Below are 56,808 nucleotides of genomic sequence, written 5' to 3' on the forward strand. Positions count from 1 at the left end.
ATCCACATTTTTTTAAATTTTCAAATTTTTTATAATACATTTATTTTTTTATTTATTTCAAAAATTAAAAAATTTTTTTTTTTTTTTTTTTTTTTATATATATTTTTTTGCTCTTATTTATTGATGATTTTTTTGAAAAATAGTACAGACGAAGAAAGAAGGCATATCCACTTATTTTTAAGCATAAAATGTAAAATCGCTAATACAATATACCTAAATCCGTTCTTTGCAAGGGAGGGAGAGAAGGTGGGGCGCACAATAAGAATTGATATTACAAATAAAGTTGTGGCTAAATTTAGACCGGATTATTTGGAATTATATACGAGTAAATTTATGATAGGTAAGTTTTATGTCTATACTGAAGGTAAACAATATGTGTTAGAAGACGGATATATATATGAAGACGGAAAATTTTATCGCATCATAGATACGCACCGTGGCAATAATCAAGCGGCGGAGGGCTGCGATCTAGGATGGTGTTAACATGATTCGTGTGAAAGTGTTTGATGAAAGTCACGAAAAAGACTTAGAAGACGCTGTAAATGTTTTTTTGAAAAAGATTGATGATAGTAATTTTGTAGATATTAAGTACCAAGTCGGTGTTTCCATTAATGATGACGAAAACCAAATTTATTGTTTTTCAGCAATGATCGTTTATAAAGCATAAAAAAGAGCTGGGTGAGCCAGCTCTTTTTTATGTTTTATGTTGGGACAACATGTGTCGGTAATACGTTCATAATAGATTGAGTTGTGCCTAATTTCTTTTTCGCTAAAAGAGGCTCCCCTGTTTCATGGTTTTGGGCATCTGTACACATACCAAGGTGATAACGATCACCTAAAAATGGATCGATATAAAAACCGTTTTTGAATACTTTATCATTCGGATGTTTTTCATGGTGAATGTCAGAGCAATTAATGCAATAGAACATAGCTTTCATCCCCTTTTTATTTTTGTTTGAAAAAAGTGAGTTGGTAGTCATTTCGCTCCTAAGGAAATGTTGAGGAGAAGAGAAATAACTACCTACTCAAATGGTGGGCATATTCCTTCTGATTTTTCATATCTCGCGTAGTGTCCCTGAGGGAAGGAGGAGAGACGAAATACGCATGATATACGTAAGGCACTTCTTTCAAGATAAATGATGGAGTTTCATGTTGAGAGAAGTTTTTATTTTTTGTTGCCTTTGTGAGTATATTATGAGGGAATGCTCAGAGGGTGTTTGTCCTGTTGAAAAAATGTTGAGAATTTCTCAACAGTAAAAAATAACTAGCGTTGACATGAAACCAAAAGGTGTTATATTATCGAAGTATAACCAAAAGGTGTTATATTTAATTGCCGAATAAAGGAGAATGAAAATGGAACAACAAAATACATTAACTGATATTAAACAAACGATCGTTTTTAACGCGTCTATTCAAAAAGTATGGAATGTAGTATCAACTGCAGAAGGGATTGCGTCATGGTTTATGCCGAATGATTTTGTATTAGAGGTAGGACATGAATTTCATGTGCAATCACCATTTGGCCCATCACCATGTAAAGTGTTAGAAATTGATGAACCAAACCATCTATCTTTCTCATGGGATACAGATGGCTGGGTCGTTTCATTTAATCTGAAAGACCTAGGAGATAATAAAACAGAATTTACGTTAATTCACGGCGGCTGGAAACATCCTGATGAAATTCTTCCGAAAGCGAATGCGAAGAGCTCTATTATTCGCGATAGAATGAGTGGCGGCTGGGTAGCGATTGTAAATGAAAAACTGAAAAAGGTTGTTGAAGGCTAAGTGTCTTCATCAGCAGCGAAATATGATGTATTTCAAGCAATTGCTGATCCAACCCGCCGAGAAGTAATACGGTTATTAAGTGATAAAGAGTTACCGATTTCCAAAATAACGGATCATTTTCCGATGAGTCGTACTGCGGTTGTAAAGCACCTTCATATTCTTTCGGAAGCGAATTTAGTAAGCGGAAGAAAAAGCGGAAGAGAGAAGATATATCGTTTGCATCCAGAACCATTAGAGGAATTACAACAGTGGCTCTCATATTATGAACGTTTTTGGGATAATAAATTATCTATGCTGAAACATATTGTGGAGAATGAAGAGTAAAAAGAGGATGACCAAAATGGTCATCCTCTTTATTATTGCTCACTTGTTTGAGTAGCTGGTTTTAATAAAATCCAAGCGATAATTAGTGTAAATACTGCTAATACGAAAGTACTCATATAAATGACGTGTACACTTGATGCTAATGCCTCTTGCGATTCGGTTACTACGTTTGCTGTAGTTCCTCCATGTCCGCCACCAGATACAAGATCAAGGTTTTGAATACCGCGTGCATGAATCATCGTATTAAAGATTGTGCCAAAGATTGCAGCACCTAAAGTTTGGCTAAATGTATTAATAAATGTGTTTAAACCAACGGCTGTTCCGCGTGTATGAGCTGGTACGGCTGCTTGAATTGTTACCATATAAATAGGTGTCACAAGCCCCATTCCTAATCCGAATAATCCGACTGCTACATAAATAAGGAACGATGGTGAATTTGTTGATAATGTAAATAATAAGAACGTAGCGACTGATAAAATGCTAGCTCCAAGTAAAATGATTTGTTTCGTTTTTAATTTGCCTACTAAGTTACCAGAGAAAATAGCACCAAATGTCCACATAACAGGGATTGGCATTAAAATAAGTCCGGCTTCTGTCGCATTTTTTCCTAATACACCTTGGCTCCAAATTGGAAGGTACATTGTAATACTAATGATCATTGCGCCAGCAATGAGCGTTAATATGTTTATTGTAGATAATGTACGGTTAGAGAAAAGTGCTAGCGGAATTAATGGTTCCGGAGATTTTTTCTCGATGAATAAGAAAATAATGAATGAAACGACGGCGAAGATTAATAGGCCGATAATTGTTATGTCGCCCCAGTTTTGCTTACTGCTACCTGTTAATAATGCATATAGTAGAGCGATCGTACTTAATGAGAAGACTGTTGCACCAAGATAGTCGATATGGTGTTTAGCGGGCTTAATAGATTCTTTGTAGTAAATGGCGATCATTAAGCAAGCGATAATTCCAAATGGGACGTTTAAGAAGAAAATATAACGCCAAGATAGAGAATCAACTAAAAATCCACCGACTAACGGTCCGATAACACCTGATACACCCCAAACGGCACTCATCCAACCTTGTGCTTTCGCGCGGTCTCTCGCTTCGCTATATAAGTCTCCAATAATCGTCATTGTGATCGGCATAACAGCACCAGCACCTATACCTTGAAGAGCACGGAAGAAGATTAATTGTTCCATTGATGTAACGACTCCGCAAAGCGCAGAACCGATTAAGAAGATTGTAGCTCCGATGAGTAAAACTTTTTTACGGCCGAATAAATCAGCTAACTTTCCGTATATTGGAGTCGAAACAGCTGTTGCAAGCATATAAATTGCATATACCCAACTAACAAGTTCGACGCCTGACAAATCACTCGTTATACGAGGGATCGCTGTACTAACAATCGTTCCTTCTACCGCAGAAAGAAACGTCATTAGCATTAAAGACATCATGACTTTTTTTCTCATATTTTTTCCCCTTACCCTTTTTCAAATATTCAACAATATAAAATATAAAGGTACTAAGGTATATAAAGCAACAAAAAAGCAATGGGAAGTTAGGAGGAACGTATATTTGTCGTTCCTTGTCGGTAAGTCGATATATTTAAGAAAACGCCGATATATGTTGTAGAAACGCTGATATATTCGAGGAATCGCCGATATAATTTCATATACCTAAAAAAAGAAACAGGAAGCCCTGTTTCTTTTTTTAATATTGCATTTTCGCGTTTTCTCCAGCCGTTGTTCCGGCAATTCTACCAGTAACGAGAGCAGATGTAATATTATAGCCGCCAGTATAACCGTGAATATCAAGAACTTCTCCGCAGAAATATACGCCGTTCGTGAATTTAGAAGACATTTCTTTCGGGTTAATTTCTTTAACGGATACACCGCCGCCAGTAACGAATGCTTTTTCAATTGACTGCGTACCATTTACATTCACAGTAAACTCTTTAAAGTCTTTCACAAGTGCACGAATCTTCTCGTGAGAAACTTGTCCAGCTTGTTCGCTGCCATCAATTTCATTCTTTTCTAATAAGAATAGGAAGTAACGTTCAGGAACATAACCTTTTAATACATTTTTAATTCCTTTTTTCGGATCTTCTTTCATTTGTTTCAGCATGCGCTGGAATAGTTGTTCACTATTTTCTTCTGGCAATGCATCGATACTCATTTGAATCGTATTCGTTTTAAACTTTTTCAGTGCTTTCACGACGAATTGGCTACAACGAAGAGCGGCAGGACCAGATAGGCCGAAATGAGTGAAGAGCATGTCCATTTTGTGAGAAATGATAGCTTTTCCTTTCGGGTTTAATACGCTTAAGTTAACATCGCGTAAAGCAAGACCTTGTAAGGAGCGATCACGAATAAATGGTTCGTTTGAAAGGATTGGTACTTCTGTTGGGAATAGCTCTGTAATTGTATGCCCAGCTTTTTCAGCCCAAGCGTATCCGTCTCCAGTAGAGCCAGTTTGAGGAACGGATTTTCCGCCAACAGCGATAACGACATGATTCGTTTCTAACACTTCGCCAGTTTGCAGTACGACTGCTTTCGTTTGACCGTTCTCATATTCAATTGTTTCAACAGGTGTATTCGTACGGATTTTTACACCTAAGTCTTTTAATCGTGTTAAAAGTGCGTCTACTACTGATTGTGCTTTATTTGATACAGGAAACATGCGACCATGATCTTCTTCTTTTAGTTGCACGCCAAGCTTTTCGAAGAATGTAATAATATCTTCATTATTGAAAATAGAAAAAGCGCTGTATAAGAAGCGACCGTTTCCTGGTATATGTTTAACGATCTCATCAAGTGGTAGACGGTTCGTTACGTTACAACGACCACCACCAGAAATCGCAAGTTTACGCCCTAGTTTATTTCCTTTATCAAGAAGTAAGACACTTGCGCCTTCTTCTGCAGCACCGATTGCAGCCATTAGCCCAGAAGGCCCGCCGCCGATGACAATAACATCATAATGCATAATATATCGACCTCATTTTCTACATTTCCTGCCTAAAAGAATAGCATGTTTTCCCTTAAAAGAAAAATAGAGTGAAGTACTGCTTAAGGAGAGAATTGTGGTACAATACAAAAGTTAGAGTTCAGCACTATCCTGCTATTTGTGGGTAAGAAGACTAAAACCTTAAGATGTAAGAGAAATAAAAAGGGAATTTGGTAGCCCATAAATGCTCGAATAGTTCAACTAATAATCAGTGGGGAAGAACACCCACACTGATTAAAGTTTCACTTTATGTAGATGTAGGAGGATTTTTGTATGTCCGATTCGAAATTTCTGCGCGGAACGCTTATTGTTACGTTAGGGACATTTTTAGTAAAGTTCTTAGGCATGATTTACGTCTTTCCGTTTCATGCATTAGTAGGTACAGAAGGCGGAACGCTCTATACATATGGATACATTCCATATACGATCTTTTTAAGTATTGCAACGGCAGGGGTGCCGCTTGCTGTTTCAAAATTTGTTTCCAAATATAATGCGCTTGGCGATTATAAAACGAGCCGGAGAATGTTCCGTTCGGGAATGGTTATGATGATAGTAACAGGAGTTCTTTCGTTCCTAGTTCTATACATGACAGCGCCACTGTTTGCAGAAGCAATGCTTGGTAAACAAAGTATACACAGTAATGTAGAAGAAGTTACGACGATTATTCGTCTTGTAAGTTTTGCACTTATTGTTGTACCAGCAGCGAGTTTAATTCGTGGTTATTTCCAAGGTCACCAATCGATGGGACCGACTACTGTTTCGCAAATTATTGAACAAATTATTCGTATCGTCTTTTTATTAGCGGGTAGTTTTATCGTTATTAAAGTACTTGGCGGTACAGTTGCAACAGCAGTTGGGGTAGCGACATTTGCTGCGTTCGTTTCAGCAGTTGGAGCGCTCGGTGTACTCATTTGGTACTGGTTAAAACGTAAAAAATATTTGGATCAATATTTAATTGAACAAACTGTACCAGAATCGACAGTGAGTACGGTTCAATTATTTAAAGAATTATTTGCATATGCGATTCCTTACGTTGTAATTGGGTTAACAATTCCTTTATATCAACAAATTGATACATTGACATTTAACTCAATTATGCAAGCGATTGGCCAAGGTGATATCGCAGAGCGAGCGCTTGGTATTTTCACAATGTGGACGCATAAATTAATTATGATTCCTGTATCGCTTGCAACAGCGTTTAGTTTAACGCTTGTACCAGCGATTACAAAATCATTTACTGAAAAACAATACCGCTATTTAAAGTTACAAATTACACAAACATTCCAGGCAAATATGTTCTTAACATTGCCAGCAGTTGTCGGTATATCAACACTTGCATATCCAATTTATACTGCGTTCTATGACTCAGATCCACTAGGTGGACAAGTATTAATGTGGTATGCACCGGTTGCGTTATTATTCGCTTTATTTACAGTAACAGCAGCAATTCTGCAAGGAATCAATCAACAAAAACATGCGATTGTCGCGCTTATTATGGGTGTTATTTTGAAATTCGTATGTAACGTAATCTTTATTCGTTATTTCGGTACAGTTGGAGCGATTTTAGCAACTGCAGTCGGATTCTTAGCTTCCGTATGGTATACGAATCGACAAATCAAAAAACATGTACACTATTCATTTGGTGTTGTATATAAGAGAACTTTCCAAATTGCAGTATTAACACTTGTAATGGTCATTGCTGTAAAGTTATCACAATGGACTCTGTCCTTCATGATCTCACCTGATGGCCGAATGGGTGCTCTTATTACAGTTGTGGTTTGTGCAGGTATTGGTGGTCTTGTGTATGGATTGTTAGCAATTCGCACAGGAGTACTTGAACGAGTATTTGGCGGAGAAGCGTTAGAGAAAATCCAACGTAAACTTGGCAATAGATTCAAAATAAAGTTGAAATCAAAAGGGGCGTAATTACGTCCCCTTTTCTATGATAAACAAAGAAGGTGAAAAACGTGAGATTAGATAAATTATTAGCAAATATGGGATATGGAAGTAGAAAAGAAGTAAAGAAATTATTGAAAGACGGCGTTGTAAAAATTGATGGAACGCCAGTGAAAGATGCGAAGGTTCATGTAAATGTAGAAGAGCAAGAAGTTATGATTCACGGAGAAGTTGTGGAATATAAAGAGTTTGTTTATTTAATGTTGCATAAACCACAAGGCGTTATTTCAGCGACAGAAGATGATAATCATGAAACGGTAATAGATTTATTAGAGTTAGAAGATGCAATCTTTGATCCGTTCCCAGTTGGACGACTTGATATTGATACGGAAGGTTTCTTATTGATAACAAATGACGGGAAGTTATCACATCAATTGTTATCTCCGAAAAAGCATGTGCCGAAAAAATATTATGCACACGTTGCAGGAGTAGTAACAGAAGAGGATGTAAAAGAGTTTGCTAAAGGTGTTATTTTAGATGATGGCTATGAAACAAAGCCAGGTGCACTTACAATATTAAAAAGCGATGAGATTTCTGAAATCGAGCTTGTAATTACAGAAGGAAAGTTCCATCAAGTGAAGCGTATGTTTGAAGCGGTAGGGAAAAAAGTAGTCTACCTAAAGAGAACAGAGATGGGACCATTAGTATTAGATGAAGAGCTAGAACTTGGACAATACCGAGAGCTATCAGATGAAGAAGTAGAAATGTTAAAAACATATCAAGTAGATACTGAAAAATAGTGCTGTTTTTGGCGCAGAAAAGACCCCTTTCTAACGAATTAGAAAGGGGTATGTATTTATTTACATACAATTATTTGTTCATTATGAGGTCATTCTCACTTTCTTTCCTGTTGTTGTCCACTTACCGCGGCAAGGGCTATACACGAGTTCATTAAACTGCAACACATTTAGATCACGTTGTATCGTTCGCGGTGTGATCCCGAACTCATCTACAAGGTCTTTCGTCGTTACCGTTCCGTTTTCATTGATGTACATATAAATTGATTTAATGCGTGTTAGCATACGAGTAGTTGTAGGTTTCAAGAGAAAACCACTCCTCTACTAGTTTTTTTGACCCCATTCAGGAAAGAAGGTCGTTACTACCATTGTACTCTACATGATAAAATTCATGCTTTAATCTACTTAAATTTTACAGAAATTTAACAAATATTCATATAGAAAAATATTGGTAGTTGACATTGTATATATGGTCAGTCAACTAACACATAAAATTCTACGTAAAACGCCAAATTCCTGCAAATTTTTTTAGAAAAATAAAAGAAAAACTAATAAGAAATATCTGAAATGTTACAATTGTTAGGTATTTGAGTTTCGTATATGGCATAAGAGATTTCGGTTTGTTATGATGAAAGAAACAATATAGTGAAGGATGGATGCGTGATGTCAGCGATTAATTGGACAGAAGAAGTTGCAAAACGAAAAGATGATTTAATTCGTGATACACAACAATTTTTACAAATTAAAAGTGTATGGGAAGAAGAATCAGCGAAAGAGGGCGCACCATTCGGTGAAGGTGTAGAAAAAGCTTTATCTTTCATGTTACATAAAGGAGAAACTGAAGGTTTTGCTTCTAAAAATTTAGAAGGGTATGCAGGTCATCTTGAAATGGGACAAGGAGAAGAGTTAGTAGGTATTCTTTGTCACGTTGATGTTGTACCAGAAGGAGATGGCTGGACGACTCCCGCATATAGTGCAGATATTCGCGATGGAAAGATTTTTGCACGTGGTGCAATTGACGATAAAGGCCCAACGATGGCAGCTTATTATGCGATGAAAATTGTGAAAGAATTGGGTTTGTCTCTTTCAAAACGCGTTCGCATGATTTTAGGAACAGATGAGGAAAGCAATTGGAAATGTGTAGATCACTACTTTAAAAACGAAGAAATGCCAACAATCGGTTTTGCGCCAGACGCAGATTTTCCAATTATTAATGCAGAAAAAGGAATTTCTGATATACAAGTTGTGCAAAGTGGTAGTGAAGAGAAGAAAGGTACATATGAACTTGTTTCATTTGAATCAGGTCGCCGTTTAAATATGGTTCCTGATTTTGCGGAAGCGACTATTACAGGAGAAGATGTAAATACACTTACAGTAGCATATGAAGAGTATTTACAAACTGCTAAAAAAATAGGTGAAGCAATTGTAGAAGGTAATACGGTGACGTTGCAAATCAAAGGGATTTCAGCTCACGGATCTACTCCAGAGAAGGGTGAGAATGCAGGTTTATTACTGGCAAACTTCTTAACTACAGTTGCTCTTGATGGAAAAGGGGCTTCGTTTGCATCGTTTGTAACAGAAACATTTACAGGAGATATTTTAGGAGAGAAAGCTGGGATTTCTTATAAAGACGATATTAGCGGACCGTTAACTGTGAATGTTGGTCGCCTTTCTTATACGAAAGAGAATGGTGGTAATTTAGGATTAAATGTACGTTACCCGGTTACGACTAACTTTGACGAAATGATTGCAAAGTTAAAAGAATACGTTGGTAATCATGGATTTAAAGTGGCGGATTATTCAAACTCTCGCCCGCATCACGTTGATAAAGACCACGTGTTAATTCGTACGTTGCAACGCGTATATGAAGAACAAACAGGTGAAAAAGCAGAGCTATTAGCAATCGGCGGCGGTACTTACGCTCGTTCATTGAAAGCTGGCGTTGCGTTTGGTCCGTTGTTCCCTGGAAAAGAAGAACTTGCGCATCAAAAAGACGAGTACATTGAAATTGAAGACTTATTAAAAGCAACAGCAATTTACGCGCAAGCAATTCATGAATTAGCGAAGTAATGGATATATAAATAAGGAGAGGCCGTCCCGATACATATTTTGGGACGGTTTTCTGTTACGTATAGGTTGCTTTTCTTATCGTATTTAGTTGTTAAGTCGATATAATTTCATTTATCCCGCATTAACGGGCAGTAAGCCCCCCACTTTAAAATTTAGCGAAAGCGAAGAAGTTAGGTGGGGATCAACTGCCCGTAAAAGCCCGATTGGTGAGGGCTAATAATCAGTAGGGGATGGACAAAACCCCCACTGATTAAAGTTTCACTTTATTAACGCGACCCTAACTTGGTTAGACTTGTAGGGAAGTTTGATTCTATTTAATTGAATGAGATAAGAAAGAAAAGCAACAATAGAAAGAAGGAGAAGATGTACATGGAGCCGCATTATTTTGTCGCGATTACGTTACCGAATCATATAAAAGAAGTGCTGTCTAACTATAAAGAGGAAATGCAGGAGGAATTACCATTTCGTTCATGGGTACATAAAGAAGACTACCATATTACCCTTTCATTTTTAGGTAGTGCAACAGAGGAACAATTAGAAGGAATAAAGAATGGATTACAAACCCTTACAGAAACGCAAGAACTATCGTTCACATTACAAGGATTTTCTACGTTCGGTATGGAAGATAGGCCGCGTATTTTTTGGTCGAAGGTAAGCGAGAATTACGATTTGCTTCAATTACAAAAGCAAGTGCACGCTATGTGTGAAGGGAATGGATTTTCTTTAGAAGCGCGCCCGTATCATCCGCATATTACTGTTGCTCGTAAATGGGTAGGAGAAGAGAAGTTTGATTTAGAACATATAAAGGAAGTACCTGAAATATCATTTCAAGCGGATACGATTACTTTATACGAATCTCACGTGAAGGAGACACCGAAGTATAAAGCGATTGCTGAAATAAAATTACAAAAATAGAATGTATGAAAACGTTTTTTATACAGGTGAATATACTATAGAGAATAATGAGTTACTGTATAGGGCTTCAATGATAAGAAAAGTCTTATCATTTGCAGCTCGTTTCATCCCTCTATTTGCGGGCAGTAAGACTCCTACCTCAAAATTAGGATCAAGCAAAGAAGTTAGGTGGGAGATCAACTGCCCATAAAGGCCCAATTGGTGAAGGCTAATAATCAGTGGGGTAAAGCTTTCCCGCTGATTAAAGTTTCACTTTATTTTAACTTTAAGAATGATGGTGATTTTTTTATGTTGAAAGTAAAACGTCCATTTGATGCCTATTTAGATGAAATGAATAAAATTACAATTTTGCTCCCACATGCGTATGGAACAAGCCGGACATTTCGTTTGCAAGAAGGAAGTAACGTGAAAGATTTACCGATTGCTCATACAATTGCGCTTCCGGATGCAACGAAGTATGAGTGCTTTATAGAAGAGCCGCTAGATGTGGGGAAGTATTATACAGTACGAGATGAACGGAATGAAGAAACAGATTTACAAATAGGTGCTGTCATAAGAACAGCGATTTTCGATGAAAAGTATTATTACGAAGGTACAGATTTAGGTGCTGTTTATCAAAAAGAAGCAACGACATTTAAAGTATGGGCTCCAACTGCGAGGCTTGCGAAAGTAAGGATTTATAAAAGTGATAAAGAATATACCGATCATGAAATGTATAGAGGAGAAAGTGGGGTTTGGACTCATACATTACAAGGTAATTTAGCTGGAGAAAAGTATACATTTCTTGTTTGTATTAATTTAATATGGAATGAAGCAGTGGATCCTTACGCAAAGTCAGTGACTGTAAATGGGAAGTACGGCGTTGTTATCGATTTGGAAAAGACAAATGTAACAAGACGAGAGCAATTACCACCATTACACGCAATGACAGATGCCATACTGTATGAACTGCATATTCGTGATGCCACTATTCATAAGGGCAGTGGAGTGAGTAAAAAAGGAACATATAAAGGGCTAATGGAAGAAGGGACAACAGGGCGAAATGGGACGTTAACAGGCTTGTCTCATATAAAAGATTTGGGTGTTACACATGTTGAATTATTGCCTTTATATTGTTTCGGTGGTGTAGATGAGGCGAATCCTTCTTCTGCATATAATTGGGGTTACAATCCATTATATTACAATGCGCCTACGGGATTTTATGCTACAAACCCTTCTGACCCGTATAACAGGATAGTAGAGTGTAAGCAACTAATTGAAACATTTCATGAGCACGGCATTAGGGTGATTATAGATGTTGTATACAATCATGTGTATGAAAGAGAGCTATCATCATTTGAAAAGCTTGTCCCAGGATATTATTTTCGTCATGGTGAAGATGGTATGCCTTCTAATGGGACGGGAGTCGGGAATGATATAGCATCTGAACGGAAAATGATGAGGAAATTTATTGTAGAGTCTATTTTATATTGGCTTACTGAATACAATGTTGATGGATTCCGATTCGACTTAATGGGAATTTTAGATGTTGATACAATGAATATAATAGAAAAAGAAGTACGAAACATAAAGCGAGATGCATTGTTATTAGGAGAAGGGTGGGAGCTACAAACACCACTTCCTCTAGAGGAAAAAGCAACGTTAAATAACGCAAAGAAAATGCCGCATATTGCGCAATTTAATGATCAATTTCGTGATGGGATAAAAGGGAGTACCTTTCATATAAATAAGCGTGGTTTTGCATTTGGTGGGCATGTAGACTGTAATCATTTGCAGTATATAGCATCGGGAAGTCTTTTGAGTATGAAAGAAACAGGTCTGTTTCTAGAGCCTGTGCAAAGCATTAACTATGTAGAATGTCATGACAATATGACGATGTGGGATAAACTAATGCGGAGTAATGAAGAACCAGAAGAGATTTTGAAAAAACGTCACCTTCTAGCGAGCGCAATGGTGATTCTTTCGCAAGGCATCCCTTTCTTACATGCTGGGCAAGAGTTTTATCGTACGAAGCAAGGAAATGAAAATAGTTATAATGCAAATGATGAAATTAATCAATTAGATTGGGATCAAAAAGAGGAAGAGATAGAGACCGTTAACTATATAAAAGGTTTAATTGCGATTCGCAAAGAGCACAGAGCATTCCGATTACAAAACGCAGACCTTATAAAAAAGCACATGACTTTTTTGCAAACATCTCCAGAAGTACTTGCATATCACCTAGAGCATGCAGAATCATTTGGACCGTGGAAAGAGATTATAGTTTTATTTAATAGCGGTTTAGAAGCTAAAACGGTGCAACTTCCGAAAGAAGAAACGTGGCATGTGTTAGTAAACGAAAAGCAAGCGAAAATAGAGCCAATTTCTTCATTTAGAGGAAAGGAACTTAGGCTCGCTCCGATTAGCACGTATATATTGACGATAATGTGACAAATCGCTACTTGACGATGAGAATGTAATAAATGTAGAATTGACAAAGGTGACGATTTTGATAAGTTGTCATTCTATGACAGGTTTTGTAAAATAAAATAGAGAGTTTTTGGCTTATGCCAAGTTTTCTTTTCATTTACAGTAAAATATATGAATCCACAACATATGTAGAAATGTTGCGGTTTTTCTTTTCATAACTATAAAAGATAAGGATTTGTTAACGGGTAATGAATATGGAATGGTTGGAACAATTATTAGGAAAAGAGTGGAGTCTTGTACCGGCTGGTGGAGTAACGGGCGATGCGTATATTGCGCAAAACGGACAACAGAAGTTATTTTTAAAGCGGAATACATCGCCCTTTTTAGCGGTATTGTCAGCAGAAGGAATTGTTCCAAAATTACTTTGGACAAGAAGGGTAACGAACGGTGATGTAATTTCTGCTCAAAAATGGCTTCCGGGACAGAAGCTAGAGCCAGAGGATATGAAACTAGAACGTGTTGCGAAACTTTTGAAGAAAATACACTCTTCTAAAGCGCTTGTACAGATGATTCAAAGACTTGGGAAGCAGCCGCTTCACGCACAAGAGTTATTACAACAACTGCAACTGGTTTTAAGAGGAGATATAAGGGATGATGAAACAATTCAGCAAGGCCTTCAATATTTAATGGATTCATTAAAAGATATTGAATACAATGAATTCGTTGTATGCCATTGTGATGTGAACCATAACAACTGGCTATTGTCGGATGAAGATGAGTTGTTTTTAATTGATTGGGATGGAGCTGTAATTGCTGACCCAGCTCTAGACCTCGGTATGTTATTATATTGGTACATTCCGCGCCACGAATGGAGCGAGTGGCTCAAATATTATGATATTGAAATGGATGAATCGCTGCTTAGGCGTATGAGATGGTATGTAATAGCACAAACGATTTTGTCTATGCAATGGCACACAACAAAAAAACAGCAAGCAGAAGCTGAATATTGGCATCAATATTTACAGCAACTACTTGCTTCAGAGTAATACTTAAGAAAAATTGTCCATTCCAGCAATCCACTGAGTAAGTTGTTCTTGATTATTGGAAATGTGGTTGTCCAAATTAGAGGAAGATTTACCCGATTGACTATAAGAATATACATCGTTTAGCATTGCTTTAGCGTCACTACTTATACTATCGTTTGCGAGTAACGATTGAATGAGACGCTCTAATTGCTCGCATTCAGAAACTGTCCCGCAACAATCACTTTGGTGATTGACTAAAATATCTTTCAGCACTTCTAATTGATGTTGTTGATTAATTGGCATGAACGGATCATCCTTTCGATTGTTTTTCTCTTCAAATGTACGAGAAAAAGCTGTTTCGTCATGGAATGTTTAATGCTGTATGTAGTTTTTATCAAAATGGTACATCTTATACTTGAAAGAAACGGACCGAGTGCTCGTACGTACTTGGTTTTTTGTTTGGGAGATTGATTAAAACAGAGAGAAGGAATTATTCCTTTAAAATAGCTATGTAAAGAGAGGGAGACATCTATGCGTTTAAGACATAAACCATATGCAATGGATCGAATTAATGAGTATTCACATATCGTAATTGGAAACCCAGAGGAGCGCGCTGGTAACTGGAAAGAAGTATTTGGAAATGAGCAACCAATTCATATTGAAGTAGGTACAGGTCGTGGCCGCTTTATGTACGATATGGCAAAAGCAAACCCACATATTAATTATATTGGAATTGAAAAATTCACAAGTGTTGTTGTAGATGCACTTGATAAATTAATTGAAGAAGAAGTACCGAACTTAAAGTTAATTAATAAAGATGCTGAAGATTTAACAGTTTTCTTTGCAAAAGGTGAGATTGACCGCGTTTATTTAAACTTCTCAGACCCATGGCCGAAGAATCGTCATACGAAGCGTCGTCTAACGTATAAAACATTTTTACGCAATTATGAAGAAGTGTTAGTAGAAGGCGGAGAAATTCATTTCAAAACAGATAACCAAGGTTTATTTGAATACTCTCTAATGAGTATGGCTGAGTATGGTATGTTATTAACTTACCTGAGCCTAGATCTTCATAATAGTGATTATGAAGGAAACATTATGACAGAATACGAAGAGAAATTCTCAAGTAAAGGTCATCGTATTTACCGAGTTGAAGCAAAATATCGCACAGAGCCTATGCAGTAATGCATAGGTTTTTTTTGTAACTAAAATAATCGGAATTTTATGTTAATATTGAAAGGAAAGGGGGATGAAAAATGGAACAGTTACAAATTGGAGATATAAAAGTGACGTGGCTAAAAGGCGGGAACACACATTTAGATGGGGGAGCAATGTTTGGTGTTGTACCGAAAGTGCTTTGGTCACGTAAATATAAACATAATGATACAAATCATATTTATTTACGAACAGATCCGTTACTTTTGCAAACGAAAGACGGTAATATGCTCATTGATTCCGGAATAGGAAACGGTAAATTGAATGAGAAGATGAAGCGAAATCAAGGTGTAACAGAAGAGTCATCGGTTTATAAATCATTAGAAAAACTAGATTTAAAACCTGAAGATATTCAGTATGTCTTAATGACACACCTGCATTTTGATCATGCATCTGGTTTAACGAAATGGGAAGGTGATCACCTTGTACCATCGTTTCCGAATGCGAAAGTTTACGTAAGCGAAACAGAATGGAATGAAATGAGGAACCCAAATATCAGGTCGCGTAATACATATTGGAAGGAAAATTGGGAGCCGATTGTAGATCAAGTTGTTACATTCCAGCAAGAAATAGAAATTACGGATGAAATAAAAATGGCGCATACAGGTGGTCATAGTGATGGACATGCAGTTATTGCTTTAGAAAGCAAAGGTGAAACGATGATTCATTTAGCAGACCTATTGCCGACGCACGCACATCAAAATGTACTATGGGTGATGGCCTACGATGATTATCCAATGACATCAATTGAAAATAAGAAAAAGTGGATGGAGTACGGCGCTGAAAACGATGCTTGGTTTACGTTTTATCATGACGCGTATTACCGTGCAGTAAAGTGGAATAAGGAAGGACATATTGTAGAAAAGATAGAGCGGAAAACGAGTGTAGAAGCATAAAAATAGGAGGTTGTTCCAGAATATTTGCTGGAGCAGCCTCCTATTTAGATATGCTATATAAATAATGAAGCATATCTCCATTATAATATTTAGTCATGAATTCTTTTTCTTTAATCATACCAAGCTTCTTAGCAACTTTTTGTGAAGCAATATTGTCATGTTTAATCATTGAATAGACTTTTGATAGTCCTAATTCATTAAAAGCATATTCTTTAATGCTTTTAGTAATTTCACTTGCGTAACCTTTATGCCAAAACTCTTTTTTTAACAAATATCCAATTTCTATGACCTGTTCAACATCGGTATCCTGCATACTTAAACCGGCATTCCCTATAAATTCATCAGTTTCTTTTAGATACATCCCCCATAAGCCAAACCCAAAATCTTTATATCGTTTTATATTTTTATCTAACCAAGATTGGACATCAGCATCAGAAAAATTGTGCTCATAAGCATACATTACATCTGGATCTTGCAACATCATTTTTAAATCATCAAAATCATCTTGTCGCATTTCCTTTAGGCATAAGTATTCGGTTTCTAATATCATCTAACATCGATACTCCTTTTATTTCTTTCACAATTAAAAAATAAGAGGTTCACCTAATGGGAACCCTCCTTTTTATGCTGCTATAACCTCTAAAACAGTACCTGTTTTAGCATCAACTAAAAATTCAAATCGTTCTTGTATATCATCTAACATTGTTGTAAGACCGCCACGATAAACTTCGTATGCGACATCATATTTTTCAAATGCCTCTGGAACCATATGTACCCAAGAGCCAGTAATTTCACCTTTATGACGTAATGCTTGTTTCACCATTTTCAATGCTTTTTCTGAAGAAATATGGGATTGTTCTTGTACTTTGTTTGCAACAAGATAACCAGCTGCGAACCCAACGCCAAGACCTGCTACTAAACCTTTCCAGCTCATATATTCACCTCAATTCTATAAAATAAAAATAGTGTACCAATAATAATTATAAAGCAAATACAGTTAAAAAAGAAGAAACTAGAAACATTTCGAAAATTTCGTTACAATAAAAGAGGTATTCTACTAAGGTTTGAAAGAAGGGGACTTCGTGAATAAAGAGACATTACAATTATTTCGTACGTTAACAGAATTACAAGGTGCATCAGGTTTCGAACATGATGTACGCCGTTTTATGAAGCAAGAATTAAGCAAATATGCGGATGAAATTGTGCAAGACGGTTTAGGTAGCGTATTTGGTCTGAAAAAAGGGGACGAAACTGGCCCACGTGTTCTTGTAGCAGGTCATATGGATGAAGTAGGTTTCATGGTTACGCAAATTACGAAAAACGGGATGCTTCGTTTTCAAACGTTAGGCGGCTGGTGGAGTCAAGTGTTATTAGCGCAACGTGTACAAGTTATGACGAAGAATGGTCCTGTTATTGGGGTTGTTGGTTCTATTCCTCCTCATTTATTAAGTGACGCGCAACGTGCAAAACCGATGGATATAAAAAATATGTTAATTGATATAGGTGCAGATAGCTACGAAGATGCGATTGAGATTGGTGTAAAACCAGGACAACAAATCGTGCCAATCTGTCCGTTTACGCCGATGGCAAATGAAAAGAAAATTATGGCGAAAGCTTGGGACAACCGTTATGGATGTGGCCTTGCAATCGAATTATTAAAAGAATTAAAAGATGAAACATTACCAAACACATTATACTCTGGTGCGACTGTACAAGAAGAAGTTGGTCTTCGCGGTGCACAAACTGCTGCAAATATGATTCAACCAGACATTTTCTATGCGCTTGATGCAAGTCCAGCAAACGATGCATCTGGTGATAAAACGCAGTTCGGTCAATTAGGAAAAGGTGCTCTTCTTCGTATTTACGACCGTACAATGGTAACACATAGAGGAATGCGCGAATTCATTTTAGATACAGCAGAAACACACAACATTCCGTACCAATACTTTATTTCACAAGGTGGTACAGATGCGGGCCGTGTACATACAAGTAACTCAGGTATCCCATCAGCAGTAATTGGTGTTTGCGCACGTTACATTCATACACATGCTTCTATTTTACATGTTGATGATTATGCGGCAGCAAAAGAACTCATTACGAAGCTTGTAAGAGCAACGGATAAAACGACGTTAGAGACAATTAAGAATAACGCGTAGAGGAGAAGGGCGAAAAACCCTTCTTTTTTTAGGTTGAATAGATGCCCCAGCGGTGTGTGGTGGCGGTTAGTGCTTAATAGGTGCTCGAATGGTGTATTAAGACCGTGGGTAGGAAGAAAGAAGAAGCCTGTTTTTTTGTTTAGGACCAATAATATTGCGGAAAGCCATCTTCTTTTATAGGTAGAAGGGATTCCACTGTGGTGTGTGATAGTGGTTGGTACTTAATTTGTGCCGAAGCGGATATTGGATGGAACAAAATGATGAATTTTTATAGAGGTGAACGAAATGAAAGTAGTAGTTGGATCGAAGAATAAAACGAAAGTTGGTGCTGTGGAGAAGGTTTGGAAAGATGCTACAATTACATCTCTTTCTGTTCCTTCAGGGGTAGCAAATCAGCCGTTTACAGATGAAGAGACGATGCAAGGAGCGGTTAATAGAGCGAAGCGAGCGCTACAAGAAGGAGAAGCTCAAATTGGTATTGGATTAGAAGGTGGCGTAATGAAAACGGAGCACGGTTTATTTATGTGTAACTGGGGCGCGCTAGCAACAAATACCGGTAAAACATTCGTTGCAGGCGGTGCACGTATTAAGTTACCAGATGATTTTTTAGCACCTCTTGAAGATGGCAAGGAGTTAAGTGAAGTGATGGAAGAGTTTGTACAAAGAAAAGATATTCGTAGTCACGAAGGTGCTATCGGTATTTTTACAGATGATTATGTCGACCGCACGGAATTATTTGTACACGTTGTTAAGTTACTTGTTGGGCAATATAAGTATGACGAAAAGCAAGCATAAACCTTGCACCATGCGCGATGTATGGTAGTATAAAAGAAAGATTATAACATGAAAAAATGCACTCGTTAGAGGAGGAAATATAGATGAAATCATTAGAAAGCATGGAGCAATTCCAACAATTGAAAAATGAAGAGAATGTAGTCTTTATGTTCTCAGCAGAATGGTGCCCAGACTGCCGTTTTGTAGACCCGTTTATGCCAGAAGTAGAAGAGAAATATAGTGATTTCTCATTTTACTATGTAGATCGTGATGAGTTTATTGATCTATGCGTAAAATTAGACGTATTTGGCATTCCGAGCTTTGTAGCGTACAATAAGGGTGAAGAAACAGGTCGCTATGTAAACAAAGATCGTAAAACACAAGAGCAAATCGAAGAGTTCATTGAAGGTTTAAAATAAGGCAATTTGCCAATTGAATTGTAAAACAACCTCTACCTTCGCGGGGGAGGTTATTTTTTTGGAAGGGAGGAAAAAGAGATGAAGATGACAAGTAAAAAGATGAAAGACGAGTTAATGAAGAAATTATCTCGCCCAGAATGGGACTTTCAGTATGATAGCGAGAAAGAAGTTCTACGTATAGAACAGAAAGACTCGAAAAAAGGTATTAACGTATCGCTTCCAGGAGTTGTGGCAAAATGGGAAGTGAATAAAGAAAAAGCAATTGAAGAGGTTGCTTATTACGTACAAGAAGCGTTAATTGCGATGCATAAAGAAGAAAATAGCGCAGCGAAAATTTTACCTGTTATTCGCTCTACTTCTTTCCCGAAACAAGCAGAAGAAGGAAATCCGTTTATTATGACGGATCATACGGCGGAAACACGTATTTACTACGCGTTAGATTCGAATAAAACGTATCGACTCATTGATGAGCGTCTATTACAAAAATTAGAACTTACAGAGCAACAAGTGCGTGAGATGGCATTATTCAACGCTCGCTCATTAGGTTATGAATTTAAACAAGAAACAGTAGCAGGGAATACATTCTACTTTTTAAACACAAATGATGGGTATGATGCGACGCGTATTTTAAACGAATCGTTACTACAATCGATGCGTGAAAAGATTTCTGGTGACATGGTTGTTGCTGTTCCTCACCAAGATGTATTAATTATTGCTGATATCGTCAACGAAATCGGTTATGATATTATTGCACAAATGACAATGAAATTTTTTGCCGAAGGGCATGTTCCGATTACATCACTTTCATTCGTATATGAAGATGGAGACTTCGAGCCAATCTTTATTTTAGCGAAGAATCGGAAGAAGACAGACGGAAAAGAGAAAGGATGAACGAAGTGAACGTTTTTTACAACCTTGAAGGAATTGGTGACACTCTAATTGTTGCCTTACAAGATATTACTTTAGAGAACCGTACTTTTGATCGCAAAGGAGATGTTGCACGCGTATACGATCGTGAAAGCGATGTAACAGCAGGATTCAACATCTTTAATGCGTCTTCTTACTTAGAAGTAAAAGAAACAGGTAACCTAACATTAACGAAAGAATTTGTAGAAAAAATCAACGGGATTTTAGCGAAGAACGGCTTTGAAGAAACAGTAGAAGCAGATCTTTCTCCAAAATTTGTTGTAGGCTATGTAGCTGAAAAAGAGAAGCATCCAAATGCTGATAAGCTAAACATTTGTAAAGTAGAAATCGGTACAGAAACATTACAAATCGTATGTGGCGCACCGAACGTTGATGCAGGACAAAAAGTTGTCGTTGCAAAAATCGGCGCTGTAATGCCAAGCGGTATGTTAATTAAACCAGCTGAACTTCGCGGTGTTCCTTCTTCTGGAATGATTTGTTCAGCACGTGAATTAGAGCTTCCAAATGCTCCACAAGAAAAAGGTATTCTTGTATTAGAAGATAGCTTTGAAGTTGGACAAGAGTTCAAATTTTAATTGATGTAAGAAAAGAGAGGTTGTCCTTTTGGACAGCCTCTCTTTTCTGTTGAATCATTGATATATTGCGAGTTGTGACAGATATATTCAAAAAATCGTTCATATGATAAGGATGTCACCTTTTTTCTCAAAAACTATATTGTATTTTATAAACAAACTAGTTAAAATTTAGAAAAATAGAAGGGGATAGACGTATGAAACAACAACTAAAAATCGCAGAACTTCTGAAACGAATTGAAACTTCAAAACAGCAAGATATCGAACTAGGTTCCTATGAAATATATGTGTTTAGCGAAAATGAATTAGAAAAAGGACAAATCGGTTATCGATATGATAAACATAAAAATTCATTAATAAGTGAAGAACATGGAAAATGGAAAGAAGAATGGATTGTTATCGGATATGAAACAGATATGGGGGATCCGATTTTCGTAAATGTGGCTGATGGTGCGTATTTAGTTTATACGGCAGAGCGTGGTACAGAAACATGGCAACCCGTTCATATTGGAAATATGGATGAGATTATAAAACAATTATAAAAAACTTTGAGACCGGTGCAAAGTGATGGGAGAAACACATGAAGTATATAAAAATAATGAGCATGATTGTATTCATTGGAATATATATGGGAGGTTGTTCGCAAGAAGAGCCGAAAAAAGAAGTAACATCTTCTATGCAGGAAAAAAAACAAGATAACAGGGAAGACGCACCGGTAGAAAAGCAGCAAGAAGAACAAGAAAAGAAAGAAGAACCGCAAGCAGTTCAAACGAATGAGCAAGTGGAGCAGAAGCAGGAGGAAGTGCCGGCCGAGGAAAAGAAAGAGGAAGCTACGCCAGCGCAGCCAACAGAGCAACCGCTGCAAAATAATGAACAAAAAGTAGAGAGTAATGAAAAACAAGGAAAGTTTCTTGTTGTTATTGATCCGGGGCATCAACAAAAAGCAAATTTAAATTTGGAGCCAATCGGGCCAGGAGCAACGACGCAAAAATATAAAGTGACAGATGGTACAACTGGTGTTGTGACGAAAAAAAGAGAGGCTGTTCTTGTATTAGAAATGGCTTCCGTATTAAAAGAAAAGTTAGAAGCAAAGGGAATACAAGTATTAATGACGAGAACGTCACAAGATGTGGATATAAGTAATAAAGAACGCGCGACATTTGCGAATGATCATAAGGCGAATTTATTTTTACGTCTTCATGCAGATGGCTCTGAAAATCCGAATCAAAGTGGATTTGCTGTATTAACGCCGGCAGAAGGAAGTCCGTACACGAAAGAGATTTATGCTGAAAGTCTTCAAATCTCTCAAACGATTGTAAATAAAATGAGAGAGAATCATCAAGTGAAAGTAAATGGAATTAAATTCAGGGATGACCTTTCTGGATTTAATTGGGCAAAGGTTCCTGGCGTACTATTAGAACTTGGATTTATGTCAAATTCTGAAGAAGATAAAAAATTATCTGACCCACAGTATGTAAATTCTTTATTGCAAAGTGTAACGGATAGTGTAGATGAGTATCGGAAGAGTAAAGCTTAAACGCAGTCTTACATGGAAGGCTGCGTTTTTCCATATGAAAACACTCGTAATTAGAATGTTATGGATAAATATGACATGCTTAATTTTACCTGCACTTTTTGCCGAATGCTGATACAATAAAGGATGTTACTATTTAGTAGAAAGAGTGGTAAGCATGTTAGATTGGATGAAAAAGCTGTTTAACAAAGAGGAAGAACAAACAGCGATAAATAAAGAAGTACCAAAGCAAATCGAAAGTCAGCCGAAGATCCCTCGTGTAAACCACTACACTGAAGCAAGAGAAGCACAAATGGCAAGTCGGAATGCAGGTAAATGCCGTTTTCCATTAGTACCGGATAATGGGTTCGATGAAGAGGATGTTATAGCAACAGGGCATTTTGAAGAACAACCTGTTCAAGTTGTAACATATGAAAATCAGCCTACTCAAAGAGGGGTCAAAGTGGAAAGAAGTAGACGACAGTATGTGGAAAAAGTAGTTTCTACATATGAAGAGCCGGCAGTACAATATGAACCGGAGAGAGAGCCTGTCGTAAAGAAAGCATCTGCACCTTCGCAAGAAAGTAACCGTAGACCATTTCGTCCAACAGAAATGATCTCGCCAATTTACGGATATAATCGTCCTTCTGTAGAGAAAAAGGTAGAAAAGCAGGAGGAAAAAAAGGAAAGAGAAGATCTTGAAATATCTGTAGAGGGCAAATCAGTCGTTGATGCATGGTTAGAGAAAAAAGGATATACATTATCTGATTTCTCAGAAGGACAAGCAACGAATTCTTCCAGTCATGAAGGTGTTGATCAGCGAGATCAACAAAGTAAAAAGGAAGAAAAGTCAGTTGTCGATCAATGGCTAGAGAAAAACGGTTATGAAATTGAACGCCAAGAGCCTATAGTAGAAGAAAAAGAAGTGGTTCAAGAAATTAGTGCACAGCAGGCAGTTCCAGCGGGTGAAGTACCTCATCAAACAATTGCTGAGCGTATGGAAGATGCTAAGCAAGAAAGTGATGTAGTGGTCAAAAACATTCTACAAACAGAATTAGTAGATTCTAAAGTAGAGCACGAGGATACAATATTATCAGAAGAAACTAAACGTAATACAGAAATAGAACAACCTACTATTGAAGTAGAAAAGCAAGCTCCAGAAGAATCAGTGATTGTCAAAGCAGAAGAAAAACTTGAAGAAACAATCATCGTGGAAATACCAGAAGAAGTGGGAGTAATTGCAGAAGCGGAAATACCAGAAGAAGTGGAAGTAATTGCAGAAGCGGAAATACCAGAAGAAGTAGAAGTAATTGCAGAAGCAGAAGAGCTAGAAGAAGTGGAAGTAATTGCAGAAGCAGAAGAGTCAGAAGAAGTAGAAGTAATTGCAGAAGCAGAAGAGCTAGAAGAAGTGGAAGTAATTGCAGAAGCAGAAGAGCTAGAAGAAGTGGAAGTAATTGCAGAAGCAGAAGAGCTAGAAAAAGTGGAAGTAATTGCAGAAACAGAAGAGTCAGAAGAAGTGGAAGTAATTGCAGAAGCAGAAGAGCTAGAAGAAGTGGAACCTATAGCACTTGAGGAAACACAGCAAGAAATGGTTTTAAATGAAGCAATTGAACTAAAGAATGGATTCATACATGTTACTGAGGTTGATGAACAAACGAAAAAAGATGTTCAAAGCTTTGCAAATGTTTTAATTGCAGAAGAACAACAAGTTGTAGAAGAAGCGCCGATTGCGGAAGAGCAGTCAGTTGTAGAAGAAGCGCCGATTGCGGAAGAGCAGTCAGTTGTAGAAGAAGCGCCGATTGCAGAAGAACAACGAGTTGTAGAAGAAGCACTAATTGCAGAAGAACAACAAGTTGTAGAAGAAGCACGGATTGCGGAAGAGCAACGAGTTGTAGAAGAAGCGCCGATTGCGGAAGAACAACGAGTTGTAGAAGAAGCACGGATTGCAGAAGAACGACAAGTTGTAGAGGAAACACCGGTCTCAGAAGAGCAACCAATTGTACAAAAAGAAGAATCAAAACGTCAGAAAAAGCGCCATGTCCCATTTAATGTTGTTATGTTGAAACAAGACAGAACGCGATTAATGGAAAGACATGCGGCTAGAGTAAATGCAATGCAACCTTCTATGAGTGAACGAGTAGAGAATAAGCCTGTCCAACAAGTGGAAGAAAAGCCAATGCAGCAAGTAGTAGTGGAACCACAAGTGGAAGAAAGACCAATGCAACAAGTGGCAGTAGAACCACAAGTGGAAGAGAAACCAATGCAGCAAGTAGTGGTAGAATCACGAGTGGAAGAAAAGCCAGTGCAACAAGTAGTAGTAGAACCACAAGCGGAAGAGAAACCAATGCAGCAAGTAGTGGTGGAATCACAAGTGGAAGAACGTCCAGTGCAACAAGTGGTGGTAGAGCAAGTACAAAAGCCAACTTCAAGTACGGAAGTACAAGAGAAAGCATATGTTGTAAATCAAAGAGAGAACGATATGCGAAATGTATTGCAAACACCACCGACATATGCAATTCCGCCATTAACATTGTTGTCAATTCCGCAGCAGGCAGCTTTAGATAATACGGAATGGTTGGATGAACAGAAAGAATTATTAGATACAACATTTAATAATTTCCACGTTGGTGCACATGTTATTAACGTATCGCAAGGTCCAGCGGTAACTCGTTTTGAAGTACAGCCAGACCCAGGTGTGAAAGTAAATAAAATTACAAACTTAAGTGATGATATTAAACTGAGTTTAGCAGCGAAAGATATTCGTATTGAAGCACCGATTCCAGGGAAGAGTGCGATTGGAATCGAAGTTCCAAATAAAGAAAGTAAGCCAGTATTCCTTCGTGAAATTTTAAGAAGTCCTGTGTTTACAAAGAGCGAATCACCGCTTACAGTTGCGCTAGGACTTGATATTTCAGGCGATCCAATTGTAACGGATATTCGAAAAATGCCACATGGACTTATTGCGGGTGCAACGGGTTCTGGTAAAAGTGTGTGCATTAACGCAATTTTAACGAGCATTTTATATAAAGCGAAACCGCATGAAGTGAAGTTAATGTTAATCGATCCGAAGATGGTTGAGCTTGCACCATACAATTCTGTTCCGCATCTTGTAGCACCTGTTATTACGGATGTAAAAGCAGCGACAGCTGCATTAAAGTGGGCGGTTGAAGAAATGGAGCGTCGTTATGAATTGTTTGCGCACGCTGGTGCTCGTGATTTAACTCGTTATAATACGATTGTAAGTGGGCGAGAAATTCCAGGAGAGACATTACCTTATATCGTTATTGTCATTGACGAGTTAGCCGATTTAATGATGGTAGCACCTGGTGATGTTGAGGAAGCGATTTGTCGTATTGCGCAAAAAGCACGTGCTTGTGGTATTCATTTATTAGTAGCAACGCAGCGTCCGTCTGTAGATGTTATTACAGGTTTAATTAAGTCAAACATTCCAACGCGTATTGCGTTTACTGTATCATCTCAAGTTGATTCGCGTACGATTATTGATATTGGGGGCGCGGAGAAATTACTTGGCCGTGGTGATATGCTATTTTTAGGAAACGGTACGTCTAAACCAGTTCGTGTACAAGGTGTATATGTATCGGATGATGAGATTGAGAAAACAGTTGATCATGTGAGAAAGCAAATGAAGCCGAATTACTTATTTAAGCAAGAGGATTTATTAGCGAAAACAGAACAAGCTGAGTCGGAAGACGAATTGTTCTTTGATGCATGTCAATTTGTTGTAGAACAAGGGGGAGCGTCCACATCTTCTGTACAGCGAAAATTCCGCATCGGTTATAATCGCGCGGCACGTCTCATTGAAGAGATGGAATCGCAAGGGATTATTTCTGAAGGAAGAGGAACGAAACCGAGAGATGTCCTTATTTCTGAGGATGAATTCGCTGCTATGCAGGAAACAAATGTATAGTAAACGGTTTTGCTGTATACTAATAGAAAATGTTGGATAGTAAAGTAGGGAGTAAAGCGACATGAAAGAAATTGAATTAAAATTAAAAGGTGAAATAAATAGACTAACAAATAGAACATTTAAATTTGACGAACGTGTTGGAGAAGGTTGGTTCTCTGCCGTTTACTTTTTAAAGACTAGAGAAATCATTGAAGAATTTCGCCCGAAAAGTGTTGTGACGATGCAATTTTTCCAAAAGGAAAATGCAGTTCTTTGCGGAACAGATGAAGTGATTGCTTTGCTACAAACATTCGCCAAAAATCCTGAGGAACTTGAAATTAACTCTTTAAAAGATGGCGATAATATTAGTCCGTTTGAAACAGTGTTAACAATTCATGGTCCTTATGAAAATTTCGGATTTTTAGAAGGTGTCATTGATGGGATTTTAGCCCGTCGTACATCAGTTGCGACAAACGTATATAACGTTGTCCAAGCTGCGCGTAGCGTAGATAAAGAAAAACCAGTTATTTTCATGGGAGATCGTGACGATCATTATACGCAACAAGCTGGTGACGGTTATGCAGCATACATCGGGGGTATGAGCGCACAAGCGACGCATGCGATGAATGAATGGTGGGGTAGAAGTGGTATGGGGACAATGCCTCACGCATTAATTCAAATGTTTAATGGTGATGTTGTGGAAGCGGCAAAAGCATATCATAAGAAATTCCCAGAAGATGAATTAGTTGTATTAATTGATTACAATAATGATGTCATTACAGATGCACTTCGCGTAGCGCGTGAATTTGGATCAACATTAAAAGGTGTACGTGTAGATACGTCGCGCACGATGATTGATCAATACTTCATTCGCCACCCAGAAGTACTTGGAACATTCGATCCACGTGGTGTAAACCCATCACTTGTATTCGCACTTCGTAAAGCACTTGATGAAGAAGGATTCCAGCATGTAGACATCGTTGTAACTGGTGGATTTGATGAGAAGCGTATTCGTGAATTTGAAGCTCAAAACGTACCTGTTGATATATACGGAGTAGGAAGTAGCTTATTAAAAATGAATATTGGCTTTACTGGTGATAACGTAGAATTAAATGGAAAACCAGAAGCGAAAGCTGGTCGTAAATATCGTCCAAACCCACGTCTAGAGCGTGTTCAATTAGAAAAAAGAGAAGATATGTAAAAGAGAGAAAAACTGATAGGTGATTGACCCTATCAGTTTTTCTGTTATCATAGTATAGCGGCTTCTTTTTTGCTATAATGGATTTGTTATGGACATAAAAAAGAAGTACGTACGAGTTTATCCTGATAAGTGAAGGGAAAGAATAACTTCACTACATCAAAAATGTATGATGATTACCAAAATAAGAAAAGATTCATATACTGTCTTATAGATAGGCCGTTGTATTAGTTCGAAATGTTGGAGGTTCTTTAAGATGACAGTTTACCATTTTGTAGGAATTAAAGGAACAGGAATGAGTTCATTAGCTCAAATTCTTCATGACATGAAGCATACTGTTCAAGGGTCTGATTATGAAAAGCGTTTCTTTACACAAACAGCGTTGGAAAAGCGTAATATCTCGATCCTTCCTTTTGATAAAAATAATGTAAAAGAAGGACAAGTGATTATTGCAGGAAATGCATTTCCTGATACGCATGAAGAAATTGTAGCAGCAAAAGAATTAAACATCCCAGTACATCGTTACCATCACTTCTTAGGTGATCTTATGAACCAATACACAAGTGTTGCTGTAACTGGTGCACATGGAAAAACATCAACAACTGGTTTGTTAGCCCATGTAATGCAAGGTGCACACCCTACATCTTACCTCATTGGAGATGGAACAGGGCATGGGGTAGAAAATAGTAAGTATTTTGTATTTGAAGCTTGTGAGTATCGTCGTCATTTCTTGTCTTACAATCCAGACTATGCAATTATGACAAACATTGATTTTGATCATCCAGATTATTTCTCAGATATCAATGATGTATTCAATGCATTCCAAGAGATGGCATTGCAAGTGAAAAAAGGTATTATTGCATGTGGGGATGATGAAGAACTTCAAAAAATTCAAGCGAAAGTACCTGTTATTTTCTATGGATTTGGAGAAGATAATGATTTCCAAGCACGTAACATTCAAAAGAGAACAGATGGTACTATTTTCGATGTATTCGTTCGTAATACGTACTATGACACGTTCAAAATTACAGGATACGGCAACCACAGCGTATTAAATGCATTAGCAGTAATCGCGCTTTGCCATTATGAAAACGTTGATGTAGAAGCAGTTAAGCATCAGTTAACAACTTTTGAAGGCGTAAAACGTCGCTTTAATGAAAAGCCAATGGGAGAGCAAGTTATTATCGATGACTACGCACACCATCCGACAGAAATTAATGCAACGATTGAAGCAGCTCGTCAAAAACATCCAGAGCGTGAAGTTGTCGCTGTATTCCAGCCGCATACATTCTCACGTACAGAAAAGTTCTTAGATGAGTTCGCTGAAAGCTTAAGCAAAGCTGACCAAGTATACTTATGTGATATTTTCGGATCAGCGCGCGAAAACAAAGGTGAATTAACAATCGAAGATCTGCAAAAGCGTATTGACGGTGCAGAACTAATTACAGATACAACAACGGATGTATTAAAGAAACATAAAAACGGCGTTCTAATTTTCATGGGCGCAGGAGACATCCAAAAATTCGAAGCAGCTTACGTAAAAGAAGTTCAAGTTGCAGAGAAGTAATAGAAAAGACGCATAGCTGTGGCTGTGCGTCTTTTTTTGTTGTGTTCGATATATTTTAAAAAGCGTTAATCTGTTGATAGTGTTTATTCTTTTTGTATAGTTGTTTTAATAAAAAGATATATAGTGAACTAAAAAGTACATATCCGATTAAATAATAGAATGAAAATATATCGAATTGTTTTGTTATCATAATTCGAATCGCGAAGAATGCAAACGGAAGTGCAATTAAAACGCTAGTACTAAAGGAAATCATTGTTTTTAAAAATTTTAATTGCTTTGTATTCCAATGGTTTTCTCTACAGATGAACCAAATATTGCTTACGATAAAGGCTAATAAAAATGGTAAATTAGCTGAAATATTTATAAAGCCAAGTGCGATAGGTACTGATAAAGCAACGAGTGGAGCAACAGATAGCCCTGTAAAGTATTTAATAAATGTATTTGTAAATTGCTGTGCATCTTGAATAACGTCTGTATATTCTCCGGCAATTTCCTGTGCTAATTCTTTTGGAGGAAGAAATTCTTCAATCACTTGTGAAGGGATGCTTGCTAATGGTATCCCTTCATTTTCTTTACTTAATGCATTTTCATATAAATCGGATTTGATTTCTAGCACATGTTGTTCTCTTGCTGAGGTAGGTAAGTTCATTAAACCTTTGTCGAAATCCTGTAAGAAAGAAGCAATGAGTTCATTTGAAAAGAATTGTTCCTTGTTCATTTTTTATCCTCTCCTTTAGCTAGTAACATTAGAGCATGATACACTGCATCATAATCATGTAAGCGACTATGTAAAATTTCTCTCCCTTCGTCTGTAATTCGATAGTATTTTCTTTTTGGGCCATCACCGGACTCTTCCCAATAGGAAATAGCCCAATTGTTTTTCGTGATTCGATTTAATATGGGGTAAATCGAACCGTTTGGGATATGAAACACAGGGATATCTTGTAATGCACTTGTAATTTCGTATCCGTACATAGGTTGTTTACTTATTAAAGACAAAATAGCAAGATCAAAAACACCTTTACGTAATTGAATTATAAAATTATCATTTTTTTCCATGCTTTAACTATATATGACTCATATCTAGATATCAATCATATATAGTGGGTGTTCATATATATAATTTAAAATAAAGTGTGAATATTTAACAATTTATATCTGTAAGTGTTAGAATAATAAGAAAACTAAAAGGGAGCTAAAAAACATGTTCACACTTCGAGTAGACGATGAAATCGAATTACAGTTATTAGAGAAGCATCATAAAGAGGAACTATATCAATTAATAGACCAAAACCGTAATCATTTACGAAGATGGCTTCCTTGGGTAGATGGGATGAAATCAGCTGGTGCGTATGATGAGATTTGTCCGATGTGGTTAAAGAAGTTTGCAGAGGGAGACGGTTTTGAAAGTGGCATACGTTATAAAGGAAAGCTCGTTGGGATGGTAGGCATTCATCCGGTAAGTTGGGGGAAGAAAGCGGCCAGTCTCGGATATTACCTGGCAGAAGATGCTGGCGGGAAAGGTATTATGACGCGTAGCGTGAAGGCTGTACTTCAATATGCATTTGAGAATTTAAAATTAAATAAAGTGGAAATTAGATGCGGTGTTGAAAATGTGAAAAGCCGCGCTATTCCAGAGCGTTTAGGTTTTAAGTTAGATGGTATTTTAAGAGATGATGAATGGCTATATGATCATTTTCACGATATCGCTGTATATAGTTTACTAGCTTCAGAGTGGAAGGAGATTCGATGAACGAGAAGATACGCATTATTCCGTATGAAAGTACGTTTCAAGATGAAGTAGTAGATCTTATCGTTCATATTCAGCAAAAAGAGTACAATGTCCCCATTACGAAAGAAGAGCAGCCAGACCTGCTTGAAATAGAAACATTTTATCAAAGGAATCATGGAAACTTTTGGGTAGCAACTTATGATGATAAAGTAGTTGGAACAGTAGCTTTATTAGATATTGAGAATCAGCAAGTAGCGCTAAGAAAAATGTTCGTAAAAAAAGAATTTCGCGGAAAAGAATGGGGCGCATCACATAAGTTGCTCCAAACAGCAATTTCGTGGGCTGAGAATAAAAAGCTGAAAGATATTTACTTAGGAACGACAGTGAAATTTTTAGCAGCACATCGCTTTTATGAAAAGAATGGTTTTCAAAGTGTGGATATAGAAGATTTGCCAAAAAGTTTTCCAGTGTTACAGGTGGATAAGAAATTCTATAGATATATTGTTTAAGAAGGTCATGTAGAAATGGCCTTTTTTTATGAACTAAAATGGAAAAAGTGGTATAATTTGGGTTAGGGGGTGCGTGTATGAACATTCCGATTCAAAGAAGTAAATCGGTAGTAATTTTCGTTTGTCTCACGTTAGTTTTTATGTTCGTATATCCACTTGTCATGATTATCTCAAATAAAGAGCAGTGGATGTCAGCGTTAATTGGAATGGGTTTATGTTTCCTTGTAAATGTACCACTCGTTTGGGAAGTATTTATTAAAAAGCACAAAGTAGAAAATGGGGTATTAAAGTACGGTATTTTAAATGACGATATCGTATTGAAAGAGATACGAATCATTCGTCAAGTTGGGAAATCCCTTGAAATTACGACGAATACATACAAAGTACATATGGTTGCGATGCCGCAACATATGGAGCAGTTTTTATCGCTTGTAGAAAAAGAGAGTCCACATGTGAAAATAGAAATGGTAGGTAATAAATGAAAAACGCTCGGAGAAAATTCCGAGCGTTTTTATTTATTATTTTAAGTTCTCTGGATTTAAAGCTTCTAGTTCAGATACAACGAAGCGTCCGTCTTTACGGATTAGTACGTCGTCGAAGTAAATTTCGCCGCCGCCGTATTCAGGGCGTTGGATGCATACTAGATCCCAGTGAATGTTCGAGTTGTTACCGTTCCATGCATCTTCGTAAGCTTGTCCAGGTGTAAAGTGGAAGCTGCCATCGATTTTTTCATCGAATAGGATGTCTCCCATTGGATGTAAGATGTATGGGTTTACGCCAATTGCGAACTCACCAACGAAGCGTGCGCCTTCGTCTGTATCGAAGATTTTGTTAATGCGCTCTGTATCGTTTGCAGTTGCTTCAACGATTTGACCGTTCTCAAATTTAAGTTGTACATTTTCAAATGTATAACCGTTGTAAGGAGATGGTGTGTTGTAAGAAACTGTACCATTAACAGAATCGCGAACTGGTGCAGAGTATACTTCACCGTCTGGAATGTTTAAATGACCTGAACATTTAATAGCTGGAATATCTTTAATAGAGAATGTTAAGTCAGTTCCAGGGCCAGTTAGGCGAACTTTATCAGTTTTATTCATTAATGTAACAAGGCTATCCATCGCCTTATCCATTTTACCGTAGTCTAAGTTACAAACTTCGAAGTAGAAGTCTTCGAAAGCTTCTGTGCTCATTTTAGCAAGCTGCGCCATAGAAGCATTTGGGTAGCGAAGAACAACCCAGCGCGTTTTCGGAACGCGGATGTCTCTATGAACTTTCTTACCAACTGTTTGACCGTGAATTTGCATTCTTTCACTTGGCACGTCAGCTTGTTCGTTAATGTTATCGCCAGAGCGAAGACCGATATAAGCGTCCATATCTTTCATTACGCTTGCTTCATATGCAGCGATTTGTTCAAAATGTTCTTCAGTAGCACCCATTAATAAAGAGCGATCTACTTGATGATCTTTTAAAGAAACGAATGGGAAACCACCAGCTGCATATGCTTCTTTTACAAGTGCAGTTACAAGTTCTTTTTGTAAGCCAAAGTTTTCAATTAATACTTTTTCGCCTTTTTGTAAGCGGATAGAGTAGTTAATTAAATTGTATGCTAACTTTTCAATGCGTGGATCTTTCATATGTAAAGCCTCCCTACTAATTATGTATCCTCTCCTATTGTAACCTACTTAGTGGAATTTGTTGAATCATTTATGTTAAAGTTAACGAATAAGTATGAAAATTCTAATGAAAAGATAGGGATTAGAACGAAACGGAAAATGATTGTATAATAGGGGAAAGTATGAAAAAGATAAAGGAAGTGATGAAATGCAAGTTCTTTTATATGTAAGTGCGGCTATTATCGCGGTTGCTTTCGCTGTATTAGTAGTATATGTATGCAGAACGTTGTTATCGGTTCAAAAGACGTTAGAAAACGTTGCAAGCACGTTAGAAGGTTTAGAAAAGCAAATGCAAGGGATTAGCGTAGAGACGGAGCAATTATTACATAAAACAAATGCGTTAGCTGATGACATTCAACAGAAGTCACAATCATTAAATAAAGTAGTATCGGGTGTAGATGGAATTGGAACGACAATCCATTCTTTAAATACGAAACTTCGTAATGTATCAGATTCTGTTACGGACGAAATTGAAAATAATGCCGATAAAGTAGCGCAAGTTGTACAGTGGAGTAGCGCAGCAATTGAAGTATACAATCATTATCGTGCGACAAGACAAGAGAAAAAGGTTGAAAAAGAAGAGCGTAAATTAGAAAGACTTGAGAAAAAAGCTGAAAAGAAAGAAAAGCGCTCTAGACTTCGTATGAGAGGTGAATCGTGATGAATATGACAAAAATTGAAGCAATTGAAGAACTTGAAGTATTAGTAGAAAAAAACGAGCCTTATGTTCTTTTTAAACATAGTACGACATGCCCGATTAGTCACGGTGCATATACAGAATTTCAAGCGTATTGTAGTGAAGAAAGAGCAGTACCAGCGTATTACTTATACGTACAAGATGCGAGAGATGTTTCGAATCGTGTTGCAGAACAGTACAGCATTAAACATGAATCTCCGCAAGTGTTATACATAAAAGATGGGATGGTAGTATGGAATACGTCTCATTGGAACATTAAAAAAGACGCTTTAGAAGAGAATATTAAGTAAAAAGAAGCAAGCGAAAGGTGCTTGCTTCTTTTTTTTGTTTTTGTTGAAATATATTTAATGGTACACTGTTATTAGTTCAAATTAAATAATTAGATTGTTGAAAGTAGGTTTTAAGTAATGAAGAAAATGGCATTATCCTTCGCGGTCGTAAGTTTATTACTAGGAGCTTGTAGTAATGATACGATTAGTAAGAAGGATGAAGTTATACAGAAGGATACGAAAGAAAAAAGCATGATTCCGAGAACTGCTGTTTCTAAAGACTATTATAGAACTGTAATTCCTTTAAAAGAACAAAAGGTTATCAATACAGCTAATATAACAACAAATTCTAAATTAGATTTAGCAGAGTATGAAAATGGTTTAATGAATATTGCAAAAGAGCAATTTGATACAGAAAATCATGTACTACAATTAAATCAGTATATTCCGGAGAAGTTAGTTGATGAACTAGTCGCAAAAGTAAAAGCACCCGTTTTGACAAATATTATAGAACAAGACTATTTCGGGAAGCAGAATTCAAATGAATTAAGTTTATCTGGCGTTGTGATCGGGTTAGCCATGTCTTCAAGTGTATCGAATGAAGAAGCTATGTCTAAGGGTACTGAAGTTGCCAAGCAACTTATTGAAGCGATTAATAAAAATGACAAGTATAATAAGTCTCCAATTACGTTTGCTATCTTTAAGCAAGAAAGTACAAGTTCTTTAAAAAATGGGACGTATATTGCTAGTGCTACCGTTCAAAAGAATGATACGAACCTTGGAAATTGGAGTACGATCGATGAACAAGCATATTCATATCCTTCTGATGAATTTAAACAAGCACATGGAGAAGATAATACAAAAATAACTGAATTTGCTGATGCGATGAAAGGTTTTTCTCCGGCAGATTTTATCCCAGTAAATGCTAAAGTTTCTTACAAGAAAAATCAGATGGATACATTAAATATGAATATCGTTATTAAATATAACGGTAAAACAGAATTAATGGCTCTTACTCAAATGGCTGCTCAAAGTATGTTAGAAAAATTACCTAAAGATGCGAAAGTACAATTGCAGATAAAGTCCGAGAGTAAAATTGAGGCAATTATTATAAAAGAGAAAAACAGCGAAAAACCGTTTGTTTCCTTCTTATAAAAAAAGACAGTGTTTAAACTGTCTTTTTTTATTGTAAGTGAAAAGGTACGATGGGAAGGAGCGCCGCGTAATACGCTTCCTATATCCGCTGCGCCGATTTTAAAGAAAGCAACACATTTACCTGTCGTTGCCGATATAACGCATTCTACAGGGTGATGTGACCTTCTATTGCCAGCCCAGATCCAGCGCGCATCAAATGAATATCATTGTCGGTTTCTGTCGGTAAGTCGATATATATAAATCGCCGATATAAATTTCATTTACTAACGTACGGCTTAATATACAGTTTGTACTCATGGGATATCTATTTTTTTACAAAAAATGCCCTTTTTTTCATAAAAAATACGAAAATACGAGAAAAGAAGCGAATTTTTTCGAAACTTTTGCGGGAAAATATTGTATGAGCCTGCGTTTTTATCGTATCATTAGTAAAAGGAAGAACTCGGGACGATTGGTGGCATCTGCAAATAGAGTTGATGTCTTTTTTTCATTCAAGTAACCGATACATAAAAATAGATAACAAAAATAGAAGGAGTGTGCGATGAGATGAACGTAACAATTTATGATGTAGCGCGTGAAGCAAACGTTTCAATGGCTACCGTATCTCGTGTAGTGAACGGTAATCCAAATGTAAAGCCTACAACAAGAAAGAAAGTATTAGAAGCGATTGATCGTTTAGGGTACCGCCCAAATGCGGTAGCACGTGGACTAGCAAGTAAGAAGACAACTACAGTAGGTGTTATTATTCCTGATATCTCAAATACGTTTTATGCAGAACTTGCTCGTGGAATTGAAGATATCGCAACAATGTACAAATATAACATCATTTTAAGTAACTCTGACCAAAACAAAGAGAAAGAGTTCCATTTATTAAATACGATGCTTGGAAAACAAGTGGACGGAATTGTTTTCATGGGTGAAGATATTACAGACATTCACATTGAAGAATTCAAAAAGTCTCCAGTACCAATCGTATTAGCAGCGTCATTTGATGAGCAAAATGAAACGCCATCAGTAAATATTGATTATACGCAAGCAGCTTACGACGCAATGAAGCACTTTATTGAGCAAGGGCATACGCGTATCGGTTTCGTCTCTGGTCCTTTCATTAATAAAGCGGGAAGCGCGAAGAAGTTACAAGGTTATAAAAAAGCTTTAGAAGAAGCAGGTATTTCATATGATGAAAATCTTATAATCGATGGAGATTACACATATGATTCAGGTATCGAAGCATTCGAAAAGCTTTGGAGCAGTGATGAAAAGCCAACAGCAATCTTCGTATCTTCTGACGAAATGGCACTAGGTGTAATCCATGCAGCACAAGACGCTGGATTAAACGTACCAACTGATGTAGAAGTACTTGGTTTCGATAATACACGCCTTGCATTAATGGTTCGTCCGCAACTTTCAACAGTTGTACAACCAATGTATGATATCGGTGCAGTAGCAATGCGTCTATTAACAAAGTATATGAACAAAGAAAAAGTGGAAGATCACACTGTTATCTTACCTCACCGTATCCAATTTAGAGATTCAACGAAATAAGTATAAAAAAGCTCACAGCAATTGCTGTGAGCTTTTATTCGTATTCAGGGTAGTATGTTTTAACTATTGTATCTACCGTTTCATTTTTTTTAACGTGTAAAAATCTTGCGTACAACTCTGTTCCTGTTTCAAATGAAGTATCATTTAATTCAAATACATGTAACACTTTTCGAAACTTCCATGTGACTTGTTCACCGTACACATTATCGTACGATTCTTCAGAGTGTATAGCTATTTTTTTGCCTAATTCGTGAGCTTCCTCTAGGTCGTTTGCTTTAACGAGGATAATACTTTCTTCAAAAAGTTTATCGTGATTTTCTTCATAATGCTCATCCACTTTCGTAGGATGAGGCTCACCAGAATGAACAGATTCAAATAATAATTTTACAGCGTACATATTATGCTGCATGTTTCACCTTATAAATAATACTTGCGACAAGCGAAGCAGGTATTGTAAATACGTTGCTTTGATAATGATAGTGTATTTGGGATTCTTCATAAGACATGTTGTCATATAGTTCGTTTTGTGACACGTTCATTTTTTTCTGTTTTTTCTTTAATATCTTAATATAGTTGTACTGTATTGGGACGAGAATGATGAAATAGGCTAATACGATTAGTGAAATCCAAATCATTATGAACACTCCCTTGTAAAGAATATTTATATATGGTAATTATATCGATTTATATAAAAAATATCCATTTTTTTGGTGGTCAATTTTCTTTCCAAAATGCAAAAAGTTCTTCAGGACTTCGTAAATTATGTTCCAGGCATGTTTGTGTGCAGTGCGCTTAAAACTTTGTATTAACTGTTCTAACCTAGAAGGATTATATTGTTTTACATTGCCAGCAATAATAATTTCATCTTTGTCTAAGTTAAGTGATAATTTTAGTAAAGTTATATTTGTTTCTAATTGTACAACTTAGACATAAAAAAAACTTTGTGTCTAAGTCGATTGTAATATAATCGAATCGCTCTACCTGTTTAAAATATCCTACAATATCATATTCCAATTGAAATCCTCCCGAGTATATGGCCTATTGGTGACTTCGCTACAAAATGGTATTGTTCCTTGTTATATGTCACATAAGTGCAAATTTAACTATTATAGGGCAATGTCATGTATAATAGAAAGAAAAGGCTTGTGAGGGGGGAGAAGAGATGATCGTTCTTTGGATAATTACGCTTTGTATGACTGCTATTTTTGCATATATGACGTTAAAACAAAATGGCTTAAAGCGATTTGTTCCAGGAAGTATTCTTGCAGGAATTGCCCTTATCACGTATGTAATTTCTATTTTTATTGAAAGTGTATCAGTGGACATGAGCACAAGTTTAATGTTCATGGGTATTACACTATTTGCAGGTAGTATTATGGTACTTATGGTTGCAGGTATTATTTTATTTATTCATATGAATTCGGAAACGTTATAGAATATAGAAAAGGCATGTCCCGAGGGGCATGCCTTTTTATCCGTTCAATTATGCTCTATCTTTAGAAGAATTTTGTTGTTTTAATAAGTCGCGAATTTCGCTAAGAAGAACTTCTTCTTTTGTTGGTTCTGGAATTTCTTCTGTCTTTTCTTCTTCTTCTCTTTTAGATGTTAGTTTGTTGAACACTTTAACGAACATAAAGATAGAAGCTGCAATAATTAAGAAATCAAAAATAGTTTGGATGAAGTTACCATACATAACAGCAGATTTACCATATCCAAAATGTAAATCTGTAAAGTTAACGCCACCTAATACCATACCAAGTAATGGTGTGATAATATCTTTTACTAAAGAACTAACGATTTTACCAAATGCAGCACCGATTACAACCCCGACAGCTAAATCGATTACATTCCCTTTGAATGCGAATTTTTTAAACTCGTTCCACATGTGTTAATCCCATCCTTTCCACGATTCAATATGAAATTTATAATTCCTATCAACATATTCTATAGAAATTTGTGAGAGAAATAAAGAGGAAATGGGAATGAAAGTAAATTCTGAAAAATGTATCCGTTTTAATTTTTGTTTACATTCTCCAGTAGAGATTGCAGCAGCTGCTGCGTTTTTAATCCTTCTAATCCATCTACAACAGGCTTTGTATCTCCTTGTACACATTCAATAAAATGATGAACAGCATCTTCAAAACCACGTTGTTTTAACGTCGTATCCCATGATGGTGAACCAATCTGAGAAACTGCATTTTCCTGCTCAACTTCAAATGTGTTCATATTTTTTACGCGAATGATTTTACCTGTCGTTACAAGTTCAATTTGTTCTAAATTTGTACCGGCGTGGCGATGCATTGCGGTAGAAAGTAACAGTCCACTTGGCGTTGTATATGTGTGATGTCCGTAAAGAAGTTCATTCTTTTCATTTATTTGCATCATATTATGAACGACGTTAAGATCATCATTAGCTAACCAGCGAGCAGTATCTACAATATGTAAGTAATCATCTAACATAGTAAAGTCGTACGTATATGGCCCCACTTTATTTGTGCGGTGTTTTTCAATTCGAACCCATGAAATATTATGAGCTTGCTCTTTTGCAGCAACATACATAGGAACGAATCGGCGATTAAATCCGACCATTAACTTTCTGTTATGCTTTTCGCTCAACTCGACTAGTTGCTCAGCTTGTTCCACTGTAGCTGCTAGCGGCTTATCAACATAAACGTCAATTCCTTTTTTCAGAAGTTCAGAAACGATTTCATAATGTGTAGCAGTTGAACTATGGACGAAGATTGCATCACATTCTGAAGCCAACGTTTCAATAGAATGAAAGTCTTGAATGCGGTATTGGTGGCAAACTTGTTTCCTTTTCTCCGCGTTAGGTGTAAACGCCCCTACAAAATTCCAATCTGTTTCTTTTGTAAGTGTTGGAAGATAGGCCTTTTGCGCAATACCTCCAAGTCCAATCATCCCAATTTTAGGTTTATTCATGTTTATTCCCACCGATACGATAAACTTAACTAAATCTATACAATTCAATCAAATTTACACAAGTTAGTGCTTCATCGTGTTCTCGCAGCCCCAAAGGGACGAGGGGTATAACACTCCACACGAGGCAGTATCGTTACCTCCTATTATCAAGCATTTATTTTACCCATCTTGATAAATTTATCGACGCATTTACATCCCTATCGTGATGGCTATTGCACCCAACACAACACCACTCACGTATTTTTAAACTCCACTGTCCTTCCGGTTGAACTGAATGGTTGTATTTTACTCCGCAACATGAACAAATCTTGCTTGAGGCGAACCATTTATCAGCTTTTACATACGCAATGCCGTACTTCTCGCACTTGTATGACAAACATTGAAAGAAGAAGTTTAATTTTTGAAAGGAAAGTGCCTTCGATAGTTTTTTGTTTTTTAACAGGTTTGAGATAGGTAAGTCTTCCACAACAATTCTCCTTGGTTTGGTTTTCACCAATTTAGCTGTTGCTTGATGGATATGGTTATTTCGGATATTCGTAATTTTCCTAGATAACCGCAGGTGCTCAGTTTTAGCTTTTTCATATCCGGCAGATTGAATTTTTACACCTTTTTTAAATCTCCTAGACATATCTCTTTGCGCTGACTTTTTCCTTCTCAAAAGTTTTTTAACCTTGGCATCTTTGTTTATATTTCGTTCTTTCGTACCATTAGAAGCTACAAACAGCTCTTTTAAACCAACATCCACACCAATCGACTCATTGGTTAGTTCTTGGGATTCAAAGTTTTCTTGGAACCCTACACTCATCCACCAGTGACGACCATCAAAGGTAACTCTTGGATTGGATGGTTTTTTGTTTCGTGGTAGTTGTTGGCTTGTTTTCACTTCTCCAATGGACTGAATATAAACTACTTTCTTTCCTATAATCAGTCTTTCATAATTGGCATAAAATCCTTGAATTAAATCTTTTTTGGATTTATAAGAAGTGTGATAACCATTTTTGTACTTTTTGAACGAATGTTTCCTCGCCGTATCAAAATCTTTTGAAGCCTGTTTAGGAACTTGTGCATTAATGTCTTTTAACCACTCATATCTCTTTCGCTTCTTGATCTTTGTAAATCGTTTCTGTAAAGCTAACTGTGAAACAGATTTTCCAAATAGCTTATAATATCTATCACTCATTCTTTTACAATAGTTATAAGCAAATCTTGCAGCACCAGCATGGTTTCTAAGCACTTGTTCTTGTTCAGGCGTTGGAATCTGTCTGACTTTCTTCGCCAATATCATCAGAATTTAACTCCTTTACTGTGCGAATATTCGAGCACTTATCTTTTAGATAACGAAAGATTGATTCTTCTGAATGGCAGCGTGTTCCACCAGCATTCTCCTGAGACTACTCGGATACAAACCTGTTAATTCCGATACTTGACTAACTCGTGAAAATTTCATTATTATTCTCACCTCATTGAACCTAACATAGCACATACGTTCGACAAGTTCAATGAAGTTTGATAGATTCAATAAAATTTATCTTGTTCAACTAAGGGCGCAATTCCTTAGCCAGTTCTCTTATGAACTTCTCATATTTTCACATGAGCGCAGACTATATGTTTATCTCTTTAGAGATAGAGGATTTTTCCACCACCATAGGCTTGTGGTGTACTCTCGTCAGTTATACGAGATAGTCGTTGAACGTTCATCTTATCACTTTTGACTTAGATGATTCGAGGCGGAAGACCCATTGTTCTAGTGTTTAGGATTTAACCTTGCACCATCTGATTGATTTTTTCTGCTTTCGCAACATTCACGCTCACCATTTCTAGCCACGTTGTAGTTCAATCAGCTTTAGGGATTGCCCGCAGTTAACCCTCACTACTAGCCAATCACTTGACTAGCAGGGCTTACTGATATATTTAATTAACTTTGGTTATAATTTGTTAAATAAATCGTAACAGTTAGTTACCCTATTAATATTGATGTAACGGCTTAAATGTAGCATAGGATGGGAGAGGAAGGCAAAAATTAGCTTTTTACTTACGTCCTTCTAACAAAATCTTCTCTATCTCTTCAAAGTTATGAGCGCGAGCATGCTCTAACGGGGTAACACCATCGTTGTCTGGAATATTTACATCTGCACCGTGTAGCGCTGTCTCCATGCTTGTCATCTCCTTTTTAACTTCTTGTTCTTGTGAGCAACCTTGTAAAAAAATTACGCAACATAACATGCTTAATGTTTTTTTGAACATGGAATTTCAACCTCCTCATTTCAACTGTAAAAGAAGAACATTAAATTTTTATAAACTGACGCTAAAATTACTATAAAATCGCTTGAGTATTTGAACATATATTTTTATGCTTATGAATAACATGGTTTGTTAAAGTGAGGATGTAACATATGTCTATTAAAACAAGATTTTTATTCTCTTATATCGCTGTTATTCTCGTTTCCATCACGCTCATATTAGTCGCGGGATTTTTAATTGTTTTTTCTATAACAGGAGACTTGGAATCAGTGAAAAATTTCTATAAAAGTTCCTATATTCAAAAGCCGCTTACGCCAGAAGAAGAGAATACGTATATTGAATTGAAATTAGCGGCAAAGAAAAATCAATCACAACTATTAGATGAATCGTTCGTTTCATCACTTGAAAAAGAAGGGGTGAAAATAGTTGTAAGAAAGGGAGAAACCATTTCTTATGCTACAAAAATATTTGAAGGTGTATCTTTAAAAGAAGCCATTCCGAAATTTGAATCAGCAAATATTAATAGTCGTGGTACAACAGAACTAGGCGATACATTTTATCGATATGTAAAATTTGATTTTTATTTTCCCGGAGATGAAGAAGGGAGTATATTTGTACTAAAAAGGCAAAGTTCATTTGTAGATCTTACACAAAAATTATTTCCAATTTTATTCGTAGCACTTTTACTGTTAGCGATATTACTCATTGGATTAGTAAGTTATTTCGTCTCAAGAAGTGTGATAAAACCAATTTTTGTGTTGAAAGATGCGACTGGGAGAATTAAAGAAGGGAATTTAGATTTTCAAATTCCAGTTACATCCCATGATGAAATCGGGCAATTAAATCAAGGGTTTGAGGAAATGAGAAAGAAATTAAAAGAGTCGATAGAGATGCAAACGCAGTATGAAGAAAATCGAAAAGAGCTCATTTCCAATATATCTCATGATTTAAAAACACCGATCACATCTATTATCGGATATGTAGAAGGCATAAAAGATGGAGTCGCAAATACGCCAGAGAAAATGGATAAGTATTTAACGACCATTCATACGAAGGCAAAACATATGGATACACTTATTGATGAGCTCTTTTTGTTTTCGAAGCTTGATTTGAATCGAGTTCCCTTTCAGTTTGAAACGATAGAGTTAAACGTGTTTATGCAGGAATTATTAGAAGAGATGCAGATGGATTTAAGTGAGGAAGGTATAGAAGTTTACTTACAATTACATTCATCACCACTATATGTAACGGCTGATTGCGAAAAGATAAATAGAGTGATATCAAATTTAATTCATAATAGTGTGAAATACATGGATAAAGAAGAGAAGAAAATTACTGTAACAGTATTGAGTGATAACAATAAAGTTATTGTGAAAGTGATGGACAATGGGGCAGGTATAGAAGCTGATACGCTGCCGTATATATTTGAGCGGTTTTATCGTGCAGAGCAATCGCGAAATTCTAGCACAGGTGGAAGTGGACTTGGCTTAGCGATAGCGAAACAAATTGTTGAAGAACATGGCGGAGAAATTTGGGCGGAAAGTAAGCTTGGGGAAGGTACAAGTATTTTCTTCTCATTGAAAAAAGTACAGGAATGTGGTGAGTAGAATGAAGAGAATTTTACTAGTAGAAGATGAAATAAGTATTGCAGAATTACAGAGAGATTATTTAGAAATTAGTGATTTTCAAGTCGATGTAGAACATTCAGGAGAAGTAGGTCTACAAATGGCTCTTCAGGAAGATTATGATCTAATTATTTTAGATATTATGCTTCCGAAAATGAACGGTTTTGAAATTTGTAAACAAATACGTGCTATAAAAGACATTCCGATTTTACTTGTTTCAGCAAAGAAGGAAGATATAGATAAAATTCGCGGACTCGGTTTAGGAGCGGATGATTATATAACGAAACCGTTTAGCCCGAGTGAATTAGTCGCAAGGGTAAAAGCTCATATTTCTCGTTATGAAAGATTATCAGGAAATGTGAGTAAGCAACGTGATACGTTATACATTCACGGAATTTCTATTGATCAGCGAGCGAGAAAAGTTTTTATAAACAATGAAGAAATTGCGTTTACAACGAAAGAATTTGATTTATTAACATTCTTTGTAACGCATCCAAACCAAGTATTAAATAAAGAACAGTTATTTGAACGTATTTGGGGACTAGACTCAGCTGGTGATTTAGCTACTGTCGTTGTTCACATTAGAAAACTACGCGAAAAAATTGAAAGAGATCCCGCCCACCCGCAATATATTGAAACAGTATGGGGAGCTGGTTATCGCTTTAACGTGTAATGCACCTGCCGAGTAATTGGCAGGTTTTTTATGTTATTTGAACGAAAAGGGAATAATAGGTAATTTATGTTAAAATATAAAGAGAGATAAAACATAGGGGAGTATGAGAGGGCGTGCGACATTTTGAGAGATACATTAAAAGATAATAAATTAAACAAGGCTTTAAAGATTGGAACTAATATCATACTTATCTTATTAATTATCGGTGCAATACAAATGTTTTATGATGGAGATTCTACGAATGATCATTTCGGTTGGTTATTTATGATGGTCTTTTTTGGAATTAAAATAATTTCTAGTTTTATGATAAGTTTAAAAGAAGGAGATAAAAAGGCAGTATTATTTGATGTAGGTTTAATGATTTTTTTGTTCTTCTTGTTGTTTCTAGTGTGAAATATTTCTTTTGAAGGTTAATATATTCATTAACGAGGCTTTAATGGAATAAGCCTCGTATCTTTCTATGTTATTTAATACTTACGTCTGATTGTAAAAAATCACTCTATATTAGGTATTTTTCTTTGAAAATAGGACTTAATTCACTCCAAACATCAAATTTATTACCATCTAAATCATAAAAAACAAAATTCTTCCCAGCATGCCCTCTGTTTTCAATCTCTCCAACTAGAATTTCCTTTTCAATAAATTCACTATGAATTGATTCTAGTACATGTAATCCGTTAACTTCGAATGTTATAGAAAAGCGTTCTTCACCGTGAAAATCAAAAAAATTTAAGGTTTGATTATCTTGGGATTTAACTAGAAAAAAGCTTTGATTTGCAAAGTTAATAATAGCTTTGTCTTCGTCTTTAAAGTTCAACTCTGCTCCCAATTTATTTACATACCAGTTTAAAGAAAGCTCTACGTTGGTAACTGGAATATAAGTCGTTCCAACTCTTAATAATTTTTCTTTCACCCTATTTTCCTCCTTTAGCAAAACAGCACTAATAAACTTGTTCTCTCTTCCTAGACTTATTGCCTTTGTTAGTCCTTAATTTTCTTTTTAATCCCAAAAAATTCTTGAGTAATAGAAGTAAACCGACTGGATTCTTCTAAAAAAGGATAATGGTTACTCTCCTCAAATATCACAAAGATAGAATTACGTATGCCATCATGCATCTCAATAGAATACTGAATTGGGCACTGTACATCATGTCTTCCGCATATAATAAGTGTCTTTGTTTGGATGGAAGGTAAATGCTCTCTTAAATCAAATGAAGGATATTCATTGGCGAAAGCATTCATCCGGCTAGCGGACATTGTTTTTTGGATTGGTTTACTAAAATAAGAGTTGTAGTTTTCTGGTTTATACAATGATAATTTTGTTCTATTAGTAGATAGTTTTTTTCTTTCTGCATTTGTAAGGCGAGGGGTTTTTAAGTTTTCGATGAGCTTTTGCATATAATGAAACTGTGGATGTGTCGGGTGATAAATACAAAATGGTGTTTCGGTATAGTTACTTGCTGCAGCTCCAACGATGACTAATGATTGTAAGGAATTTGGATATGTAATCGCATATAAAAGCCCAAGCATACCGCCTGTTGAGTGGCCAGCGAAATGCCATGTTGGGAGTTGTAAAGCTTCCCGTATTGCTTCTAAGTCGTGAACGGTTTCAATCATACCTAATTCTTTTTCTGAATTGGCTTTTGCTGAGTTACCAGCGTTTCGTAAATTAATGAGCAATACACGATGCATAGCAGTGAAAACATTCGCAAAGTAATCACCAGTTTCATTAAATTGTGAATAGTGATGTGTAATGCAAAGCGGTTCGCCACTTCCTTTTGTAAAGATTTCAAATGTGCCACGTTTCGTGTTGATTATTTGTTGTGTCCACATAATATCACGACCTTTTCTCATAAAAGTTGGACCACTTAATTATGAAATAAAATATATCAGCGATTTTCGAAATATATCGGCGGTTATTAAAATATATCAGCGATTATCAAAATATATCGACTTACCGACAGAAACCGACAATAATAGCAAGCTATAAATAAAAGGAGGCTATTCAAAAACGAGCCTCCTTTTCGTTTAGTACAAAGATTTTGTCATATTATTCCGAATTATTTCAAGGGATTTCGTTACAGTTAATGCGTTCTTTTCTTCAATTTCTGGTTTACGGGGGATCGGTTTATACATGTTGTCTGGATCTTCCCATGTGAGGGGAAGTTCTGTTTCAGCTTGTCCTTTCCAAGCGTCAATCCATTCTGGAGGGAGATAACCTGAGATGTTTTGGATGTTGTTCATTTCGAGCCAAATGAGTGCCCAAGCTCTTGGGACGACGCGCCAGTGGTCATAGCCACCGCCGCCGACAGCGATCCAGCGACCTTCGCAATATTCATTAGCGATTTCGCGAGCGAGCTTCGGTATTTCACGGTAAATATTCATCGTTGCGCAAAGGTGTGTAAGTGGGTCGTAATAATGTGCGTCAGCGCCGTTTTGCGTTAAAATAATATCCGGTTTAAAGTATGCGGCAACTTCTTTTACGACAGTGCGATATGAATTTAAAAACGATTCGTCTTCTGTAAAGGCATCGAGTGGAACGTTAAAAGAATAACTATAGCCATTACCTTGTCCGCGTTCATTTACAGCACCAGTTCCAGGGAATAAATAACGCCCAGTTTCATGTAGTGAAATGGTGCATACGTTAGGATCGTCGTAAAAAGACCACTGTACACCATCACCGTGATGAGCATCTGTATCAATATATAAAACACGTAAACCGTATTTTTTCTGTATATATTTCATTGCGATGGAACTATCGTTATAAATACAAAAGCCAGATGCCTTGCCGCGGAAGCCATGATGTAAGCCACCGCCTAAATTAAGTGCGTGTTTTACTTTCCCGGAAAGAACAGCGTCGACAGCAGTTAACGTACCGCCAACGAGTAATGCGCTTGCTTCGTGCATATTTGGAAACATCGGTGTATCTTCTGTTCCGAGTCCATATGTCATCGCAATTGATTTTTCTAACTTACCTTCTCCAGCACGTTTTACCGCATTTATGTACTCCTCTGTATGAACGTAGGCGATCTCTTCATCTGTAGCCATCCGTGGTGAGATGATTTGGGAGGGAGAGATAAAACCGCCCTTTTGTAATAAATCATACGTAAGTGTGACGCGTAGTTGGTTAAAAGGATGATCAGGGCTAAACGAATAGCCCCGAAAGTCATCCGAATAAATAAACGCGCTACTCATGCTTGCATCCCCATAATGTTCGGCCATAATACGCGGTAGCCTTCTGCTTCAAGTGCATCAATCACTTTTAGCGGATTCATCGTTTGAATGCGGAAAACGAGTACTTTATCATTCTCATCTTTTGCTGGATAGACGAGAACGCTCACGATATTTATTTGCAAATCACTAAAAATAGCAACGACTTTTCCAAGAATACCAGGTTCGTTTTTTACTTGAATTTCAATTTGTGAACTTGGTTGATGTGCTCCTGTTAATTTCACTAACGTGTGCAGTACAGTAGATTCAGAAATGATTCCAACTAGCTTGCCAGCCTTTGTAACAGGGAGACAGCCAATTTTATTTTCAAAAAATAAAGTAGCAATTTCTTCAACGAAATCGAGAGGATGGCAAGTCATTACAGGATGTTTCATAATAAGTTCAAGTGGTTGCTTCAGCATATCGAGTGAAACTTGTTCATCTAAAATAGACGGACTTGCATCTCTTACATCCCGATCAGAAATAATGCCTACGACATGATTATTTTGATCGACAATTGGAATGTGCCGAATGCCTTTCGTGCGTATCGTTCGGATTGCTGTTTCGATTGTATCGTTTGGATGTAGTGTCACCACATCTTGATTCATAATTTCTTCTACAATCATTCCAGTTGCCCCCTTTATTAATACATAAAACGATTGTGAAAACGTAGACGATCAAATGCTTGAATAGAATCCGTATCAACGCGTTTACCGATGCGGACCATTAAACAGTTAGCAGGATGTGAACAAATTTCAGGATCATCTGTAGCCATCCATTGTAAGCCACCAGCATTCATCATCTTTTCCATTACTTTTCGGTACTCCCAAACATTTAAGCCTGTTTGTTTTAAATCCCAGTGCCAATAATATTCAGTCGTCAATATAATGTAATCTTCCATATAATCGTCCATCATTGAAACTTCTAATAAGTTCTTTCCGACAGCGCAACCGCGGAAGGCGGGGACAACTTCAATTGCCCCGAGTTCAATTAAGTTTTCAATCTTTCCTTCTGACCATCGTTCGAGCGGATCAGGATATAAGTATGTAACATATCCAACAATCGTTTGGTCATGTCTTGCAATAATGAGACGAGCTTCTGGTAATTTAGAAATTTCGACAATTGCTTTATATTGCTGCTCGGCAGGACGAAACGCAACTAAATCGGGATGAAATTCATACATTTCTAAGTTATGTGTAGAGACAGGACCTTCAATAATTAAAGTGCCTTTCGCTGTTTTTAAGTTTCTAGCATTATATATTTTTTTATGAATCAATGTATTACTCACCACCTTGAGGGTTTGTGAATCTATTAATATCGTACTTTATAATATATGCGATGTGAATCGAAATTTGTCATTAAAAATTTGTCTAAAAATCAACAAATATACTGAAAATTTTAAATAATATCATTATAATAGATAATAGAATACATAGGAGGGGGATGTAAAGTATGAAAGTAGAAACGCTTCCTGTCATTAAAGGAGAAAATAATTTGCCGAATTATGATGAGGCATACGCGAATTTTAACTGGGAAGAGGTTAATAAAAACTTTACTTGGAATGAAACAGGCCGAGTAAATATGGCGTATGAGGCAATTGATAAGCATGCGAAATCCGATCGTAAAAATAAAGTAGCCCTTTATTATCAAGATGGATCGCGAAAAGAGAAATATACATTTAAGGAAATGAAGGATTTTTCTAATAAAGCAGGAAACGTCCTGAAAAATTATGGCGATGTAGAACAAGGCGATCGCGTTTTTATTTTTATGCCGCGTTCTCCAGAATTATATTTTGCCCTTCTTGGTGCAGTGAAATTAGGAGCAATCGTTGGTCCGCTATTTGAAGCATTTATGGAAGGCGCAGTTCGCGATCGTTTAGAAGATAGCGAAGCGAAGGTGTTAATTACAACTCCTGAATTGTTAGAGCGCGTACCATTAAATGATTTACCTGCTTTAAAAACAGTCTTCCTTGTTGGAGATAATGTAGAAGAAGGCGGTAAAACGGTAGCGTTCAATCCTTTATTTGAACAAGCTTCAAAAGAATTACATATCGAATGGTTAGGCCGTGAAGACGGTTTGATTCTACATTACACATCTGGTTCTACTGGTAAACCAAAAGGTGTTCTTCATGCGCAGAACGCAATGGTTCAGCACTATCAAACGGCGAAATGGGTATTAGATTTAAAAGAAGATGATGTATATTGGTGTACAGCTGACCCAGGCTGGGTAACTGGAACGGCTTACGGTATTTTCGCACCGTGGTTAGTTGGAGCATCCAATGTTATTTTAGGTGGACGCTTTAGCCCAGAAGCGTGGTATGAAGCACTGCAAGATTACGGTGTAACAGTTTGGTATAGTGCACCAACAGCATTCCGTATGTTAATGGGAGCTGGACAAGACGCAATTAAAAAATATGATTTATCACAAGTTCGTCACGTATTAAGCGTTGGTGAACCGTTAAATCCAGAAGTAATTCGCTGGGGTATGAACGCATTTGGACTTCGTATTCATGATACGTGGTGGATGACAGAAACAGGTGGACAAGTTATTTGTAACTACCCTTGTATGGAAATCCGTCCAGGTTCAATGGGTAAACCAATTCCAGGTGTGAAAGCAGCGATTGTTGATAATGAAGGAAATGAAGTTCCTCCATACACAATGGGTAACTTAGCAATTGGTAAAGGTTGGCCAGCGATGATGCGTGGAATCTGGAATAACCAGCAAAAGTATGAATCTTACTTTATGCCGGGAGATTGGTACGTATCAGGTGACTCTGCTTATATGGATGAAGATGGATACTTCTGGTTCCAAGGGCGTATTGATGATGTAATTATGACGTCAGGTGAGCGAGTTGGTCCGTTTGAAGTAGAAAGCAAATTAATCGAGCATGCTGCTGTTGCAGAGGCTGGTGTAATTGGTATTCCTGATCCAGTGCGCGGAGAAATCATTAAAGCATTTATCGCGCTTCGAGCAGGATACGAACCATCTGATGAATTAAAAGAAGAGATTCGTCAATTTGTAAAGAAAGGCCTAGCAGCTCATGCAGCGCCAAGACAAATTGAATTTAGAGATAAATTACCGAAAACGAGAAGTGGTAAAATTATGCGCCGCGTATTAAAAGCGTGGGAATTAAACTTACCAACAGGTGACTTATCAACGATGGAAGATTAAGAGAGGAAGGTCTGAACGAAATAACGTTCAGACCTTTTTTTATGTTATTATTAACTTATATATATAAGTTAAAGGGGGTAATAAAATGAAAACAGAAAAAGAAAAGATGATACTAGGAGAAATGTACATACCAGCTGATCCAGTTTTAGTTCAAGAGAGGGAGCAAGCTCGTATATTAACGAGAAAATTAAATGAAACGCCAGAAGTACAATTAAAAGAGCGTAGCGAAATCGTAAAAGAACTATTCGGAACGACTGGAGATAACATTCATCTTGAATCTTCTTTTAGATGTGATTATGGCTATAACATTCACGTTGGCGAAAATTTTTACGCGAACTTTGACTGTACCATTTTAGACGTATGCCCGGTGACAATCGGAGTGAACTGTATGTTAGCTCCAGGAGTTCACATTTATACAGCAACACACCCGCTTGATCCAGTAGAGCGCATAAGCGGATCAGAATACGGGAAACCAGTTACAATTGGTGATAACGTATGGATTGGTGGAAGAGCGATTATTAATCCTGGTGTAACAATTGGAGATAATGCGGTGATCGCATCTGGCGCCGTTGTAACGAAAGATGTGCCGGATAATGTAGTAGTTGGCGGAAATCCTGCGAAGATTATTAAAAAAATAAAATAATATTTGAACGAAGTGCCTTCCTCGTCTGTATACATTTATGAAAGAATAGATGAGGGAGGCTTTTATATGTCTAATAAATTACTTCTTGCTTTTGCTTTAATTGGAATTATAGTCGTATTTTCTTGTGGTCTTTTCTTACCGATGCCAATCGGATTTAAAGTATCAATGATTACAGCTGGGGTCATGATGATTGTTATGTTTTCAATCATTATTCCATTTGATAGAAAACATATAGTAAGAAAAAATGGATATAAAATTGATTTTACAAAAACAAAAGTGTATTTTCGCTGGAATGTATTTGATACAATTTCGGCTTGTCTTGCAGTGTATGCATGCATATGTGTGCAAGCATTAAATATTTTAGTTTCAACCGGTCATACAATACAAAACCCGTATGTTCAATTTTTTACAAATCAATCACAAGTATGGATTATTGTCGCAAGTGTATATTTAATTTCCCGTATTTCGTTAACGTTAAAAGGAATAAAGGAGATCAAAAATCATGGCGCAGATTGGGATTGAGGAGGAGCTCATGCTTGCGTATCAAAGTGGAGATAAACAGGCGGGAGAAAAACTATATGTTTTAATCAAACCAGCGCTATACACATTTTTGTATCGATTTAACCGAGATGAACAATTAAGTATCGACCTTGTGCAAGATACGTTTTTGACGTTAGAGCGTAAGAAACATATGTATGAACTTGAAAAAGGCAAAATAAAAACGTATTTATTTCAAATTGGTTATCGTCTCATGATTAATAAATTAAATAGAAGAAAAAAGTGGCATACGCTTTTGCCATTTTTAGTGCCGATTCAGGAAAAAGAATTTTCCCACGAAGATCGGCTCACAGTAAGAGAAGCAATTTTGAAAGTTCCGGAAGAGCAGCGAGCTGTCCTTATTCTTTCTTATTATCATGATATGCAGCAAAAAGAGATTGCTGAGATATTAAACATTCCGATTGGAACAGTGAAGTCGAGACTTCATAACGGGATAAAGAAATTGAAACAATTGCTGGAGGTGGATGAAATTGAGCGAAAATCCCTTTAAAAGTGAATATAAATTAAAGCAGCATTTAGATAGTGATTATGTAGAAATACCAGATTTTCCAAAAACGGTAAGTCGCTTCGATCGATTAATCGGATTTCTTGGTTCTCCAGCGAAAGATCCTGTGGAGGCGACGATTGGGAACGATTTATCTGTTGTGTTTCATGTATCGTTATTAGTTGGAGTTCCAATTCTTTCTCTTATTACGATACTCTTTGCGACGTTGTAAAGGATTAGCAAGAAGAGAAACTCGACCTCTATTTGACACGCCTATATAAATGATGGTATAAAGAAAAGTATATGAATAATTGAGCGTGGAAAGGGAGAAGTAGTGATCATTTCCCTGTTTTAGAGAGCTGATGGCCGGTGAAAATCAGCACATAGATGATCGCGAATTACGCCCCTAGAGCATCTTTTTTCGATTGAATTGTATTCAAAAGGGAAAAGACGGTGCTAAGCCGTTATGTAAATAAGGTGGTAGGCTTTTTTTTGCCTGCAACTAGGGTGGTAACGCGATAATCAAAATCGTCCCTTATTTGAAGGGGCGATTTTTTTATGTTTTCAACCTTCACGCCAGTAATGAACTTAAAGGAGAGTATGTAGGATATGGGTATTTTACAAGATCTTGAATTTCGCGGTCTAATTAATCAGCAAACAGACGCTGAGGGACTTGAGCAATTATTAGAAAAAGAAAGCGTTAAATTATACTGTGGTTTCGATCCGACAGCGGATAGCTTACACATCGGTCATATGTTACCAGTATTAATGTTACGTCGCTTCCAATTAGCTGGTCACCAACCAATCGCACTTGTTGGCGGTGGTACTGGTATGATCGGTGACCCAAGTGGTAAAAAAGCAGAACGTACATTAAATACGAAAGATACAGTTGCTTACTACACAGAAAGCATTAAAAACCAACTTTCAAACTTCTTAGAGTTTGAAAACGTGGACAACCCAGCAACAATGGCTAACAACTATGACTGGCTTGGTAACTTAGATGTAATTTCATTCTTACGCGATATCGGTAAAAACTTCGGTTTAAACTATATGTTAGCAAAAGATACAGTAGCATCTCGTTTAGATACTGGTATTTCATTCACTGAGTTTAGTTATATGATTTTACAATCATACGACTTCTTAAACTTATACCAAAACCATAATTGCCGCTTGCAAATCGGTGGTAGTGACCAATGGGGTAACATTACAGCTGGTCTTGAATTAATCCGTAAATCAGAAGAAGATGCGAAAGCATTTGGTTTAACAATTCCACTAGTTACGAAATCTGACGGTACGAAGTTTGGTAAAACAGAAGGCGGCGCAATTTGGTTAGACCCAGAAAAAACAACTCCTTACGAGTTCTACCAATTCTGGATTAACACAGATGACCGCGACGTTGTTAAATACTTAAAATACTTCACATTCTTATCTCATGAAGAAATTCTTGAGCTTGAGAAGCAAGTAGCTGAAGCACCAGAAAAACGTGCAGCACAAAAAGCATTAGGTGCTGAAATGACAAAACTTGTTCACGGCGAAGAAGCATTAGAGCAAGCGATTAAAATTTCAGCTGCATTATTCAGCGGTTCTGTAGCAGAACTGACTGCAAGCGAAATCGAACAAGGGTTCAAAGACGTACCATCTGTAGAACGTACTGCAGAAGATACAGTATTAATCGACTTACTTGTAGAAAGCAAAATCTCTCCATCAAAACGTCAAGCACGTGAAGATGTAACGAACGGCGCAATCTACGTAAACGGTGAGCGTACACAAGCATTAGACTACGTTGTAACAGAAAACGACCGCATCGAAGGTAAATTCACAATCATTCGCCGCGGTAAAAAGAAATATTTCTTAATTCGTTACTAATCAGAAACGAATATAAAACAAATAGTACCCCGAATTGTAGGCTGAAAAGTTTATGATTCGGGTTTTTTATGTATGAATTTAGATTACCTTACGAGTTCTTGTAAATAGAATATGAAGAATTAATATGAGCATATAAAGTAAGCTACTGAGCATAACAATAAATGCTGTTGGATAAAATTTTGCTGCATATATAAAGAAATCGATTTGATAAATATCTTCGTAACTTGAAACGGTGCCTTTAAAGTAATTCGTAAACTTAGCGCTATATTTCCATTCATCAGGATCATCTATTAAATTACTTCCCTGATACCAATTAATAAGTGCGGAAGTAATAAACAGCATACATGCACTACCTAATTGAACCATTTGATTTATTGTCAAAATGAATCAACCCCCTATTTTATGGTTATTATAGCGTGCATTCGTATTCCTGTAACCTTTTTGTTGTAATCTCCTTTTCGAGTTCATACGGAAATCACATGTAAGCGGTATGATAAATGTATAACAACTAGAAAGGAGTGGTAAAATAAAATGTCACTAGAAGCGCTCATTATTTTTTCTTTGCTAAACGCGGGTCAGCTTGCAGAGAATTCGAAGGTGGATGTACATAAAGAGCAGAAAGATGCTTATGTATACGTTCAACAAGAGGAAAATAAATAATTTTATTTTATATATAAACGAAAAAAGCCAATCCAGAGGATTGGCTTTTTGTCATTAACGAGAGTAGAACTCTACGATTAATGCTTCGTTGATTTCAGCTGCTAACTCAGAACGCTCAGCGTGACGAGTGTAAGTAGCTTCTAATTTATCAGCATCGAAAGTTAAGTATTCTGGTACGAAGTTGTTAACTTCGATCGCTTCTTTAACAACAACAAGGCTGTTAGATTTTTCGCGAACGCTGATTGTTTGACCAGGTTTTACACGGTAAGATGGGATATCTACGCGAGATCCATCAACTGTGATGTGGCCGTGGTTTACTAATTGGCGAGCTGCACGACGAGTGCGAGCTAAGCCCATACGGTAAACTAGGTTGTCAAGACGAGCTTCAAGAAGGATCATGAAGTTTTCGCCGTGCTTACCAGGCATTTTACCTGCTTGGTCAAATGTGCGACGGAATTGACGCTCAGTCATGCCGTACATGTGACGAAGTTTTTGTTTCTCTTGTAATTGTAAACCGTATTCTGAAAGTTTCTTACGTTGGTTAGGACCGTGAGGACCTGGTGCGTAAGGGCGTTTTTCTAATTCTTTTCCTGTGCCGCTTAGAGAGATTCCAAGACGACGAGACAGTTTCCAAGCTGGACCTGTATAACGAGCCATAGTTGACTCCTCCTTTAAAAATGTTTTTATTTACGTAAAATAAAAACAGACGTAATCGATATTTACGGGCATTTTGTTTTCATGTACCTTCGCTCCAGCAGCAGGGAGTTACGAGATACACCTCCGTAGAGGAACAAAATACAAACGATAAACTCACATTACAAGGCTGCCTTTTTATTTTACACAAACGCTATTATATCTTTTACCCAGAGTTTCGTCAAGCAAGTACGTTTTTGTTTTATGCATATAAATTTTGGAAATGAACAAGAAGGAATTTAAAACGATATAAAAGAAGTGATAGAAACACAAATGAAACGCTTACATAAAATATAGTAAAAAATGTTCATTAATTTTTTGTTGATGAATATGCGGGAATAAAAACATAAAAGGGGATGTTTTTATGAAAAAGAAGCATATGGAGACAGCGTTAATTCATCACGGGTATACATCTGAGGAACATAAAGGAAGTTTAACACCACCGTTATTTCAAACGTCTACATTTACATTTGAGACTGCGCAGCAAGGAGAGGCGAGTTTTGCGGGAGTGGATCCGTCTTATATTTACTCAAGACTTGGAAATCCAACTGTAAAATTATTTGAAGAACGTATGGCGGTGTTAGAAGGAGGAGAAGAAGCACTTGCTTTCGGATCAGGAATGGCAGCTATTTCAGCAACGTTAATTGGCTTTTTAAAAGCTGGAGATCATATTATTTGTTCAAATGGATTATACGGGTGCACGTACGGTTTTTTAGAAGTGTTAGAAGAGAAATTTATGATTACGCATTCGTTTTGTGATATGGAGACAGAGGATGATGTCGAAAATAAAATCCGTCCGAATACAAAGATTATTTTCGTTGAAACACCGATTAATCCAACGATGAAATTAATCGATTTAAAACAAGTTATTCGGGTTGCGAAGCGAAATGGCTTACTTGTCGTTGTTGATAATACGTTTTGTTCACCTTATTTACAAAGACCGCTTGAACTTGGTTGTGATGCGGTTGTTCATAGTGCGACAAAATATATTGGTGGTCATGGCGATGTTGTGGCGGGTGTAACGATTTGTAAAACGAAAGCATTAGCTGAAAAAATTCGCCCGATGCGTAAAGATATCGGCGGCATTATGGCG

64 protein-coding genes, 1 pseudogene and 1 other annotated feature (1 of these 66 only partly in view) are annotated in these 56,808 nt (G+C 36.8%); of the genes and pseudogenes, 41 read left to right on the forward strand and 24 right to left on the reverse strand.

Annotation, left to right across the window (positions count from 1 at the left end):
• Nucleotides 1-246: 246 nt before the first annotated feature.
• Both JDS99_RS14995 and JDS99_RS15000 read left to right on the forward strand, forming a co-directional pair.
• A complete protein-coding gene (locus JDS99_RS14995; RefSeq protein ID WP_000533808.1) occupies nt 247-483 on the forward strand; it encodes a DUF2553 family protein in 237 nt (78 codons plus the stop codon).
• Between the two features lies 1 nt (nt 484).
• Entirely contained in the window at nt 485-667 is a 183-nt protein-coding gene (locus JDS99_RS15000; RefSeq protein WP_000621751.1) for a sporulation protein Cse60, read from the forward strand.
• A gap of 34 nt (nt 668-701) precedes the next feature.
• On the opposite strand, the gene JDS99_RS15005 is transcribed toward JDS99_RS15000, so the two are convergent.
• The gene (locus JDS99_RS15005; RefSeq protein WP_000498995.1) at nt 702-929 is read right to left on the reverse strand and encodes a DUF3973 domain-containing protein; all 228 of its coding nucleotides are present in this window, start codon (nt 927-929) and stop codon (nt 702-704) included.
• Nucleotides 930-1,353: 424 nt separating this feature from the next.
• Between JDS99_RS15005 and JDS99_RS15010 the strand changes: the two genes are divergently transcribed.
• Together JDS99_RS15010 and JDS99_RS15015 are read left to right on the forward strand one after the other, a co-directional pair.
• Nucleotides 1,354-1,785 (forward strand): SRPBCC family protein, encoded by a 432-nt coding sequence (locus JDS99_RS15010; RefSeq protein ID WP_000437776.1) that lies wholly within the window; start codon nt 1,354-1,356, stop codon nt 1,783-1,785.
• Nucleotides 1,786-2,109 carry an ArsR/SmtB family transcription factor gene (locus tag JDS99_RS15015; RefSeq protein WP_000098837.1) on the forward strand — a complete coding sequence of 108 codons (324 nt, stop codon included), beginning with the start codon at nt 1,786-1,788 and terminating at the stop codon, nt 2,107-2,109. It begins immediately after the preceding gene.
• A gap of 32 nt (nt 2,110-2,141) precedes the next feature.
• Here JDS99_RS15015 and JDS99_RS15020 read toward each other — a convergent pair whose 3' ends face one another.
• Nucleotides 2,142-3,581 (reverse strand): MDR family MFS transporter, encoded by a 1,440-nt coding sequence (locus JDS99_RS15020; RefSeq protein ID WP_001228003.1) that lies wholly within the window; start codon nt 3,579-3,581, stop codon nt 2,142-2,144.
• 241 nt (nt 3,582-3,822) lie between these two features.
• Nucleotides 3,823-5,094 (reverse strand): BaiN/RdsA family NAD(P)/FAD-dependent oxidoreductase, encoded by a 1,272-nt coding sequence (locus JDS99_RS15025; RefSeq protein WP_000558876.1) that lies wholly within the window; start codon nt 5,092-5,094, stop codon nt 3,823-3,825.
• A 294-nt stretch (nt 5,095-5,388) separates the two neighbouring features.
• On the opposite strand from JDS99_RS15025, the gene JDS99_RS15030 reads away from it, so the two are divergent.
• Nucleotides 5,389-7,041: a putative polysaccharide biosynthesis protein gene (locus JDS99_RS15030; RefSeq protein WP_097889183.1), complete on the forward strand. Its 1,653-nt coding sequence runs from the start codon at nt 5,389-5,391 to the stop codon at nt 7,039-7,041.
• Between the two features lie 41 nt (nt 7,042-7,082).
• Entirely contained in the window at nt 7,083-7,811 is a 729-nt protein-coding gene (locus JDS99_RS15035; RefSeq protein WP_001234944.1) for a pseudouridine synthase, read from the forward strand.
• An 81-nt stretch (nt 7,812-7,892) separates the two neighbouring features.
• Here the strand turns inward: JDS99_RS15035 and JDS99_RS15040 are convergent, their stop codons facing one another.
• Complete coding sequence (locus tag JDS99_RS15040; RefSeq protein WP_000805512.1) at nt 7,893-8,114, reverse strand: DeoR family transcriptional regulator; 222 nt, start codon at nt 8,112-8,114, stop codon at nt 7,893-7,895.
• A 357-nt stretch (nt 8,115-8,471) separates the two neighbouring features.
• Between JDS99_RS15040 and pepV the strand changes: the two genes are divergently transcribed.
• From pepV to JDS99_RS15060, 4 genes are all read left to right on the forward strand, one after another.
• Nucleotides 8,472-9,878: a dipeptidase PepV gene (gene pepV, locus JDS99_RS15045; RefSeq protein WP_088609958.1), complete on the forward strand. Its 1,407-nt coding sequence runs from the start codon at nt 8,472-8,474 to the stop codon at nt 9,876-9,878.
• A gap of 369 nt (nt 9,879-10,247) precedes the next feature.
• Nucleotides 10,248-10,793 carry an RNA 2',3'-cyclic phosphodiesterase gene (thpR, locus tag JDS99_RS15050; RefSeq protein ID WP_088609957.1) on the forward strand — a complete coding sequence of 182 codons (546 nt, stop codon included), beginning with the start codon at nt 10,248-10,250 and terminating at the stop codon, nt 10,791-10,793.
• A 288-nt stretch (nt 10,794-11,081) separates the two neighbouring features.
• Nucleotides 11,082-13,223: a type I pullulanase gene (gene pulA / locus JDS99_RS15055; protein WP_088609968.1), complete on the forward strand. Its 2,142-nt coding sequence runs from the start codon at nt 11,082-11,084 to the stop codon at nt 13,221-13,223.
• 227 nt (nt 13,224-13,450) lie between these two features.
• Nucleotides 13,451-14,248, forward strand: a complete 798-nt coding sequence (locus JDS99_RS15060) for a phosphotransferase family protein (protein WP_087984845.1) — start codon at nt 13,451-13,453, stop codon at nt 14,246-14,248.
• 3 nt (nt 14,249-14,251) lie between these two features.
• Here the strand turns inward: JDS99_RS15060 and JDS99_RS15065 are convergent, their stop codons facing one another.
• Nucleotides 14,252-14,530, reverse strand: coding sequence for a YtzH-like family protein (locus JDS99_RS15065; RefSeq protein ID WP_001122236.1), 279 nt, complete (start codon nt 14,528-14,530; stop codon nt 14,252-14,254).
• Between the two features lie 228 nt (nt 14,531-14,758).
• On the opposite strand from JDS99_RS15065, the gene trmB reads away from it, so the two are divergent.
• On the forward strand, nt 14,759-15,412 hold the full coding sequence (trmB, locus tag JDS99_RS15070; RefSeq protein ID WP_001239384.1) for a tRNA (guanosine(46)-N7)-methyltransferase TrmB: 654 nt from the start codon (nt 14,759-14,761) through the stop codon (nt 15,410-15,412).
• A 71-nt stretch (nt 15,413-15,483) separates the two neighbouring features.
• On the forward strand, nt 15,484-16,338 hold the full coding sequence (locus tag JDS99_RS15075; RefSeq protein WP_075311122.1) for a YtnP family quorum-quenching lactonase: 855 nt from the start codon (nt 15,484-15,486) through the stop codon (nt 16,336-16,338).
• 40 nt (nt 16,339-16,378) lie between these two features.
• Here the strand turns inward: JDS99_RS15075 and JDS99_RS15080 are convergent, their stop codons facing one another.
• Together JDS99_RS15080 and JDS99_RS15085 are read right to left on the reverse strand one after the other, a co-directional pair.
• Nucleotides 16,379-16,888, reverse strand: a complete 510-nt coding sequence (locus JDS99_RS15080; protein ID WP_088609956.1) for a GNAT family N-acetyltransferase — start codon at nt 16,886-16,888, stop codon at nt 16,379-16,381.
• 72 nt (nt 16,889-16,960) lie between these two features.
• A complete protein-coding gene (locus JDS99_RS15085) occupies nt 16,961-17,272 on the reverse strand; it encodes a PepSY domain-containing protein (protein ID WP_199695299.1) in 312 nt (103 codons plus the stop codon).
• A 148-nt stretch (nt 17,273-17,420) separates the two neighbouring features.
• Between JDS99_RS15085 and JDS99_RS15090 the strand changes: the two genes are divergently transcribed.
• From JDS99_RS15090 to murC, 10 genes are all read left to right on the forward strand, one after another.
• The gene (locus JDS99_RS15090) at nt 17,421-18,494 is read left to right on the forward strand and encodes a M42 family metallopeptidase (RefSeq protein ID WP_001031515.1); all 1,074 of its coding nucleotides are present in this window, start codon (nt 17,421-17,423) and stop codon (nt 18,492-18,494) included.
• A 285-nt stretch (nt 18,495-18,779) separates the two neighbouring features.
• Nucleotides 18,780-19,289 (forward strand): DUF84 family protein, encoded by a 510-nt coding sequence (locus JDS99_RS15095; RefSeq protein ID WP_147786589.1) that lies wholly within the window; start codon nt 18,780-18,782, stop codon nt 19,287-19,289.
• Nucleotides 19,290-19,372: 83 nt separating this feature from the next.
• Complete coding sequence (locus JDS99_RS15100; RefSeq protein WP_000838193.1) at nt 19,373-19,687, forward strand: thioredoxin family protein; 315 nt, start codon at nt 19,373-19,375, stop codon at nt 19,685-19,687.
• Nucleotides 19,688-19,765: 78 nt separating this feature from the next.
• Entirely contained in the window at nt 19,766-20,578 is an 813-nt protein-coding gene (locus tag JDS99_RS15105; protein ID WP_000784602.1) for a DUF1444 domain-containing protein, read from the forward strand.
• Nucleotides 20,575-21,189 (forward strand): YtpR family tRNA-binding protein, encoded by a 615-nt coding sequence (ytpR, locus tag JDS99_RS15110; RefSeq protein ID WP_088609954.1) that lies wholly within the window; start codon nt 20,575-20,577, stop codon nt 21,187-21,189. The genes JDS99_RS15105 and ytpR overlap by 4 nt, the downstream gene beginning before the upstream one ends.
• A 194-nt stretch (nt 21,190-21,383) precedes the next feature.
• Entirely contained in the window at nt 21,384-21,728 is a 345-nt protein-coding gene (locus JDS99_RS15115; RefSeq protein ID WP_087984841.1) for a thiamine transporter, read from the forward strand.
• A gap of 38 nt (nt 21,729-21,766) precedes the next feature.
• Nucleotides 21,767-22,723, forward strand: coding sequence for an N-acetylmuramoyl-L-alanine amidase (locus tag JDS99_RS15120; protein ID WP_097889186.1), 957 nt, complete (start codon nt 21,767-21,769; stop codon nt 22,721-22,723).
• A 154-nt stretch (nt 22,724-22,877) separates the two neighbouring features.
• Complete coding sequence (locus JDS99_RS15125; protein WP_199695300.1) at nt 22,878-26,627, forward strand: DNA translocase FtsK; 3,750 nt, start codon at nt 22,878-22,880, stop codon at nt 26,625-26,627.
• Nucleotides 26,628-26,688: 61 nt separating this feature from the next.
• On the forward strand, nt 26,689-27,807 hold the full coding sequence (locus JDS99_RS15130) for a nicotinate phosphoribosyltransferase (RefSeq protein WP_000658380.1): 1,119 nt from the start codon (nt 26,689-26,691) through the stop codon (nt 27,805-27,807).
• 253 nt (nt 27,808-28,060) lie between these two features.
• Nucleotides 28,061-29,371, forward strand: coding sequence for a UDP-N-acetylmuramate--L-alanine ligase (murC, locus tag JDS99_RS15135; RefSeq protein WP_000219461.1), 1,311 nt, complete (start codon nt 28,061-28,063; stop codon nt 29,369-29,371).
• Between the two features lie 55 nt (nt 29,372-29,426).
• Here murC and JDS99_RS15140 read toward each other — a convergent pair whose 3' ends face one another.
• Entirely contained in the window at nt 29,427-30,089 is a 663-nt protein-coding gene (locus tag JDS99_RS15140; protein ID WP_199695301.1) for an HAAS signaling domain-containing protein, read from the reverse strand.
• Nucleotides 30,086-30,430: a PadR family transcriptional regulator gene (locus JDS99_RS15145; protein WP_048544504.1), complete on the reverse strand. Its 345-nt coding sequence runs from the start codon at nt 30,428-30,430 to the stop codon at nt 30,086-30,088. Before JDS99_RS15145 ends, JDS99_RS15140 begins: the two co-directional genes overlap by 4 nt.
• A 145-nt stretch (nt 30,431-30,575) precedes the next feature.
• On the opposite strand from JDS99_RS15145, the gene JDS99_RS15150 reads away from it, so the two are divergent.
• The 3 genes from JDS99_RS15150 to JDS99_RS15160 all read left to right on the forward strand — a co-directional run bounded on the left by JDS99_RS15150 (nt 30,576) and on the right by JDS99_RS15160 (nt 32,094).
• The gene (locus tag JDS99_RS15150) at nt 30,576-31,124 is read left to right on the forward strand and encodes a GNAT family N-acetyltransferase (RefSeq protein WP_088610261.1); all 549 of its coding nucleotides are present in this window, start codon (nt 30,576-30,578) and stop codon (nt 31,122-31,124) included.
• Nucleotides 31,121-31,612 carry a GNAT family N-acetyltransferase gene (locus JDS99_RS15155; RefSeq protein ID WP_088064589.1) on the forward strand — a complete coding sequence of 164 codons (492 nt, stop codon included), beginning with the start codon at nt 31,121-31,123 and terminating at the stop codon, nt 31,610-31,612. The genes JDS99_RS15150 and JDS99_RS15155 overlap by 4 nt, the downstream gene beginning before the upstream one ends.
• A gap of 77 nt (nt 31,613-31,689) precedes the next feature.
• A complete protein-coding gene (locus JDS99_RS15160; RefSeq protein ID WP_088610260.1) occupies nt 31,690-32,094 on the forward strand; it encodes a PH domain-containing protein in 405 nt (134 codons plus the stop codon).
• A 36-nt stretch (nt 32,095-32,130) separates the two neighbouring features.
• On the opposite strand, the gene JDS99_RS15165 is transcribed toward JDS99_RS15160, so the two are convergent.
• On the reverse strand, nt 32,131-33,246 hold the full coding sequence (locus tag JDS99_RS15165; protein WP_046956172.1) for an aminopeptidase: 1,116 nt from the start codon (nt 33,244-33,246) through the stop codon (nt 32,131-32,133).
• Nucleotides 33,247-33,433: 187 nt separating this feature from the next.
• Between JDS99_RS15165 and JDS99_RS15170 the strand changes: the two genes are divergently transcribed.
• The 4 genes from JDS99_RS15170 to ccpA all read left to right on the forward strand — a co-directional run bounded on the left by JDS99_RS15170 (nt 33,434) and on the right by ccpA (nt 36,951).
• On the forward strand, nt 33,434-33,946 hold the full coding sequence (locus JDS99_RS15170; RefSeq protein ID WP_001197725.1) for a DUF948 domain-containing protein: 513 nt from the start codon (nt 33,434-33,436) through the stop codon (nt 33,944-33,946).
• Nucleotides 33,946-34,272, forward strand: a complete 327-nt coding sequence (gene ytxJ, locus JDS99_RS15175; protein WP_046956174.1) for a bacillithiol system redox-active protein YtxJ — start codon at nt 33,946-33,948, stop codon at nt 34,270-34,272. The genes JDS99_RS15170 and ytxJ overlap by 1 nt, the downstream gene beginning before the upstream one ends.
• Before the next feature lie 117 nt (nt 34,273-34,389).
• Complete coding sequence (locus tag JDS99_RS15180) at nt 34,390-35,406, forward strand: CamS family sex pheromone protein (RefSeq protein WP_088610259.1); 1,017 nt, start codon at nt 34,390-34,392, stop codon at nt 35,404-35,406.
• A 546-nt stretch (nt 35,407-35,952) separates the two neighbouring features.
• Entirely contained in the window at nt 35,953-36,951 is a 999-nt protein-coding gene (gene ccpA, locus JDS99_RS15185; RefSeq protein WP_001103309.1) for a catabolite control protein A, read from the forward strand.
• A 34-nt stretch (nt 36,952-36,985) separates the two neighbouring features.
• Here the strand turns inward: ccpA and JDS99_RS15190 are convergent, their stop codons facing one another.
• The 3 genes and pseudogenes from JDS99_RS15190 to dhp61 form a co-directional block, all read right to left on the reverse strand.
• Nucleotides 36,986-37,348, reverse strand: a complete 363-nt coding sequence (locus tag JDS99_RS15190; protein ID WP_137012498.1) for a DUF4288 domain-containing protein — start codon at nt 37,346-37,348, stop codon at nt 36,986-36,988.
• A gap of 1 nt (nt 37,349) precedes the next feature.
• Nucleotides 37,350-37,586, reverse strand: a complete 237-nt coding sequence (locus JDS99_RS15195) for a DUF3949 domain-containing protein (RefSeq protein WP_088064585.1) — start codon at nt 37,584-37,586, stop codon at nt 37,350-37,352.
• Between the two features lie 79 nt (nt 37,587-37,665).
• A pseudogene (gene dhp61, locus JDS99_RS15200) lies at nt 37,666-37,965 on the reverse strand (protein Dhp61).
• Nucleotides 37,966-38,113: 148 nt separating this feature from the next.
• Between dhp61 and JDS99_RS15205 the strand changes: the two are divergent.
• Nucleotides 38,114-38,386 (forward strand): DUF3917 domain-containing protein, encoded by a 273-nt coding sequence (locus JDS99_RS15205; RefSeq protein WP_000636592.1) that lies wholly within the window; start codon nt 38,114-38,116, stop codon nt 38,384-38,386.
• 48 nt (nt 38,387-38,434) lie between these two features.
• On the opposite strand, the gene mscL is transcribed toward JDS99_RS15205, so the two are convergent.
• The 4 genes from mscL to JDS99_RS15225 form a co-directional block, all read right to left on the reverse strand.
• Nucleotides 38,435-38,836, reverse strand: coding sequence for a large conductance mechanosensitive channel protein MscL (gene mscL / locus JDS99_RS15210; RefSeq protein WP_000267007.1), 402 nt, complete (start codon nt 38,834-38,836; stop codon nt 38,435-38,437).
• 128 nt (nt 38,837-38,964) lie between these two features.
• The gene (locus JDS99_RS15215) at nt 38,965-39,891 is read right to left on the reverse strand and encodes a Gfo/Idh/MocA family protein (protein ID WP_088610258.1); all 927 of its coding nucleotides are present in this window, start codon (nt 39,889-39,891) and stop codon (nt 38,965-38,967) included.
• Between the two features lie 154 nt (nt 39,892-40,045).
• Nucleotides 40,046-41,176 carry an RNA-guided endonuclease InsQ/TnpB family protein gene (locus JDS99_RS15220; protein WP_199695302.1) on the reverse strand — a complete coding sequence of 377 codons (1,131 nt, stop codon included), beginning with the start codon at nt 41,174-41,176 and terminating at the stop codon, nt 40,046-40,048.
• Between the two features lie 743 nt (nt 41,177-41,919).
• The gene (locus JDS99_RS15225) at nt 41,920-42,135 is read right to left on the reverse strand and encodes an ankyrin repeat domain-containing protein (protein ID WP_088064581.1); all 216 of its coding nucleotides are present in this window, start codon (nt 42,133-42,135) and stop codon (nt 41,920-41,922) included.
• 149 nt (nt 42,136-42,284) lie between these two features.
• Between JDS99_RS15225 and JDS99_RS15230 the strand changes: the two genes are divergently transcribed.
• From JDS99_RS15230 to JDS99_RS15240, 3 genes are all read left to right on the forward strand, one after another.
• Complete coding sequence (locus JDS99_RS15230) at nt 42,285-43,739, forward strand: sensor histidine kinase (protein WP_098089157.1); 1,455 nt, start codon at nt 42,285-42,287, stop codon at nt 43,737-43,739.
• A 1-nt stretch (nt 43,740) separates the two neighbouring features.
• A complete protein-coding gene (locus tag JDS99_RS15235; RefSeq protein ID WP_000821767.1) occupies nt 43,741-44,430 on the forward strand; it encodes a response regulator transcription factor in 690 nt (229 codons plus the stop codon).
• A gap of 123 nt (nt 44,431-44,553) precedes the next feature.
• Nucleotides 44,554-44,823: a hypothetical protein gene (locus JDS99_RS15240; protein WP_097908099.1), complete on the forward strand. Its 270-nt coding sequence runs from the start codon at nt 44,554-44,556 to the stop codon at nt 44,821-44,823.
• A 106-nt stretch (nt 44,824-44,929) separates the two neighbouring features.
• On the opposite strand, the gene JDS99_RS15245 is transcribed toward JDS99_RS15240, so the two are convergent.
• From JDS99_RS15245 to acuA, 5 genes are all read right to left on the reverse strand, one after another.
• On the reverse strand, nt 44,930-45,343 hold the full coding sequence (locus JDS99_RS15245; RefSeq protein WP_000660174.1) for a VOC family protein: 414 nt from the start codon (nt 45,341-45,343) through the stop codon (nt 44,930-44,932).
• Nucleotides 45,344-45,411: 68 nt separating this feature from the next.
• A complete protein-coding gene (locus JDS99_RS15250; protein WP_199695303.1) occupies nt 45,412-46,284 on the reverse strand; it encodes an alpha/beta fold hydrolase in 873 nt (290 codons plus the stop codon).
• Between the two features lie 174 nt (nt 46,285-46,458).
• On the reverse strand, nt 46,459-47,625 hold the full coding sequence (acuC, locus tag JDS99_RS15255; protein WP_000092828.1) for an acetoin utilization protein AcuC: 1,167 nt from the start codon (nt 47,623-47,625) through the stop codon (nt 46,459-46,461).
• Nucleotides 47,622-48,266, reverse strand: a complete 645-nt coding sequence (locus tag JDS99_RS15260; RefSeq protein ID WP_000634566.1) for an acetoin utilization AcuB family protein — start codon at nt 48,264-48,266, stop codon at nt 47,622-47,624. Before JDS99_RS15260 ends, acuC begins: the two co-directional genes overlap by 4 nt.
• A 17-nt stretch (nt 48,267-48,283) precedes the next feature.
• Nucleotides 48,284-48,916, reverse strand: coding sequence for an acetoin utilization protein acetyltransferase AcuA (gene acuA / locus JDS99_RS15265; protein WP_063222474.1), 633 nt, complete (start codon nt 48,914-48,916; stop codon nt 48,284-48,286).
• Between the two features lie 176 nt (nt 48,917-49,092).
• Here acuA and acsA point away from each other — a divergent pair, with 176 nt between their 5' ends.
• The 6 genes from acsA (at nt 49,093) to tyrS (ending at nt 54,362) form a co-directional block, all read left to right on the forward strand.
• Nucleotides 49,093-50,811: an acetate--CoA ligase gene (gene acsA / locus JDS99_RS15270; RefSeq protein ID WP_199695304.1), complete on the forward strand. Its 1,719-nt coding sequence runs from the start codon at nt 49,093-49,095 to the stop codon at nt 50,809-50,811.
• Nucleotides 50,812-50,896: 85 nt separating this feature from the next.
• Complete coding sequence (locus tag JDS99_RS15275) at nt 50,897-51,454, forward strand: maltose acetyltransferase domain-containing protein (protein ID WP_000845594.1); 558 nt, start codon at nt 50,897-50,899, stop codon at nt 51,452-51,454.
• A gap of 66 nt (nt 51,455-51,520) precedes the next feature.
• Nucleotides 51,521-51,976 carry a hypothetical protein gene (locus JDS99_RS15280; protein ID WP_088064577.1) on the forward strand — a complete coding sequence of 152 codons (456 nt, stop codon included), beginning with the start codon at nt 51,521-51,523 and terminating at the stop codon, nt 51,974-51,976.
• Complete coding sequence (locus JDS99_RS15285; protein WP_088064576.1) at nt 51,957-52,502, forward strand: RNA polymerase sigma factor; 546 nt, start codon at nt 51,957-51,959, stop codon at nt 52,500-52,502. The genes JDS99_RS15280 and JDS99_RS15285 overlap by 20 nt, the downstream gene beginning before the upstream one ends.
• Nucleotides 52,483-52,728, forward strand: coding sequence for a hypothetical protein (locus tag JDS99_RS15290; protein ID WP_088064575.1), 246 nt, complete (start codon nt 52,483-52,485; stop codon nt 52,726-52,728). The genes JDS99_RS15285 and JDS99_RS15290 overlap by 20 nt, the downstream gene beginning before the upstream one ends.
• A gap of 77 nt (nt 52,729-52,805) precedes the next feature.
• Nucleotides 52,806-53,035, forward strand: a binding site (T-box leader).
• Nucleotides 53,036-53,105: 70 nt separating this feature from the next.
• Complete coding sequence (gene tyrS / locus JDS99_RS15295) at nt 53,106-54,362, forward strand: tyrosine--tRNA ligase (RefSeq protein WP_046956195.1); 1,257 nt, start codon at nt 53,106-53,108, stop codon at nt 54,360-54,362.
• Between the two features lie 78 nt (nt 54,363-54,440).
• Here tyrS and JDS99_RS15300 read toward each other — a convergent pair whose 3' ends face one another.
• Nucleotides 54,441-54,743 carry a YjdJ family protein gene (locus tag JDS99_RS15300; protein WP_088609305.1) on the reverse strand — a complete coding sequence of 101 codons (303 nt, stop codon included), beginning with the start codon at nt 54,741-54,743 and terminating at the stop codon, nt 54,441-54,443.
• A gap of 150 nt (nt 54,744-54,893) precedes the next feature.
• Between JDS99_RS15300 and JDS99_RS15305 the strand changes: the two genes are divergently transcribed.
• Nucleotides 54,894-55,022, forward strand: a complete 129-nt coding sequence (locus JDS99_RS15305; RefSeq protein WP_087985417.1) for a transporter — start codon at nt 54,894-54,896, stop codon at nt 55,020-55,022.
• A 54-nt stretch (nt 55,023-55,076) separates the two neighbouring features.
• Here the strand turns inward: JDS99_RS15305 and rpsD are convergent, their stop codons facing one another.
• Nucleotides 55,077-55,679, reverse strand: coding sequence for a 30S ribosomal protein S4 (gene rpsD, locus JDS99_RS15310; RefSeq protein ID WP_000135322.1), 603 nt, complete (start codon nt 55,677-55,679; stop codon nt 55,077-55,079).
• 400 nt (nt 55,680-56,079) lie between these two features.
• Between rpsD and megL the strand changes: the two genes are divergently transcribed.
• A protein-coding gene (gene megL, locus JDS99_RS15315; protein WP_088609304.1) for a methionine gamma-lyase crosses the window boundary here: on the forward strand, nt 56,080-56,808 show its 5' portion. Its footprint extends 450 nt past the window's final position; only the first 729 of its 1,179 coding nucleotides appear in the window; its start codon is at nt 56,080-56,082; the stop codon falls past the right edge of the window.

Source organism: Bacillus cereus group sp. N6 (assembly GCF_016483705.1).
Classification (GTDB): Bacteria; Bacillota; Bacilli; order Bacillales; family Bacillaceae_G; genus Bacillus_A; species Bacillus_A wiedmannii.

Excerpts from the sequence above, each read along its gene's own strand:
- JDS99_RS15065 (WP_001122236.1), bottom strand. The coding sequence starts at position 14,530 with ATGCCAATTAATCAACAACATCAATTAGAAGTGCTGAAAGATATTTTA.
- JDS99_RS15280 (WP_088064577.1), top strand. The coding sequence starts at position 51,521 with ATGTCTAATAAATTACTTCTTGCTTTTGCTTTAATTGGAATTATAGTC.
- JDS99_RS15140 (WP_199695301.1), bottom strand. The coding sequence starts at position 30,089 with ATGAACAAGGAACAATTCTTTTCAAATGAACTCATTGCTTCTTTCTTA.
- pulA (WP_088609968.1), top strand. The coding sequence starts at position 11,082 with ATGTTGAAAGTAAAACGTCCATTTGATGCCTATTTAGATGAAATGAAT.
- pepV (WP_088609958.1), top strand. The coding sequence starts at position 8,472 with ATGTCAGCGATTAATTGGACAGAAGAAGTTGCAAAACGAAAAGATGAT.
- acsA (WP_199695304.1), top strand. The coding sequence starts at position 49,093 with ATGAAAGTAGAAACGCTTCCTGTCATTAAAGGAGAAAATAATTTGCCG.
- JDS99_RS15145 (WP_048544504.1), bottom strand. The coding sequence starts at position 30,430 with ATGGAAAAAAATGATAATTTTATAATTCAATTACGTAAAGGTGTTTTT.
- JDS99_RS15275 (WP_000845594.1), top strand. The coding sequence starts at position 50,897 with ATGAAAACAGAAAAAGAAAAGATGATACTAGGAGAAATGTACATACCA.
- ytxJ (WP_046956174.1), top strand. The coding sequence starts at position 33,946 with ATGAATATGACAAAAATTGAAGCAATTGAAGAACTTGAAGTATTAGTA.
- JDS99_RS15170 (WP_001197725.1), top strand. The coding sequence starts at position 33,434 with ATGCAAGTTCTTTTATATGTAAGTGCGGCTATTATCGCGGTTGCTTTC.
- JDS99_RS15155 (WP_088064589.1), top strand. The coding sequence starts at position 31,121 with ATGAACGAGAAGATACGCATTATTCCGTATGAAAGTACGTTTCAAGAT.
- mscL (WP_000267007.1), bottom strand. The coding sequence starts at position 38,836 with ATGTGGAACGAGTTTAAAAAATTCGCATTCAAAGGGAATGTAATCGAT.
- JDS99_RS15180 (WP_088610259.1), top strand. The coding sequence starts at position 34,390 with ATGAAGAAAATGGCATTATCCTTCGCGGTCGTAAGTTTATTACTAGGA.
- JDS99_RS15075 (WP_075311122.1), top strand. The coding sequence starts at position 15,484 with ATGGAACAGTTACAAATTGGAGATATAAAAGTGACGTGGCTAAAAGGC.
- JDS99_RS15190 (WP_137012498.1), bottom strand. The coding sequence starts at position 37,348 with ATGTACGCTGTAAAATTATTATTTGAATCTGTTCATTCTGGTGAGCCT.
- tyrS (WP_046956195.1), top strand. The coding sequence starts at position 53,106 with ATGGGTATTTTACAAGATCTTGAATTTCGCGGTCTAATTAATCAGCAA.
- thpR (WP_088609957.1), top strand. The coding sequence starts at position 10,248 with ATGGAGCCGCATTATTTTGTCGCGATTACGTTACCGAATCATATAAAA.
- JDS99_RS15195 (WP_088064585.1), bottom strand. The coding sequence starts at position 37,586 with ATGATTTGGATTTCACTAATCGTATTAGCCTATTTCATCATTCTCGTC.
- JDS99_RS15025 (WP_000558876.1), bottom strand. The coding sequence starts at position 5,094 with ATGCATTATGATGTTATTGTCATCGGCGGCGGGCCTTCTGGGCTAATG.
- JDS99_RS15005 (WP_000498995.1), bottom strand. The coding sequence starts at position 929 with ATGTTCTATTGCATTAATTGCTCTGACATTCACCATGAAAAACATCCG.
- JDS99_RS15030 (WP_097889183.1), top strand. The coding sequence starts at position 5,389 with ATGTCCGATTCGAAATTTCTGCGCGGAACGCTTATTGTTACGTTAGGG.
- ccpA (WP_001103309.1), top strand. The coding sequence starts at position 35,953 with ATGAACGTAACAATTTATGATGTAGCGCGTGAAGCAAACGTTTCAATG.
- JDS99_RS15230 (WP_098089157.1), top strand. The coding sequence starts at position 42,285 with ATGTCTATTAAAACAAGATTTTTATTCTCTTATATCGCTGTTATTCTC.
- JDS99_RS15305 (WP_087985417.1), top strand. The coding sequence starts at position 54,894 with ATGTCACTAGAAGCGCTCATTATTTTTTCTTTGCTAAACGCGGGTCAG.
- JDS99_RS15020 (WP_001228003.1), bottom strand. The coding sequence starts at position 3,581 with ATGAGAAAAAAAGTCATGATGTCTTTAATGCTAATGACGTTTCTTTCT.
- JDS99_RS15115 (WP_087984841.1), top strand. The coding sequence starts at position 21,384 with ATGAAACAACAACTAAAAATCGCAGAACTTCTGAAACGAATTGAAACT.
- JDS99_RS15160 (WP_088610260.1), top strand. The coding sequence starts at position 31,690 with ATGAACATTCCGATTCAAAGAAGTAAATCGGTAGTAATTTTCGTTTGT.
- JDS99_RS15100 (WP_000838193.1), top strand. The coding sequence starts at position 19,373 with ATGAAATCATTAGAAAGCATGGAGCAATTCCAACAATTGAAAAATGAA.
- JDS99_RS15010 (WP_000437776.1), top strand. The coding sequence starts at position 1,354 with ATGGAACAACAAAATACATTAACTGATATTAAACAAACGATCGTTTTT.
- JDS99_RS15060 (WP_087984845.1), top strand. The coding sequence starts at position 13,451 with ATGAATATGGAATGGTTGGAACAATTATTAGGAAAAGAGTGGAGTCTT.
- trmB (WP_001239384.1), top strand. The coding sequence starts at position 14,759 with ATGCGTTTAAGACATAAACCATATGCAATGGATCGAATTAATGAGTAT.
- JDS99_RS15130 (WP_000658380.1), top strand. The coding sequence starts at position 26,689 with ATGAAAGAAATTGAATTAAAATTAAAAGGTGAAATAAATAGACTAACA.
- JDS99_RS15285 (WP_088064576.1), top strand. The coding sequence starts at position 51,957 with ATGGCGCAGATTGGGATTGAGGAGGAGCTCATGCTTGCGTATCAAAGT.
- rpsD (WP_000135322.1), bottom strand. The coding sequence starts at position 55,679 with ATGGCTCGTTATACAGGTCCAGCTTGGAAACTGTCTCGTCGTCTTGGA.
- JDS99_RS15225 (WP_088064581.1), bottom strand. The coding sequence starts at position 42,135 with ATGTTCAAAAAAACATTAAGCATGTTATGTTGCGTAATTTTTTTACAA.
- JDS99_RS15105 (WP_000784602.1), top strand. The coding sequence starts at position 19,766 with ATGAAGATGACAAGTAAAAAGATGAAAGACGAGTTAATGAAGAAATTA.
- JDS99_RS15165 (WP_046956172.1), bottom strand. The coding sequence starts at position 33,246 with ATGAAAGATCCACGCATTGAAAAGTTAGCATACAATTTAATTAACTAC.
- ytpR (WP_088609954.1), top strand. The coding sequence starts at position 20,575 with ATGAACGAAGTGAACGTTTTTTACAACCTTGAAGGAATTGGTGACACT.
- JDS99_RS15260 (WP_000634566.1), bottom strand. The coding sequence starts at position 48,266 with ATGATTGTAGAAGAAATTATGAATCAAGATGTGGTGACACTACATCCA.
- JDS99_RS15120 (WP_097889186.1), top strand. The coding sequence starts at position 21,767 with ATGAAGTATATAAAAATAATGAGCATGATTGTATTCATTGGAATATAT.
- JDS99_RS15205 (WP_000636592.1), top strand. The coding sequence starts at position 38,114 with ATGATCGTTCTTTGGATAATTACGCTTTGTATGACTGCTATTTTTGCA.
- JDS99_RS15150 (WP_088610261.1), top strand. The coding sequence starts at position 30,576 with ATGTTCACACTTCGAGTAGACGATGAAATCGAATTACAGTTATTAGAG.
- JDS99_RS15220 (WP_199695302.1), bottom strand. The coding sequence starts at position 41,176 with ATGATATTGGCGAAGAAAGTCAGACAGATTCCAACGCCTGAACAAGAA.
- JDS99_RS15000 (WP_000621751.1), top strand. The coding sequence starts at position 485 with ATGATTCGTGTGAAAGTGTTTGATGAAAGTCACGAAAAAGACTTAGAA.
- JDS99_RS15125 (WP_199695300.1), top strand. The coding sequence starts at position 22,878 with ATGTTAGATTGGATGAAAAAGCTGTTTAACAAAGAGGAAGAACAAACA.
- murC (WP_000219461.1), top strand. The coding sequence starts at position 28,061 with ATGACAGTTTACCATTTTGTAGGAATTAAAGGAACAGGAATGAGTTCA.
- JDS99_RS15215 (WP_088610258.1), bottom strand. The coding sequence starts at position 39,891 with ATGAATAAACCTAAAATTGGGATGATTGGACTTGGAGGTATTGCGCAA.
- acuC (WP_000092828.1), bottom strand. The coding sequence starts at position 47,625 with ATGAGTAGCGCGTTTATTTATTCGGATGACTTTCGGGGCTATTCGTTT.
- JDS99_RS15080 (WP_088609956.1), bottom strand. The coding sequence starts at position 16,888 with ATGATATTAGAAACCGAATACTTATGCCTAAAGGAAATGCGACAAGAT.
- JDS99_RS15085 (WP_199695299.1), bottom strand. The coding sequence starts at position 17,272 with ATGAGCTGGAAAGGTTTAGTAGCAGGTCTTGGCGTTGGGTTCGCAGCT.
- JDS99_RS15235 (WP_000821767.1), top strand. The coding sequence starts at position 43,741 with ATGAAGAGAATTTTACTAGTAGAAGATGAAATAAGTATTGCAGAATTA.
- JDS99_RS15095 (WP_147786589.1), top strand. The coding sequence starts at position 18,780 with ATGAAAGTAGTAGTTGGATCGAAGAATAAAACGAAAGTTGGTGCTGTG.
- JDS99_RS15250 (WP_199695303.1), bottom strand. The coding sequence starts at position 46,284 with ATGAGAAAAGGTCGTGATATTATGTGGACACAACAAATAATCAACACG.